General features: G+C 36.1%; 43 protein-coding genes, 1 tRNA gene and 9 pseudogenes (1 of these 53 running past the window's edge). 28 read left to right on the forward strand and 25 right to left on the reverse strand.

The annotated features are described in order from the left end of the window. Positions 1–208 (forward strand): annotated as a pseudogene (locus CHV_RS02805) (IS5/IS1182 family transposase); the annotation flags it as partial. 11 nt (positions 209–219) lie between these two features. On the opposite strand, the pseudogene CHV_RS02810 reads toward CHV_RS02805, so the two are convergent. Continuing rightward, positions 220–764: pseudogene (locus tag CHV_RS02810) on the reverse strand (IS5 family transposase); the annotation flags it as partial. 235 nt (positions 765–999) lie between these two features. Here CHV_RS02810 and CHV_RS02815 point away from each other — a divergent pair. Then, positions 1,000–1,932, forward strand: coding sequence for an Rpn family recombination-promoting nuclease/putative transposase (locus tag CHV_RS02815; protein ID WP_034577172.1), 933 nt, complete (start codon positions 1,000–1,002; stop codon positions 1,930–1,932). A 247-nt stretch (positions 1,933–2,179) separates the two neighbouring features. Here the strand turns inward: CHV_RS02815 and CHV_RS02820 are convergent, their stop codons facing one another. After that, complete coding sequence (locus CHV_RS02820; protein WP_034576929.1) at positions 2,180–2,887, reverse strand: IS6-like element ISCca2 family transposase; 708 nt, start codon at positions 2,885–2,887, stop codon at positions 2,180–2,182. A 129-nt stretch (positions 2,888–3,016) separates the two neighbouring features. Between CHV_RS02820 and CHV_RS02825 the strand changes: the two genes are divergently transcribed. The 5 genes from CHV_RS02825 to mtaB all read left to right on the forward strand — a co-directional run bounded on the left by CHV_RS02825 (position 3,017) and on the right by mtaB (position 10,152). Further along, on the forward strand, positions 3,017–3,592 hold the full coding sequence (locus CHV_RS02825) for a hypothetical protein (protein ID WP_034577173.1): 576 nt from the start codon (positions 3,017–3,019) through the stop codon (positions 3,590–3,592). A gap of 66 nt (positions 3,593–3,658) precedes the next feature. Then, positions 3,659–4,210: a DNA-3-methyladenine glycosylase gene (locus CHV_RS02830; protein ID WP_034577174.1), complete on the forward strand. Its 552-nt coding sequence runs from the start codon at positions 3,659–3,661 to the stop codon at positions 4,208–4,210. 215 nt (positions 4,211–4,425) lie between these two features. Then, entirely contained in the window at positions 4,426–7,713 is a 3,288-nt protein-coding gene (ileS, locus tag CHV_RS02835; RefSeq protein WP_034577176.1) for an isoleucine--tRNA ligase, read from the forward strand. Positions 7,714–7,963: 250 nt separating this feature from the next. Further along, complete coding sequence (locus CHV_RS02840) at positions 7,964–8,605, forward strand: hypothetical protein (protein WP_034577178.1); 642 nt, start codon at positions 7,964–7,966, stop codon at positions 8,603–8,605. 233 nt (positions 8,606–8,838) lie between these two features. Continuing rightward, positions 8,839–10,152 carry a tRNA (N(6)-L-threonylcarbamoyladenosine(37)-C(2))-methylthiotransferase MtaB gene (mtaB, locus tag CHV_RS02845; protein ID WP_034577179.1) on the forward strand — a complete coding sequence of 438 codons (1,314 nt, stop codon included), beginning with the start codon at positions 8,839–8,841 and terminating at the stop codon, positions 10,150–10,152. A gap of 276 nt (positions 10,153–10,428) precedes the next feature. On the opposite strand, the gene CHV_RS02850 is transcribed toward mtaB, so the two are convergent. Genes CHV_RS02850 through CHV_RS02860 form a run of 3 tightly spaced genes read right to left on the reverse strand, consistent with a single transcriptional unit; the run spans position 10,429 to position 12,913 of the window. After that, positions 10,429–11,067 carry a 16S rRNA (guanine(527)-N(7))-methyltransferase RsmG gene (locus tag CHV_RS02850; RefSeq protein WP_034577180.1) on the reverse strand — a complete coding sequence of 213 codons (639 nt, stop codon included), beginning with the start codon at positions 11,065–11,067 and terminating at the stop codon, positions 10,429–10,431. Positions 11,068–11,079: 12 nt separating this feature from the next. Beyond that, the gene (gene hslV, locus CHV_RS02855; RefSeq protein WP_034577182.1) at positions 11,080–11,637 is read right to left on the reverse strand and encodes an ATP-dependent protease subunit HslV; all 558 of its coding nucleotides are present in this window, start codon (positions 11,635–11,637) and stop codon (positions 11,080–11,082) included. A gap of 31 nt (positions 11,638–11,668) precedes the next feature. Beyond that, the gene (locus CHV_RS02860; RefSeq protein WP_034577183.1) at positions 11,669–12,913 is read right to left on the reverse strand and encodes a dihydrolipoamide acetyltransferase family protein; all 1,245 of its coding nucleotides are present in this window, start codon (positions 12,911–12,913) and stop codon (positions 11,669–11,671) included. A gap of 200 nt (positions 12,914–13,113) precedes the next feature. Here CHV_RS02860 and tilS point away from each other — a divergent pair, with 200 nt between their 5' ends. Both tilS and radA read left to right on the forward strand, forming a co-directional pair. Then, on the forward strand, positions 13,114–14,442 hold the full coding sequence (gene tilS, locus CHV_RS02865) for a tRNA lysidine(34) synthetase TilS (protein WP_051602194.1): 1,329 nt from the start codon (positions 13,114–13,116) through the stop codon (positions 14,440–14,442). Between the two features lie 36 nt (positions 14,443–14,478). Further along, positions 14,479–15,837 carry a DNA repair protein RadA gene (radA, locus tag CHV_RS02870; protein ID WP_034577185.1) on the forward strand — a complete coding sequence of 453 codons (1,359 nt, stop codon included), beginning with the start codon at positions 14,479–14,481 and terminating at the stop codon, positions 15,835–15,837. A 255-nt stretch (positions 15,838–16,092) separates the two neighbouring features. Here radA and CHV_RS02875 read toward each other — a convergent pair. The 5 genes from CHV_RS02875 to metG form a co-directional block, all read right to left on the reverse strand. Next, positions 16,093–16,164, reverse strand: a tRNA-Glu gene (locus tag CHV_RS02875). A gap of 107 nt (positions 16,165–16,271) precedes the next feature. Beyond that, the gene (locus CHV_RS02880) at positions 16,272–17,039 is read right to left on the reverse strand and encodes a porin family protein (protein WP_034577189.1); all 768 of its coding nucleotides are present in this window, start codon (positions 17,037–17,039) and stop codon (positions 16,272–16,274) included. Between the two features lie 179 nt (positions 17,040–17,218). Next, a complete protein-coding gene (gene tsaB / locus CHV_RS02885) occupies positions 17,219–17,887 on the reverse strand; it encodes a tRNA (adenosine(37)-N6)-threonylcarbamoyltransferase complex dimerization subunit type 1 TsaB (RefSeq protein ID WP_034577191.1) in 669 nt (222 codons plus the stop codon). A 31-nt stretch (positions 17,888–17,918) separates the two neighbouring features. Then, positions 17,919–20,561: a pyruvate, phosphate dikinase gene (gene ppdK, locus CHV_RS02890; RefSeq protein WP_051602195.1), complete on the reverse strand. Its 2,643-nt coding sequence runs from the start codon at positions 20,559–20,561 to the stop codon at positions 17,919–17,921. A gap of 76 nt (positions 20,562–20,637) precedes the next feature. Next, positions 20,638–22,332, reverse strand: a complete 1,695-nt coding sequence (gene metG / locus CHV_RS02895) for a methionine--tRNA ligase (RefSeq protein WP_034577193.1) — start codon at positions 22,330–22,332, stop codon at positions 20,638–20,640. Between the two features lie 549 nt (positions 22,333–22,881). Between metG and lpxB the strand changes: the two genes are divergently transcribed. From lpxB to CHV_RS02915, 4 genes are all read left to right on the forward strand, one after another. Then, the gene (gene lpxB, locus CHV_RS02900; RefSeq protein ID WP_034577195.1) at positions 22,882–24,027 is read left to right on the forward strand and encodes a lipid-A-disaccharide synthase; all 1,146 of its coding nucleotides are present in this window, start codon (positions 22,882–22,884) and stop codon (positions 24,025–24,027) included. After that, a complete protein-coding gene (gene ruvX, locus CHV_RS02905; RefSeq protein ID WP_320408510.1) occupies positions 24,005–24,439 on the forward strand; it encodes a Holliday junction resolvase RuvX in 435 nt (144 codons plus the stop codon). The genes lpxB and ruvX overlap by 23 nt, the downstream gene beginning before the upstream one ends. A 377-nt stretch (positions 24,440–24,816) precedes the next feature. Next, positions 24,817–25,173: an ankyrin repeat domain-containing protein gene (locus tag CHV_RS02910; protein ID WP_165393820.1), complete on the forward strand. Its 357-nt coding sequence runs from the start codon at positions 24,817–24,819 to the stop codon at positions 25,171–25,173. Continuing rightward, on the forward strand, positions 25,152–26,540 hold the full coding sequence (locus CHV_RS02915) for an ankyrin repeat domain-containing protein (RefSeq protein WP_338140148.1): 1,389 nt from the start codon (positions 25,152–25,154) through the stop codon (positions 26,538–26,540). Before CHV_RS02910 ends, CHV_RS02915 begins: the two co-directional genes overlap by 22 nt. A 195-nt stretch (positions 26,541–26,735) precedes the next feature. Here CHV_RS02915 and CHV_RS02920 read toward each other — a convergent pair whose 3' ends face one another. The 6 genes and pseudogenes from CHV_RS02920 to CHV_RS02945 all read right to left on the reverse strand — a co-directional run. Further along, the gene (locus CHV_RS02920; protein ID WP_034577199.1) at positions 26,736–27,803 is read right to left on the reverse strand and encodes an alpha/beta hydrolase; all 1,068 of its coding nucleotides are present in this window, start codon (positions 27,801–27,803) and stop codon (positions 26,736–26,738) included. Between the two features lie 103 nt (positions 27,804–27,906). Then, positions 27,907–29,088: a lipase family protein gene (locus CHV_RS02925; protein ID WP_156933592.1), complete on the reverse strand. Its 1,182-nt coding sequence runs from the start codon at positions 29,086–29,088 to the stop codon at positions 27,907–27,909. A 112-nt stretch (positions 29,089–29,200) separates the two neighbouring features. After that, positions 29,201–31,795 (reverse strand): ATP-dependent Clp protease ATP-binding subunit, encoded by a 2,595-nt coding sequence (locus CHV_RS02930; RefSeq protein WP_034577204.1) that lies wholly within the window; start codon positions 31,793–31,795, stop codon positions 29,201–29,203. A gap of 198 nt (positions 31,796–31,993) precedes the next feature. Further along, positions 31,994–32,536: pseudogene (locus CHV_RS02935) on the reverse strand (IS982-like element ISCca1 family transposase); the annotation flags it as partial. 142 nt (positions 32,537–32,678) lie between these two features. Continuing rightward, a complete protein-coding gene (locus CHV_RS02940) occupies positions 32,679–33,704 on the reverse strand; it encodes an IS5-like element ISCca3 family transposase (RefSeq protein ID WP_034577207.1) in 1,026 nt (341 codons plus the stop codon). A 117-nt stretch (positions 33,705–33,821) separates the two neighbouring features. Beyond that, positions 33,822–34,160 (reverse strand): annotated as a pseudogene (locus tag CHV_RS02945) (IS982 family transposase); the annotation flags it as partial. 131 nt (positions 34,161–34,291) lie between these two features. On the opposite strand from CHV_RS02945, the gene CHV_RS05855 reads away from it, so the two are divergent. The 3 genes and pseudogenes from CHV_RS05855 (at position 34,292) to CHV_RS05295 (ending at position 36,294) form a co-directional block, all read left to right on the forward strand. After that, positions 34,292–34,483, forward strand: a complete 192-nt coding sequence (locus tag CHV_RS05855; RefSeq protein ID WP_051602199.1) for a DDE-type integrase/transposase/recombinase — start codon at positions 34,292–34,294, stop codon at positions 34,481–34,483. A gap of 105 nt (positions 34,484–34,588) precedes the next feature. After that, positions 34,589–34,768 (forward strand): integrase core domain-containing protein, encoded by a 180-nt coding sequence (locus tag CHV_RS05860; RefSeq protein ID WP_420888359.1) that lies wholly within the window; start codon positions 34,589–34,591, stop codon positions 34,766–34,768. Positions 34,769–34,882: 114 nt separating this feature from the next. Continuing rightward, positions 34,883–36,294: pseudogene (locus tag CHV_RS05295) on the forward strand (IS5 family transposase). A 29-nt stretch (positions 36,295–36,323) separates the two neighbouring features. Here the strand turns inward: CHV_RS05295 and CHV_RS02960 are convergent. From CHV_RS02960 to CHV_RS02980, 6 genes and pseudogenes are all read right to left on the reverse strand, one after another. Beyond that, positions 36,324–36,593, reverse strand: a pseudogene (locus CHV_RS02960) (DDE-type integrase/transposase/recombinase); the annotation flags it as partial. A 45-nt stretch (positions 36,594–36,638) separates the two neighbouring features. Beyond that, a complete protein-coding gene (locus CHV_RS02965) occupies positions 36,639–37,586 on the reverse strand; it encodes a Ppx/GppA phosphatase family protein (protein ID WP_165393821.1) in 948 nt (315 codons plus the stop codon). Positions 37,587–37,640: 54 nt separating this feature from the next. Further along, positions 37,641–38,486, reverse strand: coding sequence for a hypothetical protein (locus CHV_RS02970; protein WP_034577211.1), 846 nt, complete (start codon positions 38,484–38,486; stop codon positions 37,641–37,643). A gap of 34 nt (positions 38,487–38,520) precedes the next feature. After that, complete coding sequence (prmC, locus tag CHV_RS02975; RefSeq protein WP_051602202.1) at positions 38,521–39,420, reverse strand: peptide chain release factor N(5)-glutamine methyltransferase; 900 nt, start codon at positions 39,418–39,420, stop codon at positions 38,521–38,523. Positions 39,421–39,508: 88 nt separating this feature from the next. Continuing rightward, a pseudogene (locus CHV_RS05745) lies at positions 39,509–39,631 on the reverse strand (IS6 family transposase); the annotation flags it as partial. After that, positions 39,615–40,004, reverse strand: a complete 390-nt coding sequence (locus CHV_RS02980) for a hypothetical protein (RefSeq protein ID WP_034577216.1) — start codon at positions 40,002–40,004, stop codon at positions 39,615–39,617. The gene CHV_RS02980 and the pseudogene CHV_RS05745, both read right to left, overlap by 17 nt. 133 nt (positions 40,005–40,137) lie before the next feature. On the opposite strand from CHV_RS02980, the gene CHV_RS05300 reads away from it, so the two are divergent. Further along, positions 40,138–40,844, forward strand: a protein-coding gene (locus tag CHV_RS05300) for an IS6-like element ISCca2 family transposase (RefSeq protein WP_420888358.1) whose coding sequence is annotated in 2 segments (ribosomal slippage) — positions 40,138–40,504 and positions 40,504–40,844 — 708 coding nt in all. Because the reading frame shifts where the segments join, the coding sequence is not laid out codon by codon here. A 134-nt stretch (positions 40,845–40,978) separates the two neighbouring features. Here the strand turns inward: CHV_RS05300 and CHV_RS02990 are convergent. Then, positions 40,979–42,952 carry a hypothetical protein gene (locus CHV_RS02990; RefSeq protein ID WP_130721333.1) on the reverse strand — a complete coding sequence of 658 codons (1,974 nt, stop codon included), beginning with the start codon at positions 42,950–42,952 and terminating at the stop codon, positions 40,979–40,981. 507 nt (positions 42,953–43,459) lie between these two features. On the opposite strand from CHV_RS02990, the gene dapF reads away from it, so the two are divergent. The 11 genes and pseudogenes from dapF (at position 43,460) to CHV_RS03055 (ending at position 56,226) form a co-directional block, all read left to right on the forward strand. Further along, positions 43,460–44,278 (forward strand): diaminopimelate epimerase, encoded by an 819-nt coding sequence (gene dapF, locus CHV_RS02995; protein ID WP_034577218.1) that lies wholly within the window; start codon positions 43,460–43,462, stop codon positions 44,276–44,278. 32 nt (positions 44,279–44,310) lie between these two features. Continuing rightward, the gene (locus tag CHV_RS03000; protein ID WP_034577219.1) at positions 44,311–45,549 is read left to right on the forward strand and encodes a M16 family metallopeptidase; all 1,239 of its coding nucleotides are present in this window, start codon (positions 44,311–44,313) and stop codon (positions 45,547–45,549) included. Positions 45,550–45,555: 6 nt separating this feature from the next. Beyond that, positions 45,556–46,896 (forward strand): signal recognition particle protein, encoded by a 1,341-nt coding sequence (gene ffh, locus CHV_RS03005; RefSeq protein WP_034577222.1) that lies wholly within the window; start codon positions 45,556–45,558, stop codon positions 46,894–46,896. Positions 46,897–47,033: 137 nt separating this feature from the next. Continuing rightward, positions 47,034–47,360 carry a 30S ribosomal protein S15 gene (rpsO, locus tag CHV_RS03010; RefSeq protein WP_223245678.1) on the forward strand — a complete coding sequence of 109 codons (327 nt, stop codon included), beginning with the start codon at positions 47,034–47,036 and terminating at the stop codon, positions 47,358–47,360. Positions 47,361–47,531: 171 nt separating this feature from the next. Then, positions 47,532–49,685, forward strand: a complete 2,154-nt coding sequence (gene pnp / locus CHV_RS03015) for a polyribonucleotide nucleotidyltransferase (RefSeq protein ID WP_034577224.1) — start codon at positions 47,532–47,534, stop codon at positions 49,683–49,685. Between the two features lie 45 nt (positions 49,686–49,730). Next, positions 49,731–50,594: a sigma-70 family RNA polymerase sigma factor gene (locus CHV_RS03020; RefSeq protein WP_034577226.1), complete on the forward strand. Its 864-nt coding sequence runs from the start codon at positions 49,731–49,733 to the stop codon at positions 50,592–50,594. 47 nt (positions 50,595–50,641) lie between these two features. Beyond that, positions 50,642–51,592: a thioredoxin-disulfide reductase gene (gene trxB, locus CHV_RS03025; RefSeq protein ID WP_034577228.1), complete on the forward strand. Its 951-nt coding sequence runs from the start codon at positions 50,642–50,644 to the stop codon at positions 51,590–51,592. Next, a complete protein-coding gene (locus CHV_RS03030) occupies positions 51,592–52,443 on the forward strand; it encodes a DMT family transporter (RefSeq protein ID WP_034577230.1) in 852 nt (283 codons plus the stop codon). Before trxB ends, CHV_RS03030 begins: the two co-directional genes overlap by 1 nt. Positions 52,444–52,626: 183 nt before the next feature. Next, positions 52,627–53,651: pseudogene (locus CHV_RS03035) on the forward strand (IS5-like element ISCca3 family transposase). Positions 53,652–53,945: 294 nt separating this feature from the next. After that, positions 53,946–54,822: pseudogene (locus CHV_RS03045) on the forward strand (IS982-like element ISCca1 family transposase). A 426-nt stretch (positions 54,823–55,248) separates the two neighbouring features. Continuing rightward, a complete protein-coding gene (locus CHV_RS03055; protein WP_034577242.1) occupies positions 55,249–56,226 on the forward strand; it encodes a hypothetical protein in 978 nt (325 codons plus the stop codon). 14 nt (positions 56,227–56,240) lie between these two features. Here CHV_RS03055 and rfbC read toward each other — a convergent pair whose 3' ends face one another. Continuing rightward, the gene (gene rfbC, locus CHV_RS03060; RefSeq protein WP_320408511.1) at positions 56,241–56,792 is read right to left on the reverse strand and encodes a dTDP-4-dehydrorhamnose 3,5-epimerase; all 552 of its coding nucleotides are present in this window, start codon (positions 56,790–56,792) and stop codon (positions 56,241–56,243) included. 75 nt (positions 56,793–56,867) lie between these two features. Continuing rightward, positions 56,868–57,671, reverse strand: partial view of a hypothetical protein gene (locus CHV_RS03065; protein WP_130721335.1) — the 3' portion only. The gene runs 90 nt beyond the window's last position; only the last 804 of its 894 coding nucleotides appear in the window; its start codon lies beyond the right edge, outside the window; it ends in the stop codon at positions 56,868–56,870.

Raw genomic sequence — 57,671 nt, forward strand, 5'->3', positions numbered from 1 at the left:
TATTGTTCCTGTTATCCCTCCCAAAAAAAACAGAAAAATAAAGCGTGATTTTGACAAAAATCTATATAAATTCCGACATCTTGTTGAAAATATGTTTCTCAAAATTAAGCAATGGAGAGGAATCTCCACTAGGTATGCAAAAAACACAGCATCATTCTTGGCAGCTGTCCAAATTAGATGTATCCATCTATGGGCTAACTTCTTATGACGACACTATATAGCATATTTAATGATTTTATCGGTATCATAGGCGCGGTCTGCTAACAAATGCTTTGGAGTTATCCCTTGAATAAGATATGTAGATTGGCTACAATCAGCTCTGGTACCTTCTGTGATAATAGCTCTGACCGGCATACCAGACGCATCCACGGCCAAATGTAGCTTCGTATTAAGCCCCCTTTTGTTCGACTCATAAATTGGTTTCCTCCTTTCGCACCCGTTCCATGCATATGTACTTTTATATAAGTAGAATCAATCATAAGCCATTTAAAATCAGGATTATTAATTAGTCTCTCTAAGATCCTTTCCCATATACCATTATCTCTCCAGCGAGAAAATCTACGATGGGTGTTTTTCCAATCCCCATAGCTAGATGGAAGATCACGCCAAGGAGATCCTGTACGTAAAATCCAAAATACTGCATTAATAAACAGCCTATTATCTTTGGCAACAGCTCCCCAACCTCCTTGTTGACCTGGAAGTAGAGGTGATAAAATAGACCATACTTTGTCTGAAATATCATGACGGTGAATCCATTTAGACATCTTAGGAATATAATTGATCTTATTAATCTAAAAATATAATACGAACTACAAACCTAATATACAAAATATTTCATGACGACACTATCTAGAACTTAAATTATAGGGTTATGTAGTAGGTCTATTATTCAAAACACCCCTAAATGGTATAAAAAGTATGTATATTGTAGTGTCTGATTATATTATATTATATTATATTATATAAGTTTGATTAGAAAGAAGTAGATAGAAATTGTTTATGGATAAAATTACGCCGAAAGTAGATTTAGCCTTCAAAAAAATATTTGGGGTAGAGGAAAATAAAGATCTATTGATTGCTCTAATCAATGCCACAGTTTCAAAAGAAGATCAAGTAGTAGATGTTACGCTATTAAATCCTTATAACCCCAAAAATTTTAGGAGCGATAAACTGTCTATACTAGATATTAAAGCCTTAAGTGAAACAGGAAAAAGGTTTAATATAGAAATACAAATCACTGATGAAGCAGACTATGATAAACGTGCCTTATACTACTGGGCCAAGTTGTATACAGATCAATTAAAGGTTGCTCAGGACTATGCTACTTTAAATAAAGCAATAGGTATCCATATCCTTAATTTTGTATCTATAACAGATAATCCTAAGTATCATAATGTATTTCGTATCACAGAAAAAGAGACTGGATTACCCTACTTTAGGGATTTAGAATTACACACTGTAGAGCTGACTAAGTTCAGTAAAGATCCATATGAAGATCTAAATAGTTTATTAAAGAAGATCAAAACCTCTTTAGACATTTGGACGGCCTTTCTTACCCGTAATGATTTACTCAATAAAGATAACTTACCAGAACCATTGGCTATCCATACCCTGAAAAAGGCGTTGCATGTTTTAGATACGCTAAACTTCACCGATGAAGAGAGAATGGCTTATGAAGATCACTTAAAATGGTTAAGAATAGAAGCCAATACAATAGAAAAATATAGAAAAGAAGCAGAACAAAAAGGTAGAGAAGAGGGTAGAGAAGAAGGCATCCTAATAGGCCAAGAAAAAGGTAAGATAGAGGGAGAAAAAGAGAAAGCTATTTCTATAGCTAGGACTATGCTTCTAAAAGGTTACTCTACAGAAGAGATTACGATGCTTACGGGATTATCTAATTCTGATATCGAATATATTAAGTATAATAGATAGGTACAACTAATGGCCTGATAATACCTGAAATTTAGGATAAGAAAGAATTTTAGACAAAATCAACAACAGACAAGACAGAACTAAATATATTATATAAATAAAATTTTATATTAAATCAATCAATTTTATTATGCATAAACGACATATACAACGCGTTCTATCTTCTACATTAATGACAGTATTAAGGGATCTGTCGCATCTACATTGAATTTTTCCTAGTTCTCCGGTTTGTCTTAAAAATTGGATATTATGCGGCCATAATCTTGGAAAAGTTTTCAAAAGTAGAATTCTGTTTTTTAGTTCCGATTAATTGTCCTTTTTGAATGATTCTAATATTTTCTATCCCTTTTATAGTAATGGCAGCAGCATGGAAATTCTTAAACCCTAGCATAGTCTTTATCCGTTTTTTGATAAACCTGTGGTCTTGCTCGACTCTATTATTCAGGTATTTGTTTTGAAATATTGGAATTTTATGATCTTGATCTAGTTCTGTATTTAAAGCATCAAGCGCAGCCTTATTACTACCGCTTTTATCAACTACCACTTTAGAAGGAATATTATTACAGCTGATAGCCTTACGAAAAAAATAAAGAGCTGCAGACTTGTCTCTACTTTCACTTAGAAAAAAGTCAACTGTATCTCCATAACGATCTACTGCTCTATATAAATAGATCCACTTACCATTCATCTTTACGTAAGTTTCATCCATTCTCCAACTACTACTAACTGGGCGTTTTCGTCTTCTTACTTCTTGATCTATGAGGGGAACAAACTTAATAACCCATCTTTGTAAAGTGGAATGATCAATCTTTGCGCCTCTGATATGCATCATCTCTTCCAGATCTCTATAGCTTAACGAAAAACGACATTTCATGTACACAAATAAAAGAATTAACTCCGGGGATGAACAAAATCCTTTAAAATATGGCAATAATCGAGGCGTAATACTAAACATCTAAACTAAAGTTTTAAACTAAAAATCTAAATTTAAGGCTTTCTTTACACACATGCGACAGAACCTATAAATGGCTATATTTAAGGTGGTATACCTAAACATATACAATATAATTAAGCAGTAAGGAATATGAAAAAAGTACTAAATAACTATTACAGTCAAGTGGGTTTATTATTTGCGTCTGTATTTTGCATGAATTTTACTTCTAAAGTAGTATACTGTGCGTTATTATTTACTTTTTTAACATTTATTTTAAATATAATAGCAAATCACCATGGCCCTCGAAAAGCAACTATAAGCATTCTATTGTCCACCATCACTTCACTTGGGTTATTATACGATAAGCAATATTGCATCGCTGGCAAACCTATTGGTGGACTTATAGGAACTTCTTTGTTTGCTATATTGGTTGCTGGTTATATAGGTTTCAAACTTTTCTTAAAGCTAAAGGCTACATACAGTTTTGTAGTAAGCAATTTTATCAGTTTATTAATTGCTGCATTTGTGGACCACTTGATCATGGGTCTATTCTTCACTAAGGTATTTCCTATGCATAAGGTTTGGCTAATATGCTATAAAGAAACAGCCTATACCGCTCTCTTTGTATCTGTAGTATGCCTATGTTCAGCTGCAATTTTATATGTAAAAGTATTTTATTCCAATATAAAAACTCTGTACACCTTTAGGCCTTTATCGTCTAAGTAATAGAAAACACTTAGATCATAAGTAATGTATAGTGAATGTGATTACACCAAGATCGAATAACCCCAAATGGTACTCAGTAGATCCTTTTTTATCCAAGATACCAATACAGTCAGCACGAATTTAATTGGTAAGCTATTATGTTTTCATAACTTTAAGGGAATTATTACTGAAACAGAGAGTTATATTGGTACAGATGATCCCGCTTGCCATGCAGCTAAAGGTATGACTAAAAGAACCAAAATCATGTTTGGACTGGCTGGATTTACTTATGTATATTTTATATATGGCAAATATTACTGTTTAAACATTGTTACGGAAGCTTTAAATTTTCCAGCTGCTACTCTTATTAGAGGTATAAAATTGATCGATCCACCCTATACTTACCTAAATGGTCCAGGCAAACTTTGCCAGTATTTAGGCATTAATTTAATGCACAATGCCATCGATGTAACCGTATCAAAAATATTCTCTATTAAAGATATAGGTTGTCAATTATCTTATAAGTCAACACCCAGGGTAGGCATTTCAAAAGGGTTAGATAAAATATGGCGCTATGTTGTTACAGATATAGATTGTACAGCAGGTATACCAAAGCTAGCCTGTACCACTAGTTTGTAATATTGCTATATTCGGTACTGTTGCCCTTTCTTTAGAATATTGTCTTCTTAGTATCTCTACTTAAATTAGAAAATAGCTAATATCATACCATATTCAAAACCTAGGGTTAGGAAAAATGTTACACAAAACCAATTATAGAGCCAATAGAACCTAACTTTTTCATTAAATTGTAATACATAGTGTTTTAACATAAAGATTTAATTACCTATACGTAGATGAAAAAATACAAAACGCAAATGCAACTCAATTTGCTAGACATTGCAAAAAAAATGGATCTTTTTTGGGAAGAACAAAAAACATTTGCACGCTCTATGCAACAACGTGAAAGCAACAAGCCTTTTGTCTTCTTTGAAGGGCCTCCTTCAGCCAATGGCGCACCAGGTGTACACCATATTTTGGCCATGACCATTAAAGACCTTTTTACTAGATATAAAACCATGCAGGGTTATTATGTACGTCGGAAAAGTGGTTGGGATACACATGGTTTGCCGGTGGAGCTTCAAGTAGAAAAAAAATTAAGTATTACCAAGGGAGATATTGGTAAAAAAATTAGCATAGCCGATTACAATCAGACATGTCGCGCAACGGTTATGACTTACAAAAGCGAATGGGAATCATTGAATAAGCAGCTAGGCTACTGGAAAGACAACCTAAATCCTTACATCACCTATGAACGCGATTATATTGAATCGGTTTGGTACCTGCTGAAAGCACTTTACAATAAAAAACTGATCTATAAAGGCTATTCTATACAGCCTTACTCCCCTGCTATTGGGACAGGACTAAGTTCCCATGAATTAAACCAGCCAGGCTGCTACAAGCTAGTCAAAGACATTTCGATTGTAGCACAGTTTAAACGAAAAGATAATGAATATTTTCTAGCATGGACGACTACACCATGGACCCTCCCTGCAAATAGTGCCCTAGCAGTAGGGGCTACTATTAATTATGTTAAAATAGCCACCATCAACCCCTATACCCACCTGCCTATTTACGTTATTCTAGCAGAAGATGCGGTGCAACGTTTTTTTACAGGCGCGCCCACTAGCTGTGATGGCTATCACTCCGATTTTAGATCAGATCGTGCTACTTTACCTTGGGAGATTGTAGACAGGTATACAGGAGCGGATTTAGTAGGCATCCGTTATGAACAGCTTTTACCTTATGTACAGCCCAAAGGAGATGCTTTTAAGGTAATCGCAGCTGATTTTGTCAGAACCACAGAAGGTACTGGTATTGTGCATATTGCGCCTACCTTTGGTGCAGATGATTACCGAATCGCCCAAAAAGAAAATATTGCCACTATTGTCGTGACCAATGCGTCAGGTGCATCTGTTCCAATTGTAGATAGACAAGGTCGTTTTGTAGCAGAAATCAGTGATTTCGCTGGACGTTATGTAAAATCAGCCTATGAACAAGCGTCCACTTTACCTCCTGTAGATCTATTGATTGCTAAGAAACTAAAGCAAGAAAACAAAGCTTTTAAAGTAGAAAAATATGAACACAATTATCCCCATTGCTGGCGTACCCATAAACCAATTCTTTACTATCCACTCGATGGCTGGTTTATTAAAACAACAGCTTATAAACAATTATTGATTGACTTAAACCGTACCATTCAATGGAAGCCTGCTGATGTAGGCAAAGGACGATTTGGTAGTTGGCTAGAGAATTTAGTAGATTGGAACCTAAGTCGTGAACGTTACTGGGGTACGCCACTCCCTATCTGGCGTACAGCTGATCAAAAAGAAGAAAAGTGTATCAGTTCCTTAGCCGAACTAAGATTTGAAGTAGAGCAAGCTGTGTTGGCTGGTTTTATGCAACAGCAACTACCGGAGGATATTGATTTGCATCGTCCTTATGTAGATGATATTGTCTTGGTAAGCAGCAATGGATTGCCTATGTATAGAGAGGCAGCTGTAATAGATGTTTGGTTTGATGCGGGTGCAATGCCTTGTGCACAATGGCACTATCCATTTGAAAATCAAGAAATATTTGAAAAAAGTTTCCCTGCTGATTTTATTGCAGAAGGAATAGACCAAACCAGAGGATGGTTTTTTACCTTACATGTTATTTCCACGCTACTTTTTGAAATTCCTGCTTTTAAAAATGTAGTGGTCAATGGACTCGTATTGGATAAGCATGGTAATAAAATGTCTAAAAGCATTGGTAATACCCTTGATCCAACAGAATTATTGAGAGAATATGGTCCAGATGCGATACGTTGGTATATGATTGGTAATGCGAATCCATGGGATAATTTAAAATTTGATGCCACAGGTGTAGCAGAGGTAGTGCGTAAATTTTTCATTACGTTACACAGCACGTATAATTTTTTTGCACTTTATGCCAATTTAGATCAGTTCTATTTTAATAAGCGTGTACTTACCAATAGTGACCTAACCAAGAGTGACAAGTGGATTATTTCTCGCTCCCATACACTGATTAAAATGGTAACAGAAGCCTATGAGCACTATGAGCCTACACGAGTAGTCAGAATGGTTCAAGATTTTGTAATAGATGATTTGAGTAATTGGTATGTACGGCTGAATAGAAAAAGGTTCTGGAAAAACTGCCAGGATAAAGACAAAGAAGCCGCTTATCAGACCCTATATCATTGCCTCATAACAGTTGCCAAGCTGATGGCGCCTATAGCGCCTTTTTATGCAGATTACCTTTACCAAACATTGAATCAAGTTACGAAAAAAGAAAAGCATGATTCTGTACATTTATCAGATTTTCCAGTCACATCAGTAGAAACCTTAGATCCAAGTCTAGAAATAGAGATGGGACAAGTACAAAAAATTGTTTCTTTAGCCCATAGTTTACGTAAAAAACATAACATTAAGGTACGCCAACCTTTATCTAGTATCAGCATTGCGGGTCTTTTTGTTTCAGCTGGATGGTCTAGTTTAGAAGCGCTGATTAAAAGAGAAATTAATGTAAAGGAGATTCATTACTTAGACAATACCCATAATCTAAAAAAAGCAAAACCTAATTTTCCTCTTTTAGGCAAACGGTATGGTCCTAAAATGAAACAGCTTAATGAGGCTATTGTCGCCTTAACACCATCTGAAATTTATGCTTTAGAACAAGGTAATACCCATCTATTACACTTACAAGATAAGGTCATTTCCCTTACTTTAGCAGATATATTGATCCTTACGGAAGATATACCTGGATGGTGTGTGGCTACAGAGGGTGAAATAACCATTGTACTAGATACTACTTTGGATAACACGCTGGAAGAAGAAGGCATTGGACGTGAATTTGTACACCGTATTCAGCAATTGCGTAAAACCCTGAACTTCAACATTCAAGACAAAATCATTATTGATATAAAACAAGATGAAAATTGTATAAATCAGGCTATTATTACCCATAAAGATTATATCTGTACGGAAACACAAGCCATACAGCTACAATTTGTATCCGAGCTAATAGGATTTGAAATCGATATAGAGGATGTAAAGCTAGTCGTTCGGCTTACCAAAGTAGAATAGATAGATCGTATTTAGAGCTATAATACTATAAAAAAGTTTTGACTTATCGTTTAAGTATTTGATATATCAGATGTTCTTTGACATACGCGATTGATAAATTTTATTTACAGATTTTGTTTGGCAAATTTGATTTTAAAAATCTATTTAGTATCATTATAGTAGAAATATAGTTGCTTATAAAATTGGGCACTTAAAAAATCGTCCTTAAAATAAGTACAATAGATTATCATGAACTAAATAAATTATAACTATGAAAATAAAAAAAGGTTTTGCATTGCATTTGCTAATGTTAGCCGGATGTAATGGCATGCACCATACCCATAAAATTTCTCCAAACTTTACAGAGAATCACAGCCAAAAAGGTAAGGAACCAACATCAACGAATGCTGCTTATACACCGCATCAGGCTAGTGCGTCTGTTCCTACTTCTAATGCTGTTGCCCCTGGATTTATTGCTACCACTTATGCGATTTGTGCTGCTGGATTTGCTGGTGGTGCTTATATTATGGGTGATGGTGAGTTTACTAGTACTGCTGCTGCTGCTGCACTTACTATGGCTTCTGGTGCGTTTGCTGCTGGTTCTGCTGGTGCATTTGGCGCTGCTGGTCATACTTCTAGTTCTGGTGCCCAAGCTGATAGTATTGGTGCTAACGCTATTGGTGCAGTCGCATCTATAGCTGGTGCTGGTGCACTTGCTGTTCAAGCTGCTGCTGCTGATGACGATGCTACTGCTTTTTGTGATAGTATGCTTGCTTTTGGTGCTGGCTCATTGGCTATTTGTTCTGGTGCGCTTGCTATTCAATCCGTTGATACCGCTCGATCTAGTGCTGCTTCTGATACTGATGGTGTTGATCCTAAAGCTATTTTAAATGATGTAAAAATAATTCCTTAAAATCGCTTACTTTTTGCTTGATCAAAAAGTAAAAAAGTAAAGCCCTGTGTAAAAAGTTTGGGTAAGCCCTCCTTACAGATTGTAACTTTTTATAAGGGCCTTTTTTATACTTCTTAAGACGCGTGAGATGCTATAGCCATCTGACTGCCTGCTGTTTCCTTTTAGCAAATACCTGAACCCACATTATTCCAGCAAATTATTTAGATCTATAACTGTAAAACTTTAGAGATAGAATGAAAAAAGTTACCTTTCATACTTTAGGCTGCAAATTAAATTTTTCCGAGACTTCCGAAATTGGCCGATTGTTTACAGAAAAAGGATTTATTACGGTAACACTAGCACAACGTCCTCATATTTTTGTACTAAACACCTGCTCTGTAACGGAAAATGCAGATCATAAATGTGCAAAAATTGTTAGAGAAGCGCTAAAAATAGCACCGAAAGCTTTTATAATTGTGATAGGTTGCTATGCACAACTCAAACCAGAAGAGATTGCGGCCATACCAGGTGTAGACGCCGTATTTGGGACACATGAAAAATTTAAATTGCTTGATTGGATTACCGATTGGAATAAAAAACGATCGGATGAATCGGCTACTATACAGGTTATCTCCATTAAGGAAAAACTAGCCTTTTCTCCTGCATACTCTTTAGGAGATCGCACAAGAACTTTCCTTAAAGTACAAGATGGTTGTAGCTACTGCTGTTCTTTTTGTACCATACCACTCGCTAGAGGGGCAAGCAGAAGTGCTACTATTGCAGAAGTAGTCACCCAAGTCCAAACCATTGTTCGCAACAATGTCAAAGAAATTGTATTGACGGGAGTAAATTTAGGAGATTTTGGCATTATTGATCAGAAACGACAAACCAATTTTTTTGAACTGATTCAAGCCTTAGATAAGGTAGATGGGATAAAACGTTTTCGCATTTCCTCTATTGAACCCAATTTACTTCGTAAAGAAATTATAGATTTTGTAGCTGTATCCAAATATTTTGTGCCACACTTCCACATGCCGCTACAATCTGGTACCAACAAGATTTTAAAATTAATGCAGCGTCGATATACAACTACACTCTACCAAGAACGTGTAGCCTACCTAAAAGAAAAAATACCTTCTTGTTGCATAGGGATAGATGTACTGGTTGGATTTCCAAGTGAAACAGAAGAAGATTTCTTAGAAACCTATCATTTTTTAAATGAATTGCCAATTGCATATATACATGTTTTTCCTTACTCAGAAAGAGCCCATACAAAAGCGGCTTATATGGATCAGGTAGTACCTCAAAGAGAACGTGTAAAACGGGCTAGAATGTTGCGCATCCTGTCAGAAAAAAAACTAAGACATTTTTATAGCCAACATTTGGGTCATACTGCTACTGTTTTATTCGAATATGGAGCAGATGATGGCGTTATAGAAGGATTTACAGAAAATTACATTCGTGTACAACTGCCCTATCAACCAGGATTAGCCAACAGGCTGTGTAAGGTTCTACTCAAAAAAATTAATTCGGAAGGGATAGTCATTCCAGAATTATTAAAAATGTAAATTATGTATTTATTTACCTGATTTACACAAGTTTTTACAAAAAATTTTATTGATATTTTTACTAAACCCTCAGCTATTTTATTTGATTTTATCAAGTAATTTACAACATAAAAAACTGATAGCCGGAATAATTTATATAAATAAACTCTTTTCTACAACTGTTTATAAATAAATTTTATTAATTATTCTATAAAAGAAAAAAGTGAGGTTTCGGATTTTTGGCAGGTAACATTGCCAAATGGTTTAATGACGAGAATGCACCAAAAAAGCATATATCTATGTAGTGTAGCCATGGATCAAATACTTTTCCCTAAAAAAGGGCTCGATAAAGAAGTCCTGAAGCGGATATACATCCATAGATATGGGTAAAGGATCGGGTGATGGGCCTTTGAGGTATAGTATGCCATTATATAAGCTATTTTTATTTTCCTTAGCTATTTTGTCTTTTACCCAATGATAGAATAAAGCTAGATGGGTAACCCCCCTTCCGATTACAAAATCATAGGCGCCCTTTAGATCCTCCCCTCTTGCCCAATCTACTGTAATATTTTTCAACCCAAGGGTTGTTACAATTGATTCTACAGCTTTTATCTTTTTTGCGGTTGCATCGACTAAATGAAAATTCACCTCTGGAAACATAATCGCTAGGGGAATACCAGGGAACCCTCCCCCTGTGCCAAAATCTAAAATCTTAGTATGGGCACAAAAAGTAATTACCTTAGCAATGGCTAATCCATGCAAAACATGGTGCAAATAAAGATGGGCGATATCTTTACGGGATATAAGATTGATTCTTGTATTCCAATGGCCATAAATATCCTCTAAACGATTAAAAAGTGCCATTTGATTGGGTGGCAATTTAGGAAAATAATGGGATACAATAGAAGCTGTATGGAATTTTTTTTGTAAATCCATTCTTTTATAAACTTACACCGTCAAACGTTCATCTTGAATCGACTCAAATACAAAATTATGGTTGGTATAGATACAAATATCCGCTGTTATGGTTAAGCTTTCTCGTACCATTTCCATAGCGGTTAAATGAGGCGCATGTTTCATCAAAGCCATGGCAGCAGATTGGGCATACATACTGCCTGATCCAATAGCTGCTAAGGGATAATCTGGTTCTAACACATCACCTGTACCCGTAACCATTAATAACCCTTCTCGATTGGCCACTACCAACATAGCTTCCAACCGTTTTAGCATACGATCTGTACGCCAATCCTTGGCCAACTCAATAGCTGATCGCTTCATATTACCGTGATAGCTTTGCAGCTTTTCTTCAAAACGTTCTAATAAGGTAAAAGCGTCAGCAGTAGAACCAGCAAAACCAGCTAAAACCTTGCCTTCAAAAAGCTTTCTTACCTTTTTAACATTGCTTTTAGCAACGGTATGGCCAAATGTAGCTTGGCCATCTGCACCAATAACTACTGCTCCATTGTGCATCATGGCTAAAACAGTAGTCGATTTAACTTGGATCATATGATTATTATAGGCTAGATGGATACGTTTTTTATAGTAATAGACTCAATGGCTGTTCCAACAAGGCTTTTAAAGTAGCTAAAAACAATGCCCCTGCATGGCCATCTACGACGCGATGGTCACAAGACAATGTAAGCTGTAACATATATGCAGGAACAACGTGATTATCTTTAAAAATAGGTATTTTTTGCATGGCACCAACTGCCAAAATACAAGCTGCTGGTGGGTTAATAATAGCTGAAAAAGATGTAATACCGAACATACCTAGATTTGAAATAGTAAAAGTAGCACCTGTACAATCTTTAGGCATCAATTTTTTTTGTTGTGCCTGTTTACATACATTTTTTACGGTTTTACTAATTTCTATCAATGGCTTTTGGTCTGCAAAACGCACTACAGGAACCATTAAACCATCTTCAACTGCTACTGCTACACCTATATGCACATACTGGTAGCTTCTAATTTTATCAGTCAACCATGCAGCATTGACTTTTGGATGTTGGATAAGCGCTAAGGCAGTAGCTTTAATAACTAGGTCATTAATAGAAATTTTTGTTGATGCATATTGATTCAGCTCCCCGCGGATCTCAACTACTTTATTCATATTTATCTCAACCGTTAAGTAGAAATGAGGAATATTCATTTTACTCTCTGTCAGCACTTCTGCTATTTTTTTGCGCATAGCAGAAATGGGGGAATCTTGATAAGCTGCTGTAGTAGACTGTCTACTTATCGAAATTTGGTCCAATCTATCGGGTACAAAATGGATAACATCTTTCTTTACAACCCGTCCTGCTTCACCAGATCCCTGAATTTGTGCGAGATCATACCCGCTTTCTTTTGCTATTTTTTTGGCCAACGGGGAGGCAATAGATCGATTTAAAGGCAAAGTTGGCTCCATATTAGCAGTAGGTGCTACCACTTGGCCATCTGCAATTGACAATTCAATAGGTGGTAGCTCTATATCTATACGCGTATCAGCAGGTCTATCCCCATTTATAGCAACAGTAGAGGCCAATAGCGTGTCAATATCTTCTTTAGGGTCTCCTATAATGGCAATTATATCATTAACGTTTGCAGCTGCTTTTTCTGCTACGCCTACATACAGCAATGTACCATCTTCATAGGACTCCAACTCCATAGTAGCTTTATCTGTGTCTACTTCAGCCAATATATCACCAGCTACCACCTTATCCCCCACTTGCTTAATCCAACGGCTTATGATACCATACTGCATGGTATCACTCATTTTAGGCATCTTAATGCACTCTGCCATATGCTTTAAATAAGAAATTAAAATAATCTAAACTACCTAGCCTAGCTAGCGTATGGTAGGTGATGGGATCTATATTCCCTAACTTTAGAATAAATTTACATATAATTTGGTAACTATACTGCTTCATTTTATGCTTCGTTTAGATAAAGGTAACCATATCCATCGTTTGCTATTTATGAGAAGGTTTCAACTTTAAAACTATGCTCACCTCTTTTTTATACTTTATAGCGGAGAAAAAGCTAATCGTAGATAGCCATCAAACCACTCTTTTAGCAGTAAGTGGTGGGGTAGATTCTGTGGTACTCTGCCATCTTTTTAAAAAGGCTTGCTTACCTTTTGCTATAGCCCATTGTAATTTTAATTTACGTGGCGCAGAAGCAGATGGGGAAACCGAATTTGTAAAAGCATTGGCCGGATCTTATAAAGTCCCTTTTTATACCACTCGATTTGAGACAAAAACCTTCGCACAGAACCACAAGGTCTCTATACAAATGGCTGCTAGAAGCTTACGTTACCAATTTTTTAATAGACTACTACAACAAAATGGATGGGATAAAATAGCTACAGCACATCATTGGGATGATGTGATGGAAACCATACTACTCAACTTTATTAAAGGTACAGGTATTAAAGGATTCTATGGCATTCAGCCGATGCACCATCAGATCATACGTCCACTACTTTTCGCTAGAAAAAACGAAATCATACATTATGCAAAAGAACAAAAGTTGCATTGGGAAGAAGATAGTTCCAATCAATGCAATCATTATCAAAGGAATTTTATTCGAAATAAAGTGATCCCCCTTTTACATCAAGTTAATCCAAACCTTGGCTCAACTATACAAGCAACAGCTATACAATTGAAAGATATTGGAAACCTGTTTGACAAACATATGGATCAGATAAAAAAAAAGGTAAGCACTTTTAAAGAGGAGATCCATTACCTAGCCATGCACCCCATCATTGACCAGCCATGGGCCACTACGGTAACATTTGAACTATTGCGTCCTTATGGCTTTACCTTTAAACAAATCAAACAGCTACTTACCACTACTGGGACCAGTGGAAAAATGATCCATTCAACAGCATATACACTATATATAGATAGAGAAAATTGGTTGGTAAGCAAAAAAAAAACAGAACCGTTGCCAGAACAGGTAATTGCAAGTACGACACGATCCATTCCATACGGGAATCATCTTTTGCACTTTCATTGTTACAGGAATGCCAACTATATACTAAAAAAAACAACCATTATCGCAGCATTGGACTACGATAAGTTGCAGTTTCCACTGATCATACGTCCATGGAAGCCTGGAGATTTTTTCTATCCCCTTGGTATGAAAGGACGTAAAAAGATCAGCGATTTACTAATTGATCTGAAAATACCAATTGCTATCAAAGAAAAGGTATGCGTTATCATAAGTAATGATCAAATTGTATGGGTAATAGGCTATAGAATAGACGAACGCTTTAAGGTAACCGAAACCACACAAACGGTATGTGAAATAAGATGTACTAAACCATAAGATTTATTTTATATTAGGGAACTAAACAAAATTTATATGACATTTGTTTGTACAAACTGTGGGCTTGAATATGCCAAATGGCAGGGAAAATGCGATGGGTGTAAAGAATGGAATAAAGTCACCCAATTTACCGCAAGCCCTAATACCAAACGGGGCATCATGGTAACCCAACCATCTACGAACCACCCCAAAAGATTAGAGGAGATTCAACCGACTACTAGTCAACGTCTGCTATCGGAAGACCCAGAATTTAATAGAGTACTGGGTGGCGGTATTATTCCAGGCTCATTGGTACTGTTAGGTGGCGAGCCTGGTATTGGTAAATCAACCCTTTTGCTACAAATAGCTTTACAATTAAAAGCCATTAAAGTATTATATGTATCTGGAGAAGAAACAGAAAATCAAATTAAAATACGTGCTTCTCGTCTTGAATTATCTTCACCAAACTGCTTTCTACTACAGGAGTCTGCTTTATTCGAGATACTCAAACATGCAAATGATTTGGAACCAACTGTATTGATTATAGATTCCATTCAAACCGTATATGATGAAGCAGAGGAAGGATCGGTAGGGAGTATCAATCAGATTAAGGCTTGTACCACACGATTGTTACAGTATGCCAAAAGTAAGGAAGTAGCCCTATTTTTAATAGGACATATCAATAAAGATGGGGGATTAGCAGGCCCCAAATTATTAGAACATATGGTAGATACAGTGCTCCAGTTTGAAGGAGATAAGTCATGCTTATATCGCATGGTACGGACCATAAAGAATAGATTTGGTCCTACATCAGAATTAGGGATATATGAAATGAAAGCAACGGGACTGCATGGTGTTAAGAATCCCTCCTCTATGCTACTTTCTCAACAGGATTATCCTTTAAGTGGCATAGCTATTGGCGCTTGTTTAGAAGGCACTAGGCCATTGATTCTTGAAATTCAATCATTGGTAACAGCAACTAGGTATGGAAATCCTCAACGAAACGCTACCGGCTATGATCCCAAACGATTGAACATGTTGCTAGCTGTATTAGAAAAGCGAACTGGATTGCGGCTACATGACCGTGATGTATTTTTAAATATTACAGGGGGGCTTAGGGCAGACGATACTGCATTGGATTTAGCCATCTGTATGGCAGTTGTAAGCTCTTTAAAGGATAGGGTTGTCTCCAGTAGCAAATGTTTTATAGCAGAAGTTGGACTAGGCGGAGAGCTAAGAGGGGTACAAAGACTAGAGCACAGAATAGCAGAAGCGGAAAAATTAGGGTTTAAAGAGGCCTTTGTAGCTACACAACATCAACAGCTGTCTATATCTTCTAATATAGGAATTAATTTTATTAAAAATTTAAAAGATTTAATAAGCAGCATATGTATGCTATTTTTAATATTCTTATAAAAAAAGTGTTGGTTAAAATTTAATTTTACAGAGGCAATTGCGCTTACGACGATAAAAACATTAGCACGATGGCGCGGCCAGAATGCATTTTTTGCAATGTTTTAATGAAACAGATTACACGTATTAAACTTTTACCCTAAAAAACTGTTTTACAACTATGGCTGAAAAAAAAATTTCAATATAGCTTTTAAATGGACATTTTGCTTAGTATAACTTTTAACAACTAAAAAAATAAAAACCAATTACAATAAGGCGTAGCCCGTAGGGGAATCGAACCCCTGTTTCCAGGATGAAAACCTGACGTCCTAACCCCTAGACGAACGGGCCTTTATTTAATAAAAGCCAGCTGATGCATACACCAGCTGGCTACCATGAAACCCAGATAAAATAGAAAATAGGCCCACAAAAGGGCTTATTGGTTTATTTCTAGCTTACTACGTCAATAAAGACATAAAATTAAAACCTACACCAAGTGTAAGATGCTGTGTAGGACATTTGATTAAATGAGCAGCATTGTCAAATATAGTTGTGGAAGGGGTGTCTCCTACTAACCTAAATTTTTCAAAAAGGCCAAATCCATACTTCGCATCAATAGCAAGCCCAAACGGGAATTCGTATCCAACACCACCATGCAGGGCAAATCTATAAGATGGGAGCTCTCCTTCTTGATCCTTATTTACGGCTATATCCGTACCATTTTTTTTGCAGGTTGTTGTTATTGGCAAGTAAGGGGTAACACCTAAATTAATTTTTAAAATACCTGATTCCTCTTCACGACCCAATGGATAGATGTGTAGATGGAGCGGAACAGCAATACCATGGCTAGCCATCGCAATAGATGAAGTCGACCCACTAGCATTGGTCTTATCTTTATCATTTTCATCATTTGTACTTTTGTTTTCTTCTGTGGCCGTCTTGTCTTCCGTTAAGGTCCCTCCTAGTTTCATGTAGCCAAGTTCTAACCCCATACCGATATAATCGTTAAATGCATATTCAGCATAGAGACCAACGTGACCAAAAACGGTATCAAAAAATTTACCACTTACTTTATTCCGATTAATCCTAGTACCTGGATCCGCCGTGGCAAAAGACAAACTTGGGCCAATTTTGGCGCCCCAGCTAAAAGGATCTACTTCTGCCTGAGCATTAAATGCAGCACAAGCGAAAAGGCCTGCCATTAAAGTTTTTTTTATGTTTTTCATATTAATATTAAAAATTGTGTGTGAATAACTTTTTACTATTATTGATTCATGTATACATGAACTTTACTGCTCAGCAGTAATTTGACGCTATTATAAGCTAATCTGGTTTCACTAATGACTTAATAGAAGCAATATTAAGGCTAATTCAAAAAAAAACCAAATAAATATACTAGATTCTTTTATTTTTCCTGAAACTGGCTTAAATAACAAGGGGTATAATGGGGAACACCTGCCCAAAGCTGTTGTTGAAACTTAGCAAAAGCCAAGTAGCCTATTTGTATAGCAGAAGGGACTACCTGTTCTATAAAACGGATGTTTTTGTTTTCTATAAGGAATGTTTTGCATTTCAGTACACCATCTCCAAAAAACAGTAAGGGTTGGTTGGGAAGTCCATCTCGGTATTCTTGGCTATCTAATAACGCTACATGGGGAGGACGTTTGATTTGACCAACTTGATCCGTTATAAGGGTATAAATAGCTGTCCGCCTCGCGTCAATGGCAGGACATAGTAAGGTACCCGCATCAACAAATGGACGCATGCCATAGGCAATAGCTTCTAGCGTACAAACCGAAATAAGTGGCACATCTAATCCATAACAAAGACCTTTTCCCACTGCGCTACCAATCCGTAATCCCGTATAGGAACCAGGGCCAGCAGAAATGGCTATGGCCGCCAATGATTTTTTATCACAGTTGCTGTTGTTTAATAAAGCTTCTATAATTGGCATTAAGTATTCAGAATGGGAACGATCCATGCAAAGTGCAGTATGGGCTATAAGGGTACCACTATCATGTAATGAAACGGAACAGACCGCTGTGGCAGTCTCAATGCTTAAAATAAGGGACATATAGCAGTATATTTTACTAATGATAACCGATTCAAACCAAACTTGCCTTTGCGGCGGCTAACTTTGCAATAGGTACTCTATAGGGAGAAGTGGATACATAGTCTAACCCTATTGACTCAAAAAACTGGATAGAAGCTGGATCACCCCCATGTTCACCACAAATGCCTACTTTTAATGTTGGATTTGTCGATCTACCTTTCGTTACAGCCATTTGAATCAATGTGCCAACACCTTCTTGATCAACGGTAACAAAAGGGTCTGCTTGCAACAGCCCCTTTTGTTGATAATCTTCTAAAAACTTTGCGCCATCATCACGTGAAATACCAAATGTAGTTTGGGTTAAATCATTGGTGCCTACACTAAAAAAATCGACTAATGGTGCAATGGCTGCGGCTTGTAAGGCTGCTCTTGGTAATTCTATCATTACGCCAAGCTTATATACAATATGCGGTGCTATTTTTTGATGTACTTCTTCTATGATATTTTTAAGAAAAATTATTTCTTTGGCATCAAAAACAAGGGGTAACATAATCTCTAATGCAACTTTCTCTACTTCTAATGCTGCCTCAAACAAGGCTTCAAGCTGCATCACATAAATTTCTGGAAAGGTTATGGCCAACCTAGCACCACGATGGCCTAACATTGGATTTACTTCAGAAAGCACCTCTATACGCTTTTCTACTTCAGAAAGGGGATAGTCTATTTGCAAGGCTAAGTCAGCGAGATCTTTTGGATGGCTGGGTAAAAACTCATGTAAAGGTGGATCTAACAATCTTATGGTAATGGGTAATCCATCTAGCATTTGAAAAAGAGCCTTAAAATCTCTTTTTTGCATGGGCATCAATTTTGTTAAAAAGTCGATACGGGATGTTTTAGAAGGGGTTAAGATCATTTTTCTAAATAGGCACATGTTATCTGGATGAAAGAACATATGCTCTGTTCTACAAAGCCCTATACCTGCCATACCAAAAGATCGTGCTACGACTCCATCTTGAACAGTTTCTGCATTGGCTCTTACCTCCATTCTTTTGAGCTTATCTACCAGCTGCATGAAGGTTATAAACTCAGGGAAAGGCTTCTGTCTAATAGTGGCTACTTTACCTTTTATCACTTGCCCGGTAGTACCATTAATGGTCAACCAACTACCCGCTGGGATTTTTGTCTGGCCAATAACCAGCCATTTATTTTGGCTATCTATAGTAATATCATGCGCACCGCATACACAAGGTTTGCCCATACCTCTGGCTACTACAGCAGCATGTGCGGTCATGCCTCCTTTGGTGGTTAAAATGCCTGTTGCCATCGCCATACTACCTATATCATCAGGCGTAGTCTCGGGTCTAACCAATAACACGCTTTCTGTTTTTGCAATGGCTGCTACTTCTTCTGGTGAAAAGACAATTACACCAGAGGCAACACCTGGTGCAGCAGGAAGCCCTTGGGTTAATACTTCTATGGTTTGGTTGTCATCCAATGTAGGATGCAAGAGTCGCTCTATGTGGTTGTAATCTATCCTTTTCAATACTTCTTTTGCATCAATCTTACCTTCTTGCATCATATCAATGGCTATTTTAACAGCAGCTTTGGCACTACGCTTACCATTTCTAGTCTGCAACAGCCATAGTTTACCCTGTTCAACGGTATATTCAATATCTTGCATCTCCCTAAAATGGTTTTCTAATTCAATCGCTAATTTACTAAGCTGACCAAAAATAAGGGGATATTTTTCTTCCAATGCATGGTCGGCTTTTTGAATGGATGGTATACCTTGTTTGGTGATGGGCAAAGGGGTCGTTAGACCTGAAACCAGTTCTTCACCTTGGGCATTTATTAAATATTCACCAAATAAACTTCGTTCTCCTGTAGATGGATTTCTAGTAAATAAGACACCGGTTAAACTATCTGTACCTCTATTGCCAAATACCATAGACTGAATGGTAACGGCTGTACCATCTTGATCATCTATATGGTTTAACTTTCTATAGGTAACTGCTCTTGCGCCATTCCAAGATGCAAAAATGGCCGCTATAGTCTTTCTAAGCTGTTCAAAGACATCTTGTGGATAGGTAGTACCTGTATGGGTCCAAATTATTTTTTTATAGCTATCAATAACTGTATGCAATGCGTTAAGACTTAATCCTTCCTGATGAGGAAGATTGTCTTGTTGTTTTATGCCATCTAATACAGCTGTAAATAGATGGTGGGGGATGCCCATAATGATATGTCCATACATTTCTATAAAACGACGATAGCTATCATAGGCAAATCTAAAATCTTGGGTAGCATGACCTAATAGTTGGACCGTTTCATCGTTTAGACCAAGGTTAAGCAATGTATCCATCATACCTGGCATAGAGGTTTTAGCGCCAGAACGTAGGGCCAACAACAATGGGAAAGGCCCCCCTCCAAAATGCTTGCCTGTTTCTTTTTCAAGTAGTTGGATCTCAGCTACCACTTGATCCCAAATGGGTTGGGCAACCGTTTGTCCCTTTGCATAATAGTCCCTACAACCATGGGTTATAATGGTAAAACCTGGCGGAATCGGAAAGCCCAAAGAGGACATTTGTGCCAGGCCATAGCCTTTATTGCCCAATATAGCTGGATGACCATTAGAATAATCTGTATCGTAACCAAAACGATATACCCATTGTTCGATTTGCTTTTTATGCAACATGCTATATTAGTATTTTATAGAATAGATTAGATGCTAGGTACTTCCATATATAATGGCAGCCTAACCAATTATTTGTTTACCCGATTGGGTCAGTAGAGCTGTTGTGTAATTTTCTTCTTTGTGCTTCAATAACCGTATCCTCAATTTTTTCAAATAACAATACAGGCGATGCTACTGGATTTCCTGATTTAACAAGATGGGCTACATGGACATCGTCCCAACCTGTTTCTTGTACTCCCAGCATATGAGCAATTTTTTCACTGGTTGTAGGTAAAAAAGGTTTAATCAGCAGGCTTAAGGTAGCAATAAGCTGCAACGCGACATGCAATACAGGGGCGGCTTCCTCTGGGTTACATTTTACCAAATGCCAGGGTCTCCTATCCGTTAGATATTTATTACCTAATGTAGCATAACCCATGCATAATTGGAGTGCTTCTTTAAACTTAAACTGCTCTATAGCTTTACCTACTACTGTAAAAGAAGCTGTTAATGTAGCCAATAGCGCCTGGTCTGCCTCATTAAGGGCAATACCAGGTGGTACCAATCCGCCAAAATATTGGTGTACCAAACTTAAGGTTCTATGTACCAAATTACCGAGGTTGGCTACCAGTTCACGATTGTTTTTATCTTGAAAATCTTGCCAAGTAAAGTCGCTATCTTTGTTTTCTGGCGCAATGGAACAGAGTACATAACGCAATACATCTGCTTTACCCGGAAAAGCTTCCAAATAATCATGGAGCCAAACCGCATGGTTGCGGGAAGTAGAAATTTTTTCTCCCTCTAGATTTAAAAATTCATTGGCTGCCACCTGTTGCGGCAAAATAAACTGGCCATGGGCTTTGAGCATAACAGGAAAAATAATACAATGGAATACAATATTATCCTTTCCAAGGAAATGGACCAGCTTTGTATCGGGATCTTTCCAAAAAGGCTCCCAGTCGACCTGTTGTGCTTCAGCCCAAGCCTTGGTTGCGCTAATATACCCAATCGGCGCATCGAACCAAACATAAAGCACCTTTCCTATGGCTTCAGGAAGTGGAACAGGGATGCCCCAAGCTAAATCACGGGTGACAGCACGGGGCTTTAACCCTTGGTCTAGCCAGCCTTTACATTGACCATATACATTGGTTTTAAAGTCTTTATGTTCTTCTAAAATCCACTTTTTAAGCCAATTTTCATACTTATGTAGGGGTAGATACCAATGTTTGGTTGATTTTAAAATAGGCTTTGCACCACTAATCGCAGAGATAGGATCCACCAGCTCTTCTGGACTAAGTATGCTGCCACATACTTCACATTGATCTCCATAAGCACCTGAATGATTGCACTTTGGACAGTTGCCTTTAACATAGCGGTCAGATAGAAATTGCTTACAAACAGGATCGTAATATTGTTCCGTTTCATGGACTTCGAATATGCCTTTTTGGTGCAATGCTTTAAAAAAGTCAGATGCTATTGTACAATGAGCAGGCGAGGAAGTTCTTGCAAAAATATCAAAACTAATATGCAACCCCTGCAGTGCTGTTTTAATGAGCATATGGTACTTGTCGACTATCTTTTGGGGGGTAGTTCCCTCTTGCTGAGCACGAATCACTACAGGTACCCCATGTTCATCAGAACCAGTGATAAAGACTACCGTAGCTTTTTTTTGCCTTAAATAACGGACGTAAATATCAGCAGGAAGATAGGCACCTGCCACATGACCTAAGTGAATGGGGCCGTTTGCATAGGGCAATGCAGCGGTAACCGTATATCTTTTTGGATGAGCCATTTAAATATATAGATAATTTTTACTATTAATTTTGTAAACATTACAATGATAAGGGCTATTGCCAAAAGCAAATATATTAAGAGTTTCTTGTTTTTTATCCTACATCTATACGGCTGATTTATTAAATGATAGCATTGTATCTTGGTACTAAGATTAAAAGTAAAGCCATTTCAATTTTCTATTGCAAGGGCTTTAGCCTAAAATCCCAATCTTTATTTTACAAGCTTTTTATACAAAAAAACTTAAAAAGTTAGTCATTAACCAATACCAAATTGGTTATTTTTATACTGATTAACAAATAAATATATAATCCCTCAGAGACAAATAAAATGGGGATAAATTTGTTAGCTACATCACATCGAAAACCAATTATAACTTTTTAAGTTACTGATTTACAATAAGTATAATTTCAAATGGAGGTTAGATTAGATTTTTTACTTTTATTGGTTAAATTAATGGAAATTGTAGCGTGTGGTAAACAGATATTTCTCATTTGGCCTATTGCCTCCAGCATGTATGACAGGGGTGGCATGTAAAATCTAATTATCTATGCGTTATTATGTTATTGCAGGCGAGCACTCCGGGGATATGCATGGAGCTGATTTGATTAGACAGATTAAATTAATAGATCACCATGCTGATTTCTGGTCTTGTGGAGGGGAGGCTATGTCTAAAGCGATGGGTAAGCCTTGTAGCGTAGATGGTTCAAAAATCGCCTACATGGGGATAGATTTTTTAAAAAAGTGGTATACCTTATGGCAGTTGCTAAAGTTTTGCAAAAAAAGTCTAAAGCACTACCAGCCAGCTGTCGTTGTTTTAATTGACTACAGTGGTTTCAATATGCGGCTTGCTGCATTTGCTAAAAAAAATGGATTTTTAGTACACTACTATATACCGCCTAAAATCTGGGCACATGGTCCAAAAAGAATTACAAAAATCAAGTGGAATGTAGACCAAGTGTGGTCCATTTTACCTTTTGAAGTAGCCTATTACCAGGGAAAAGGCTATCATACGATTGATTATGTCGGTAATCCATTGGTTCAAAAAGTTGGTGATCATCGCATCAATCCCTCTTTTATTGCAGACAATCGCCTCGACCATCGGCCGATTATAGCACTATTTCCTGGTAGTAGATTGGATGAAATTCAACGTTTATTGCCTCTAATGGTTGCCCAGGCTGCTTATTTTAAAGGCTATCAGTTTGTAGTAGCTGGATTAAGTGTGGTTCCAAGCAGTTTGTATCAAGCGCTATGCCCGCCTACGGTTCAAGTCATTTATGACCAAACCTATGACTTAATGGCCGTTGCAAAGGTGGCGATCATTGCTGCTGGAACAGCTAGTTTAGAAGCTGCTTTATTTAATCTGGCACAAATAGTCGTCTACAAATTGCATCCATTAGCCTACTTTTTTTACAAAAGCATCATCACGGTAGAACATATCTCTTTGGTCAACCTTTTGATGAACCAGCCCATTGTTCCAGAGCTGATTCAATATCAGCTAACAGATAAAAAACTTCATGTAACTTTAACCAACCTTTTATCGGGCAATGGTAAAGCCAAACAACAAGCGGCTTATCCAACGATTCGCCGATTACTAGGGCCACAGCATGCGGCTGCAACAGTCGCAAGGCACATCCTAGTCCAAATCAAACAGCACCTTCAAAATCAGAAAAATGATGGAAAAAAAACCAGGTAGGGTTATGGCTATAGATTATGGACTCAAGCGGGTCGGTATTGCTGTAACGGATCCCCTACAAATAATCGCGACTCCTTTAAAGACAATTGATGCGCCTGTTTTATGGCTTTTTTTGAAAGATTATCTCCAACAAGAAAAGGTGGTCACCTTTGTGATAGGTATGCCCAAACATTTGAACGGGAAACCTTCTAAAATGGGTAGGATCGTAGCGCACATCGGCACGCAATTAAAAAAAAACTTTCCAGGACAAGGTCTCTATTACCAAGATGAGCGATTTACTTCTAAGTTGGCTGCAGAGGGACTCTATCAAGCTGGTTACGCTAAAAAGGATAGAGCAGATAAAAGCAATATAGATAAGGTAAGTGCCACACTTATATTGCAATCTTTTTTAAATAGGCAAGCAGTTGTATAATGCTTTATGATACCCAATCTGTTTTTAACTGCTTTAAATATAGAAAGACCTTGAGATAGAATAGAATCAGTCTATGCGGCCTCCCGTTTAGGCCATGCTACTAGAATTTTCTATCCATGTAGCGGTTTGTACTTTATAATAATATTATGTATAATAAAACTATAATACAACAAGAATATTTCAATACAAAGATCCAGCTTACTAATTATTAGGTTATTAGGTTATTAGGTTTAGTAGGTTTGTAGATTGGTTCAAGTTTGCTTGTTCCGTTATTTATTGCCGCTATCTAGCCATTATCTGGCCATTAGGATATTTTATTAGCAAGGCAGTAACGATCTAGATTGAATACCTTCAATACTTAAAATTAGTTCATGCTTATGCCTAATAAATATAAATATACATACAGATCACATAGCAAATATTCCCCTTCAGCAGTAGTAGTAAGTAGCACTCTTTTATGGTTTAATACGGCTTGTAATAATTTAATCAAATATGATATGAATCATAATGAAAGTAGACAAGCATCAACTACAGAGCAAAGACTAACGCATTGCAATATAGACCAATTGGGCAATACCTTACTTCACCTAGCTGTCAAGCAAAATAGGGTACAGGATATACCTACTTTACTTTTAAATTTATTAACAAAATATATAAATAAAAAAAATAATGATGGATATACTGCGTTGCATATTGCATCAAAAAAAGGTATATCGAAGTCGTTAAAGCATTAGTAAACGCTAAAGGTATTGAGATCAACGACGAAGATGAAAATGGCTATACAGCCCTACATTTGGCAGTAGATAACGGTCACATAGAAATAGTGAGGGCATTACTGAAAAATTCTGCAAATTCTAAGATCAATATCAATAAAAAAAATAAAAATAACTGTACACCACTTCATCTAGCAGCATGGAAGGGTCATATGGCCATAGTAAGCGAATTACTAAAAGCTGCTGAAAATTTTGATATGCACGTCAATGAAAAAAATAATCTTGGCTATACCCCGCTGCATTGCGCAACATATAAGGGTCATATAGCAGTAGTAAAGGAATTACTCCATACTAAACATATTAAGATTAATGTCAATAAAAAAGATAAAAATGGCTTTACGCCGCTCCATTGGGCAGCAAGGAGCGGTGACATAGAAGCAGTGAAAGAATTGCTGAACGCTAAAAATATTCAGCCCAATGAAAAAGATAAAAATGATGGCTATACGCCGCTCCATTGGGCAGCATTTAAGGGTTATATAAACATAGTTAAGGAATTATTACACACTAGAGCCATTCAGGTTAATCCAAAAGATAAAAATGATTATACCCCGTTGCATTTGGCAGCAAGAAGCGGTAAAATAGAAGTAGTGAAAGAATTAGTGCACACGAGAAAGATCCAGGTTAATGAAAAAGGCTTAGATAGCTGGACTCCGATGCATTTAGCGGCATTCAACGGTCATACAAAGGTAGTCAATGTATTACTAAACGCTAAAGATATTCAAGTCAATGAAAAAGATAATCTTGGCTATACCCCGCTCCATTGGGCAACATATAAGGGTTATATAGAAGTAGTAAGGGAATTGCTAGAAGATTCTGTAAATTTTGATATTCAGGTGAATGAAAAAGATAAAAATGGTTTTACACCACTCCATTTGGCAGCATGCAGCGGTCATATAGAAGTAGTCAGTGCATTACTAAACGCTAGAGATATTGAAGTCAATGAAAAAGATAAAAATGGCTTTACAGCGCTCCATTGGGCAGCAGAAAACGACCATATAAAAGTAGTTGAGGTATTATTGAATGATTCTGTAAATTTTGATATTCAGGTCAATGAAAAAGATAAAAATGGCTTTACACCACTTCATTGGGCAGCATACAATGGTCATATAGAAGTAATCAGCGCATTACTAAATGCTAGAGATATTGAAGTCAATGAAAAAGATAACAATGGCCATACTCCACTTCATTTGGCAACCGTGCAAGATCATCCAGTAGCAGTTTATAAACTAATGCATCATCCTGATATTGATTTTGATAAAAAAATAATAATAACCAAACAGCCCTTGATATTGCTAAAAACAAGAAAAATAAATGTGTTAAACTGCTAAAAAATTTTACAAAATCAAATTCTATGTTCTATGTAGACCGCTAATAGGGCTATCTAGTTTATTGCTTTTCTGTTAGTTCAGTAATATAGTGGGCTGAAAAAACCGGACAAAAAGCAAGAATTTTATTTCGATAATTTAAGACGAAAAGGCAGAAAACTATATTAAAATCAAACACAGATGCGACAGATCCGCTGATCATTTCTTTACGACTTTTCCAGCGTTTTGTACCAATCCTTTAATATATTGGATTAAATCGGCTTGTATTGAGTGCGCATAAAGAACTGTTTCACAATGGTTTACGAATAAATTAGGATCTATGGCAATTAAGTTTCTGGCATGAAGTAGCCCTTTATAGATTTTTCTCTTTATTGGGGGATGGTTGGACCCAACTATAGGTAGGTATGTATGGTCTAAATTTTTTGTATCTAAGGGTATTGGGGTATGTACATTTTCTTCCTTCCATAATTGACTGGCTAGTGGAATCAAAGTATCATGTTTTGCCCCCTTTTTACCACTAATAAATAGTGCGTAAGCGTCATTTAATTGGGCTATTGACTCGTGATCCTTGGTTGTTTTGATATCAGTGTTGAATAAGGATAGTAAATCATTCTGATAGGTACCGATCAGTAAACAAGGTATGTCAACGTTGTCTTGCAAAAACGTATATATGCCTTTTAGACATCTGCTATTGGGGGCTATGTCTTTTAAACCATTGACCGGCGCCCAACTTAGACGAGCAAGCGTGTATACCCACGCTGCTACCATGCTGATCCATTTGATTCTAACTAGTGGATAATCTATAAGCTGCAATCCAGCTGCTCCATCAGATATAAATTTCTGCATATCCTTACCGGTTCGCTCAAGTAACGGTGTACCCATTAGTGGTGCATTAAGGGTAATGATACCCAGTATATTGAGCTGAGATTTATACAATCTACCTAAAGTACAAGCCAATACACCACCTTGACTATATCCAATGATAATGATGGGAAAAGAAATAGGATTTTTGTGACATCGGATCAGTTCAAGTTCTATCCATTGAAGCATGCGCGCTGCTTGTTGATCTATAGACTGTAGGAGAGATTTTAGTCCTGTTCTACAGGTTGGTTGCATGATAAAAATCGCTTTCCCAAATTGTTTGGTCAACATTTCTGCAATGGGTTTTAGCTCATCTGCGTGGGCGTACAAACCATGTAAAAGCAAAACGGCAAAGGTAGCTGCTTGATCTAAACTAGATAGATCGACTCTATTTTTTGTGCGCATAAAGCGAATAAGTAGTTATATATGATAACCAACTAAAAATATTAATTAGCTTGCATGTTGGCTTATTGGATTAAATAGACCTGTTCATTGCGATCTGATGCCATTACGAACCATTTCTCAAGTTGTGTTTACTTAAAAATTCTGTTATCAAGGCTATAGCTTTTTTGTTTTGAAATAGCGTTTTACCATATTGCACTCTATAATCAGATAACATCAACATTAGATTCCAACAATGGAGCTGCTCTTTAGCAACATAGGTTTCTATATTCTTGGCATAAACAGGATCATTACTAGAATCCACAATATTGTCAAAGCTAGGTCCTCTACATAGTTGACTTTTTATGGAAATCAGTATATCATGTACGCCATGCTTGTCTTGAGTAGCCAATAATGCATAATGCTGATTCAGTTCCTCTACTTGCCTTTCATAGGCTTCTTCATAATCAAAATATTCAGATAGATTAGAAAGGTAACCACCTATAAGGAGTATAGGAATTTCGTGGTTTTCTTTGTCGTTCTTATTTTCACGTATGAATTTTTTGATACGTGTAATGCAGGTACTATTGCTACGCATATCGCTTAACCCTTTGAAGAGAAACTTCGTAAATTTGTTGATGCAAAACCCATTGAGTAACCAAGCGGCTAGCTGCATATTGACTTGCGAAGTGTCCGGATGGCCTATAGCATTTAATCCTGATTTTGCCTCTCTTGTAAACGCCTTTACATCAGCTACCTTATTGTCAAGTGCTTCTGTGCCATACAGCGGTGCATGAGCAGTAATTACAGCGGTAATGTTAAGGTCATTGCTATGATTAGCTGCCAATATACAACCCACTAAACCACCCTGGCTATAGCCAAATATACTAATCGGTAAAGCTTGAAGTGCTTCTTGATCATGTTGCGGATAGGTATCACGTAGCATGGTTTGTATTTCTTTAACAACTTGTTTGCTTTGCGTCTCAATGGATAGATAGACCGATTTTAGCCCCTCTCTACATTTTGGCTGAATGGTTAAAATATCTTCTCTAAATGCTTCCGCTACTGCTTCCTTGATTTTATCATTTTCAGAGGCATCCATGTTAAGACCATGTAACAATACCAGGACAAATTTAGGCAAAGGGGATATTGTTGCTGGATGATTCCGTTCAGCTGTGGCACAACTTGGAGTAGGTTGTCTTTGTTGGGTTGAACAACTCCTTACTGCCATTCGATGGTGTTGCTGGCAGTTGGTCAATGTGTAGGCTACCACCCAATGAAGGTATTTCTTGATATGGTATGGTACCATAGATTGCATCAAAAATGATTTAGGTGATGGATTGGTTTAGGCCCAACCCATCATTATATTAGGTCATTTAAATAAATTTTCCTAAATCTTTTTATCGAATCGCACTATTATTTTAGGTAGTATTTGAGAATACTACGGATCCTTTCTGGTAACAAACAAGAATAGGCTGGTCTTTTGTCACCTGTCCAGATAGTAATGCTTTAGATAAACCATTAAGTATAATGCGCTGCATCAATCGTTTGAGCGGCCTTGCGCCAAACTGCAAGCTATATCCTTCTTCTGCTAGGTAGTCTATAAGTGGCCCATCCATCTGAATGACTATGCCATTCTTTTGTAGGTCTCCTTTAAGCTTCTCTACCTGAATATGGACCACATCCTTAATAATCCCTTTAGAAAGGGGATTAAACATGATGATTTCATCGATCCGGTTTAAAAACTCTGGACGCATTTGGCTTTGCAGCAATTGTAAGACCGCCGTCTTAGTCTCTTCCAAGCTTTCTTTAGAAGGCAAATCTTCAATACCAGCAAACGCACTTTGAATAAGATGTGCACCTACATTACTGGTCATAATGATAATGGTATTTCTAAAATTTGCCGTTCTGCCCTTATTATCCGTTAGTCTACCATCATCCAACACTTGCAATAGAATATTAAAAATATCGGGATGTGCTTTTTCTATTTCATCCAATAAAACTACGGAGTAGGGTTTGGTACGTACGGCTTCTGTAAGTTGCCCTCCTTCATCATATCCTATGTAGCCTGGTGGCGCACCAATCAACCGACTAACTGCATGTTTTTCCTGGTATTCTGACATATCTATACGAATCATAGCCTGTTCATCGTTGAATAAAAATTGTGCCAGTGCTTTAGCGAGTTCCGTTTTACCTACACCAGTAGTACCTAAAAAAATAAAAGAACCAATAGGCTTACGAGGATCTTGTAATTCAGCACGGCTTCTACGCACTGCTTCAGCAATAACCTGAATAGCTTCTCCTTGACCGGCGACGCTTTGGGCCAGTACAGCCTCTAGCTGTAGTAATTTTTCGCGTTCGTCTTGTAGCATTTTAGAAACAGGAATACCAGTCCTTTGCGCTATAATTTCAGCAATATCCTCTTGCGTGACTTCTTCTTTAAAAAGTGGGCTAGTCTCACGAAGTGCTTCTATCTTTTCTTGTAAAGCTTTGAGTTTTTTTTCTGCTTCTATAAGCTTTCCGTATCGAATTTCTGCAACCTTACCATAGTCAAAATTCCGCTCAGCTTGTTCAGCATCCAAACGCAGTTGTTCAATTTGTTTTTTCTGCGCACGAATACCCTCCACAATAGACTTATCATTTTCCCATTTTGCCTTGAGGGTTTGTTTTGTTTCATTTAGCTCCTCAATGGTTTTAGACAATTCTTCCAACTTTAGAGTGTCTTTTTCTTTTCGAATTGCTTCTCTTTCAATTTCTAATTCGGTAATTTTTCTTTGTATTTGGTCTAAGTCTACAGGAACAGCATCCAAATCAATCCGCTTTTTAGCAGCTGCTTCATCCATTACATCTATCGCTTTATCAGGCAGAAAACCTGGTAAATAACGGTCAGATAGGCGCACAGTTCCGATCACTGCATTGTCTTTAATATGTACACCATGATGGAGCTCATATTTGGGCTTTATGCCTCGTATAATAGAAACAGCATGTTCTTGGCTGGGCTCATCTACCATTACGACTTGAAACCTTCTTTCTAGGGCTTTATCTTTCTCTATGTACTTTTGGTATTCTTTTAGCGTAGTGGCACCAATAGCGTGTAGTGCTCCACGCGCAAGCGCTGGTTTAAGTAGATTCGCTGCATCCATGGCCCCCTCTCCAGAGGCACCTGCCCCAATAAGCATGTGGATTTCATCGATAAAAAGAATAAACTCCCCGTTGGAATCCACAACTTCTTTAATGACTGCCTTAAGCCGTTCTTCAAACTCGCCTTTGTATTTGGCGCCAGCAATCAAAAGACCTAAGTCTAATGCAAAAATAATCTTAGATTTCATGTTTTCAGGGACGTCACCAGCTACAATTCTTTGCGCCAATCCTTCTACAATAGCTGTTTTACCTACACCTGGCTCTCCAATTAATAGGGGATTACTTTTCGTTCTACGTGAAATAATTTGTACCGTTCTTCGAGATTCTTCATCACGTCCAATCACTGGATCTATTTTGCCTTCTTTAACCAATTGATTTAAGTTTTTTGCATAACGTTCCAATGATCTATACTTAGACTCTGCACTAGGGTCGGTGACCTTATGGGTACCCCGTAAGGCTTGAATGGCTTGTAGCAACGGAGCTTCTGCGATGCCGTGCTTTTTCATTAATGTTGCCGTTTGATCTTTACCCGAACAAAGACTTAAAAGTAAATGGTCTACTGCGACAAAGTCATCGCCTAATTTTTTCTTGTAACTTTCTGCTTCACGAAGGGTAACATCCATATTGGGTGATAAATAAGGCTGCTGACCAGATGCTTTTGGATAGGTTTGGATGAGTTTATCTAATGCTTCTTCTAAAGGCGTTAAGGCAATTTGAAGTTGCTTGATAAGAAAAGTAACATGTGTTTCATTACTGATTAAAATGGCCTTCAATAAGTGACCATTTTCAATCGTAAGTTGTTGGTTTTTTTCCGCTACTGCTATAGCGCTTTGTATCGCTTCTTGTGCTTTAATAGTATATTTTCTAGGGTCCATAATGTTTGTTATTTATCATTATTTAACACTTTGATGTTAAATATACCATTTTTTTGTAAAAGGGTTCAGACTATTGATCTATCTATACTGGATAACATTTGATGGTACAAATTAACCACTATACTACAGATCCAACGTTTTGTATCTGTCTACGGAAAGTGCATGAGATAGATAGATAACCTGAACTCTGGATTAGAATTATTGTAAACCAGTTGTATATATATTAGCTATAGCCGGTTTTTTCTCTTTTAGCCCATAAGCAGTAATACCAGCTATTAAATTGACAATAAAATTAGGTATGCTTCTGTGTCTAGAGTGTTCTATTTGGCTAATATTTTTAAGCTGATCGATAATGATTTCAATGATGGATCTCTTTCGAAGCATTAATTTATCCCATAATGTCATAAAAGCATTTTTCATATTTTTCTTGATATGGGTAATGAGCTCTATTCCTTTTTCCATAAGTTTTTCAAATAATTCTTTGCTGATATATCCTTTATCCGAGAATACTTTACCGATTAAATTTTTGCATAAACTTTTTGCAGGGAATCTATCCTTGACCCTACCTGGGGTAAGTGTAAAATTCATAATTTCACCTAAATCATTTACAATCAAATGTAACTTGAACCCAAAAAACCAGCCAGTCGTTGTTTTACCTTTAGTAGCTATTGATTTAAATACTTTGTTAGAACAAGCCCTTTGTACCTTACAAACTTTAATGGCTCTTGAATCCATAAAATGAGACCGTTGCAATAGATAGTTATTGTAATTTTTGATAAGTTTCTAGTGTTATTTTTTGTGGTTTTTATGGTTAAGGATGCATAAAAATCATTATTTATTGATTTTCAAGTTAATTTTTGTTCATTTTAGATATACCATCCCCCTAAAAACCCTTTAAAATGATATTTGGGGCCCTATATAAATTATAGGCTATAGCTTCCATAACATGTTGCGTATGGGTTTTTTCCAGTCCTATATAACGAGCTCCTGCACTACGGAACCAACGCTTAATATTACCAAATACCCGCTCTACTTTATAGCGCGTCTTGGATACCAATTTATTGAAACGTTTAGCAGTAGGTGATAAGGGATGGTTTTTAGTAGCTTTCTTTTGAATAGCTGATTTTAAGCTTTTTTTCTTTAATAAAGTTTCGTTCGGTAACCCGCTATAGCCTTTATCTCCATAGAGCCTGCTGCCTGCTTTTAAGGATACTTTATCCAATAATATGGGTAAATGGGCACCATCATGATTAGATGCCTTTGTGGTACTGACTGCCAGCACTAAACCTTCTTTACTTTCTACAAGGACATGGCGTTTATAGCCATAGTAAAGATCATGACCTTTTTTGGTCCAACTAGCTTCTTGATCTACCCCTTTTTGATAACTATGGGATACCGATATAGTACCATCTTCATGCAAATTATAGCTTTTTTTACCTTTGGGACCTCTAGAAGTAGGCGTTATAGAGGCGTCAATAACTGCACCATGTTGAACCAGTACAACATGACTCGATAACTGATTATTAATTATTGTTAATAACCTATCTAAAGCCTTCTTTTCCGTAAGAGCAGTCCTAAATCTGCTTAATACACTATGATCTGGAACTGAATTATCCATCGATATACCACAAAACCTGCTAAATGTAATACGATCATTTACCTCTTCTTCGACTTGGTAGTCACTTAATCCATACCACTGTTCAAGCAAAAGCATTTTAAATAAAAGAAGGGGACTATAGGCAGGTTTGCCTGACAAACGTAAGCCTTTCGGATAATAAATACAAAGCTCTTTTTCTACTGATGACCAATTAATTAGATTATTTATTTGATTAAAAAAGGTATGCTTGCATTTACGGAGACTAGCTGATATATCTCCAAAAGATAACTGGCTACTTGTTTTTATTGCCATAACTATATCATCAAAAAACTAAATAAAAACTTTCATATAAAAACTAAAAATTAACTATTTCATAAATATAAAAGTACTTGTTTAATACAAATCTTAAAAGTCTATTGCAACGGTCTCAAAATAACAACCTGTTCTTGTCTTAGAAAGACTATGCGTAAAGAAATACATAGGAACTAACGTTCTTTTTACTAGTGATATGAATCTATTATAGCTCACTAATGTTCTAAACTCACTTGAGTGAAATTGCTCTAAATGAAGATAATACAACTTAAAATTTCTAAAACCTATTAGATGAAAAGCAATTAGTATAGTCATTATTTCGCTTAAGTTAAGAGAACAAGTTCTAGTGGGTTTTCTTGTGGGCTCTGTTAACAGCTTTTTCTCCATATAAGGCATAAATTTTATTAAAAACTCATCTACCATATAATATATTTCTACTAATTTGTCTACATTCATAAGCGGCTCCTTTAGTTTTTAGAGGTAATTTTCAATCACCTAAATTTAAAACTCAAAGAAGCTTCTTTATACGCAAATATGAAAATCTAATCCAGAGTTCAGGTTATAACTATTTACTAGCCCCCTACTGGGTGGATACAGGTAAAACAAAGAAAGTACATGTAAATGAATCAAATAAAGTATGGAGTGGAGATATTACCTATATTCGTACCAATGGTGGATTTATGTATTTTTCAGCTGTAATAGATTGGCATAGCAAAGCGATACTCAGCTATAGATTGTCTAACGTTATGGATTCAAATTTGGTCACAGATACTTTATAAGATGCACTTAGTAAATATCCTGCTCCAGAGTTCTTTAATAGTGATCAAGGTAGTCAGTATACTACTCATAATCATACAAATTTATTAAAGAATCATGGCATTAAAATTTCTATGAATGGAAAAGGTAGGAGTATTGATAACATTGTGATGGAGAGATTCTTTAGAACGCTAAAATATGATTTTATCTTTTTGAATGATTTCAAAACTATTAAAGACCTAAAAGAGGGGATTAATGGTTACATTACTAAGTATAATTATCAAAGATTTCATTCTAGTATTAATTAGTCGGCCCTGAAATACCATATAATTATTTGTTAATCAGCAAATAAATGGTTTAATTTATATATGGTTAATAACCAGTTTTTAGGTTGTTTTGTATAAAAAGCTTGCAAAATAAGGATGAAATCTAAGAAAATAAATAATAGCCTTGAGCGTTTGTTTGAGCAACGCTTATCTAGTTTTCTCAACCCGAAACATCCATTATTCCAGTTATCTGATTCGATTCCTTTTCACTCCTTATCATCAGATTTAGACCGCGGTTTTAGCTATGGACCTGGTCAACCTCCTTTGCCTATTCGTTTAATTATAGGTCTTCTCATTATCAGTCATATGTATAATATTTCTGATGAACAAGTAGTGGTTAGATGGGTAGAAAACCCTTATTGGCAATACTTTTGTGGATATGATTATTTTCAGTTTAAGATGCCTTGTAACCCCAGTTCATTGACCCGTTGGCGCCATAGATTAGGTCAAGAAGGTCTCAATAAGATTTTATCTATGACTATAGACTTAGCGCTAAAAAAAAAGTAAGTGACCCGAAAACGAAACTTGAAAAAGTTAATAGCTGATACTACTGTAATGGAGAAAAATAATCCGTTACCCAACTGACTCTTCTTTGCTTAATAAATCCAGAGAAAAATTAGGTCAGTATAGCCAAGAAAACAGGTATTAAACTGCGTCAAACTTATCAGCGTTTAGGTCTATCTATCAAACGTAAAGTTGATTGCTATGCTCATGCTAAACAGTATAAACGTTTATCTAAAGGCATTAAAACATTAAAAACCTATCTTGGTAGAGTAGTCAGAGATGTAGAACGTTCTATACAATCCTCTGATGATCTAATACGGAATCAATTTACCAATCTACTATCTATAAGTAAAAAACTTATAAACCAATCAAAAAAAGTAAAGATAAAATTTATAGCATCCATGAACCATCCGTCTACTGTGTTAAGTAAAGGTAAGTCTAAACATCCTTATGAGTTTGGTTGCAAGGTACAATTTACAGTAACGCATAAAAAAGGTTTAATTGTTTCAACAGAAGCAATACATCCTAATGCTTACGATGGCCATACTTTGCAGAAGAGTTTATTACAAGCCGAGCAATTATCTGGTACCAAAGTAAAGTATGCTTTTGTAGATAAAGCCTACCGGGGTAATAATATACCTGTTAGTGAATGTAATATATTTATAAGTGGTTAGTAAAAGGGGAATAACGCCTGCTACTAAAAAAGCTATAAAAAGAAGATCTTCTATTGAACCGCATATTGGTCATATGAAATCCGATGGTAAATTATCTGTTAACTATTTGAAAGGTATTCTAGGAGATAAACTTAACGTTATTTTATGTGCTATTGCTCATAACCTACGACTGATTACAAGAAAGTTATTCTTAACACACTCACAATCACATAAATTAAAACCTATATAATTAAAATTCTTAATCCAAAACCAGTTATACCTATATCTTGGGTAGGAAAAATAGAGCGCCTGCTAAACCATAAATATTGTAAAAAAAGATCCATTCAATAAATTTATTCAAAAATAATATTTCAGGGCCGACTATTTAAAGCATCAAGAGCAGCTTTATTACTACCACTTTTGTCAACTACTACTTTGTATGGAGTATTATTCTCTCTGATAGCCTTACTAAAAAAAGAAAGAGCTGAAGACTTGTCTCTATGTTCACTTAGAAAAAAGTCAACTGTATCTCCATAACGATCCACTGCTCTATATAAATAGATCCATTTCCCGTTTAGTTTAACTAAAGTTTTATCCATTCTCCAACTACTACCAACTGTTCGTTTCCTTTTTCTTACTTCTTGATCTATTTTAATGCTTTTTTCAGACAGACGCAACAGAACCCCCTGTTGAACCTAAATAAGCTTTTTTTGTTTTAAACGATTCCATTCTTGCATAAATAAACCCGTTCTTAGCGCATTATCTGAAATAATAATTTCTTTTAGATTACATGCTTTAATAATCACTTTAATAAGGACAGAAGATAATGGAATTAGCTTTAAAAAAACAGGTTCAACAGCAAGCTGTTTTTGCCAAATATCTACAGGCGTGGTTCGTATAATTTCATAAATTTTAAAAAACTGCTCTGCAGAGACTCTTTTTATATTACTATTTGTTTCAATAGCTGAAGCACCATAGTAAGATGTATATAACATTAGTAATGTACGAAAAGCACCAGAACTTCCAACAAGTTGACTGGGCCTATATAGCTTCGTTTCAACAAAAAGCTGTGCCAAAGCAGTGCGGTAATAGTCTTCTAAAAGCGCTACTTGAAGGGGCGTAATAGGCGCATTATAGGGAAATTGAGCAGCAACACGACGTACACCTAATCTAAAACTTCCTGCCCACAACGATTCTAAATGGTTAAAAATAATACACTCTACACTCCCTCCGCCTATATCAACAATTAAGCTATTCCTATCTGTTAATCCACAAGAAGAACCAACACCCTGGTAGATTAACATAGCTTCGTCTATACCAGAAATAATTTCTACTTGAATATCGGTTTCAGAACAAATTGCTTTAATGACTTCAGCTGCATTAGGTGCATCACGTAAGAGACTTGTAGCCTTGGCAACCATAAAGCGGACTCCTTCTGCATCTAACTTTTTTCTAATGGCTACCATTGTATCTACAATATTTTTTTGTTCTTCTAATGAGATACGAATAGAATCTAGGGGTTCTTGAGCCGTAGCTCTTATAATTTTTTCTTCGTAAAGTACGGTATACTTTTCTCGATCAATTTCCCCTACTAAAACATTTATAACACTAGTACCCAAATCAATAACCGCTAATTTCGACATAATAATTACCATTAAAAAGCTGTTTTACTGATTATTTTATTAAATACCATAAAACTAAAAAACTACTTTCTTTTCGAGGAATGAGATACTCCATTTTAGATACAATGTTAGATCGGGCATTAGTTTGTTTACTTTTCTACCGTAACCTGGAATATAGTTGAATCCCTGAGTATTTTTGGACGAATGAAAAAGATAGGCCATTCCAAGCCGCATCCCTCCATAAAGTTGAGATACCAATCTACACTCAGAGCCTCCAACCAACTGAATCCAACTTGCTGTAAGGGGCTTGGACCAAGAAGTTCGAGGGTTATTAGAAGAGGTAGGGTCATACCGGCTATGCCCATAAGCGATACCATAATAAGCATTGGTAAGCGGATTAGGGTGGATTACATATAGTAGCGCTACTAAACCATAGTATCCAGTTGATTTATCATTACAATCTTTTTCTTGCAGCTGACAAGATTCATAGGCTGCATCAATGGAGAACTGTATTGGACCAATCGAATGGCAGTCAATACCTACTCCATAGTTTTTTTTTCTACTTTTCCACACATTTTTCAACCATTCAAACCAATTTAACCTTATCCCAACATCCTGTAAAATAGGTGTATAATTGGCCACGTGCACAGTTTTAGCGACCAAAGAAAGCTGTAAAAGATCCATAACATTTCTATGTGCTACCCTTACCAAAGGATATCCCCCTTTTTCTATCTGGGTACCCTCTTTTTTTGAAAACCTATTGGCTATTTCTAGATCAGCATCTGCTTGCGCTTGCTGAAAGCGCAAGCTATGGGTATCAACCATAGAGCTATTTTTTGGATTAGCTCCAAAGACTGTAATACTAAAAAATATATAGACAATAGCAATACGTAAGATCTTTATGGCTAATGCACACTCCATAGTTAAAATACCAATATTTACATTAAATCTACACTCAGATATTAGGCTTATGCTTTAGTACAGCCATAATCCATCTGTCTTTTTGACGTATATCCTTATATAAAGCTATTTGCTTAAAATTCGCACAGTGCAATAAATCTACAATCTTTTTACCTAATGTTTCATTAATCTCTAAACAAAGTATACCGTTGTGGCACAAATGACGAACTGCGCATTGAATAATTTGTCTATAGAATAGAAGTGGATCATCATCATGGACAAATAAAGCCAAGTGAGGTTCATAGTCTAGCACGTTTGGATGCATAAGAGACTTTTCCTGCATGGACACATAGGGGGGATTACTAACGATTAAGGACCAATTACATGAAGGAAGTGGATCTGTTAAAATATCTGCTTCTATAAAATGCACAGCTACACCTAACTGCGCTGCATTATAAGCAGCAACTCCTAAGGCTTCTTTACTTATATCAAGCGCATCTACTAAAGCCTCTGGGAATTCCTTCTTAAGCGTAATAGCAATACAACCACTACCTGTTCCTATGTCTAGGATAGAGGTGGGAGGTGAAAGATGACGCATTAAAAATGTTACCCATTCTTCTGTTTCTGGTCGTGGAATCAGTACAGCAGGTGTTACCTTAAAGAGATTATCTAAAAAATAGGTGGCGCCAATAACGTATTGAATTGGCTCATACTTTTTTAATCTATCTAATCCATCCAAAATATTTTTTTGAACAGCAGGTGAAATGGTACACAGTGGATTGAGTATATAATCTGCCAAGTCAACTTGTAAATAATAGTTCAATAATTTTTGTACTATAGAACGACATTCTAGTTGGTTGGGTATAGCCAAGGCTAATGACTGGTACAATAGATCTGATAGCGTACGAAGAGGCATCTCAACTACAGAAGATGAAGTGTTAGAAAATCGATTCATTGGATTTATATAAAATACAATTTGATGGATTCATATAGTTGCTGACTTTTTGCTTCTACTGCGTCTATGGTTGATTTTTTACAGGTATCTACTTTGTCTTAAAATTTGGATGGTATGAGGCCATAAGCTTAGCGAAATTCTCAAAAGTAGATGCTTGTTTTTTAGTTCCGGTTATTTGTCTTTTTTGAATGATTTTAATATTTTCTATTCCTCGTAGCCTTACTGTTCCAGTCTATAATAGCTGCAAAATACATAAATCTTCCTTTAGTTCTAATATAAGTAATATCATCATTCCAAACTTGATTCGATTTGGGTACATGAACCCGCTTTGTTTGACCAGGTGAAAACCAATACTTTTCCAACAAATAACCGTATATTTTATTTTGACAATCTTTAAAAGAAGTAAATACTTTTTTACGGGAATGGGCAACAGATGGGGCCAGTTTATCCATGCTCTTTAGCTTTCCCATTGCCCAATCTCGCTCAATTGTAGCGTTACCTAACGCTTTAGCAAGTGCATCATTTTGATCCTTAAGTGTCTCTATTTCATCTCTATAATAGGCCCACAACTTTAGATGGATCAAAAACCAGATACATATTCTCTAAAAAATTATGATGCCAATTTTGAATCGTTTTACCACTTGCACCATACGGTTCTGTCGCATGTGTGTAAAGAAAGCCTTAAATTTAGATTTTTAGTTTAAAACTTTAGTTTAGATGTTTAGTATTACGCCTCGATTATTGCCATATTTTAAAGGATTTTGTTCATCCCCGGAGTTAATTCTTTTATTTGTGTACATGAAATGTCGTTTTTCGTTAAGCTATAGAGATCTGGAAGAGATGATGCATATCAGAGGCGCAAAGATTGATCATTCCACTTTACAAAGATGGGTTATTAAGTTTGTTCCCCTCATAGATCAAGAAGTAAGAAGACGAAAACGCCCAGTTAGTAGTAGTTGGAGAATGGATGAAACTTACGTAAAGATGAATGGTAAGTGGATCTATTTATATAGAGCAGTAGATCGTTATGGAGATACAGTTGACTTTTTTCTAAGTGAAAGTAGAGACAAGTCTGCAGCTCTTATTTTTTTCGTAAGGCTATCAGCTGTAATAATATTCCTTCTAAAGTGGTAGTTGATAAAAGCGGTAGTAATAAGGCTGCGCTTGATGCTTTAAATACAGAACTAGATCAAGATCATAAAATTCCAATATTTCAAAACAAATACCTGAATAATAGAGTCGAGCAAGACCACAGGTTTATCAAAAAACGGATAAAGACTATGCTAGGGTTTAAGAATTTCCATGCTGCTGCCATTACTATAAAAGGGATAGAAAATATTAGAATCATTCAAAAAGGACAATTAATCGGAACTAAAAAACAGAATTCTACTTTTGAAAACTTTGCCAAGATTATGGCCGCATAATATCCAATTTTTAAGACAAACCGGAGAACTAGGAAAAATTCAATGTAGATGCGACAGATCCGTAAAAACAAGCTCCTTTTGTGCTTTAAATTTGGGCATATAGTTGGATTGAAAAATTATAATTTTTACAAAACTTAAATTCTTAATGCCTCTTGCGCTGCTTTTTCCAATGCTTCTACTACGTCGTTATCTAAATATTTTTTCGCTAAACAAATATCTACTGTAAGGGTCTCTTTCGCCATATTGGATACCTGAATTTTATGGGCATAACCATAAGCTTGTTGTAAGTCATAAAGTCGCTCAGCTAATTTAATACAAAGTATAAAGAGCTGATCTTGGTTAACTACTTTTTTACATTGATTATCTATACATAGTACAGATGGCTCTAGATCTTTTCGGCTCTCTATGGAAATAATAGATTGGACAAAAGAAAAAATAGATAGGCTATAATTAGCCTTAATATAAGAAATAGGCAAATCGGCATAAACAACTAAATCATATAACAAAGCAGCATAGATTGGCTCAGTCCTATAATTTACCCAATCTGTTACCAAACGTGCAATGGCTACTGCACGGACATAGAACAATTTTCCTGATGCATGTCTTCTAAAAGCATAACAACGCCTTAGCAGTAGAAATATTTCATCCATTATACCTATACGGATATTACACATCTTGCAAGCATAGTCATTGAATTTCATTAATACTTCCATAGAAGTATCTATTTCACTTTTATTTACATAACTATTGCAAGGAGCCAAATTGGTAAACATTGCATTCTGAACAACCCTTACATTACAAGGCAATACCAGTAGAATAGTTTTTTCTTTAGAAGTAGAAAATTGTAGATAACCATAATGGGCACGAATGTTCCGTTCTATTGGCTCTTTTTGTATATTTATTCGTTCTGAACTTGACTGGTTAAGGGCTCCTATTAGTTCTATCCCTTCAGTAATATCTTGATAATAGCTCTTAATAGAAGGAAATTTGGAGAGAGGCGTATCGCTGCTGCTCACTACTAAGGCTATGGCTGGGAAAGATATTTCTGCAGGTTTTTGTTTTTTAATGCGCCAATATTTATAGTATTTTAATCGAGTCGTATGTAGTTGAATACGTATAGATGTGCTTTGCTTTAGGTCCGTAATGTGTGAGATAAGAGTTTCTAATAAATGGATTATCTGATTAACATCACATACAATTTTAGCAGTCATATCAACATCTCTTGTCGCTATAATCAACACGGGTGCAGATTCCACCGAACTATTTAACCTAATTTCTAATTCTTGAATCAATTCGTTTAGAGAAATTTCAGTAGGTAATAATGGTAGATGAACTTTAGATTTAGTATGCTCTTTTAAAAAGATAGACCAAGCGATAAATTTATTTACAATAATGTTCAAATCTTCCTTATACAGAGCGTCATCTTCTAAAAATAAAGGAGATTCCATCACTATTTCTACTATTTTATCTAAAAAGTTGCTATCTCTTTTTGAATAAGGCTTCTTAGCACGTATGCGTAAATTATGGATCATGTGTTTTAGCTTTAATTTATAATTTTGCTTTCCTTCTAGCTTTTTTTTGTCTTTTAAGCAGCGACTATGTGCGTTGTAATCAGTTATTTGGACTTTACAATAAATAATCATAGTAAAAACCAGTATGCTAAACCCCAATAGAACCACTATATCATCCGTTAATTCGACCAAATTCTCTGCAAAACACGATATATAAACGATGACTGATAATGTAACCGCTAGAGTAATCATTCCTAAACACAAAGGAAATACAAATAAGGCTACAGACAAATGTGCTAAAGATAACTTTAATAGAAATAAATAATCAATGACACGCCACCAATGCCAAAGTACATTTATGGGAAGACAAAACATTGCACCAATCAGCCAAGATCGAGTAACTTCCCAAGTTGGGACTCGGCTACGGGAAACAACCGAATAACCTATCAGCCAAATACCTGCTGCAATTTGCAGTATATACCAGTATACAAGACCTTGACCTACGTAACTTAATGCTGCAGTAGTAATTATAATATAACAGCCAGTATAGCCTATAACAGTATTATATAGTTCTAGTTTTATCAGCTTCTTTTTCACATAAGAAGTATCTAGTAAGCAAAAAAGGATGATTATCAATATGAGCAGTAAAAATTGAAATGGCAACATTAAAAAAATAACAAAAATTAGATGATATGTCTGTAAAAACCGCTAGTGTAAATATATTTATATATGCAATCAAAGCGAATAATGGATTTATATCTATTCCTCTGGTAAATATGCAGAAAAATAATAATTATTTGATTGTCGATAAAAATTTATTACACTTTCCATGCAATAAACCTTTATGGGGCCAACAAACATGGTCGTGACTTCCTAATCTTTTATTTGACTTAAAAAGTGAAAGGTTATACATTTATTTTATTATATTTTCAAATATTTTTCCCTAAAACTTCTAAAGAATTATTTGTAAATTGCAATGTTTTTACTTCGTAAGTTCTATATCCAAGCTATTCGGCTCAGAACAATAGGCCCAATAGTATAAAGCTATTTTTATACATTGGGAGAAGTTTTATATGCTAAGTTTTAATTTATTTTAATGGTTTCATGCAACTTAACTTTGCTAAGTACCAAGCTGCCGGAAATGATTTTATCATCATTGATAATTTTCAAGATCAGTATTATACATATAGTTCTGTTGTGACCAAGCAACTTTGTCATCGGCAATTTGGTATTGGTGCAGATGGTATTATTTCCATTGAAAAAAAAGCAGGTTATGATTTTGCGTTACTACACTACAATGCAGATGGCAGTCAAGGTGATGGGCTGTGTGGCAATGGCAGTCGGTCAGCTCTTCACTACGCACAAGTGCTAGGTATCATAGATCAAAAAGCCCATTTTACTGCTATAGATGGTGCACACATGGGTTATATACGTAATGAGCTGGTTGACTTAACTTTACAAGATGTAACCTCCATTCAACCACTAGCTAGCGGTTATTTCTTAAACAATGGAACCCGCCATTATGTAGAAATGGTCGATGTGATTGAGCGAATTGATATGGAAGCAGTTGGGTTTCCAAAACGCAATATGTACCCATTTGAAAAAAAAGGAGTTAATATCAATTTTGCGCAATTGGTTGAACCAGATGGGATACAAATTCGAACATGTGAATGTGGATTAGACTCAGAACCATTATCCTGTGGTACAGGGGCTGTTGCTAGTGCATTGGTTTCCAGTGCCTATTATGGTTTAAATAGTCCTGTAAAAGTAAGCACTAAAGGTGGTGAACTGCAAGTAACCTTTACACGCCTACCAGATGGTCGTTTTATCGATGTTCATTTAGTTGGACCTGTTTATCAAACTTTTTGTGGAACGGTTAATCCAACTAGCCTACCACCTATTATGGCATATAATCCACTATAGTTATCTTATCTTTATTTGATCCCATAAATAGAATGATTCATTTTCAAAAATTTACTTTATCCAATGGCTTACAAGTTATTGTGCATGAAGATGCAACTGCGCATATTGCAGTAATGAATCTCATGTATGATGTAGGGTCTCGAGATGAACATCCTTTAAAGACAGGTTTTGCTCATTTATTTGAACATCTAATGTTCGGTGGATCTTCTAACATTCCTGCGTATGATACCCCCTTACAGCAAGTAGGCGGTGACAACAATGCATATACAACTACAGATGTAACCAATTATTATTGTGCGCTACCTGCTGTTAACTTAGAAACAGCTTTTTGGCTTGAATCTGACCGAATGCTTGGACTCGCATTTAACGAAAAATCGCTCGAGATACAACGAAAAGTAGTAGTAGAAGAATTTAAAGAGCGTTATCTAAACCAACCCTATGGTGATGCATGGCACCATTTAACCAACATGGCCTATACAACACATCCCTATAGATGGCCTACTATTGGCCAATCATTAAGTCACATAGAAAATGCAGCTATGGAGGACGTTAAAGCCTTTTTTTACAAATTTTATAGACCCAATAATGCTATTTTGGTAGTTGCAGGCAAAGTCACCCAACAACAAATAACAACTTTATGCAAAAAATGGTTTGAACCCATTCCTGCTGGTCCTTCTTATCATAGATTGTTGCCTCAAGAACCAGATCAACTACAACCTAGGAGAAAGGTAGTGCAGGGTGATGTTCCCTTTCCTGTTTTGTATAAAGCCTACCATATGCCAGGAAAAGGTATGGCTGGTTACTATGCAGCAGCAGTATTATGCAATCTACTTAGTGAAGGGAAGTCTGCTTTGCTACATGCCAACTTGGTAGAAAAAGAAACCCTTTATACCAAAATAAATGCCTATACTACTGAATCATTAGACCCTGGTTTATTGGTCATTAGCGGAAGTTTGGTATCAAAAGTTGCATTCGAAGAAGCAGAAAGTGCTTTAATAACCGTATTGCAGCAAATCAAAGCTACTACCCCTGTTGCATTGGAAAAAGCAAAAAATCAGATGGAGGCACAACTTGTTTTTGGTCAAGTAAATCTAGTAGATCGTGCACAAGAGTTGGCCATAGCTACTTTACAAGGTGATACCAACCTAGTAAACAATCATATTGATTATATTAGACAGGTTGACTTAGCAACCATTCAAGCAATTGCTGAAACAATTTTACAAGAGCACAATTGTACTACGCTCCATTACCAAACCATGACCCAATCTTAAAATAATATGTTTCAGAGTCTTAGTGCCAATCTAGAAAAAGCGATCAAGTCCTTAAAAGGACAAGGTCGTATTACAGAAATAAACATTGCTGCTACCATAAAAGAAATCCGTAGAAGCTTGGTCCAAGCAGACGTCCATTACAAAGTAGCCAAGCAGGTCACAGATGCTATTAAGCAAAAAGCAATGGGAACCAATGTGATTACATCTGTTTCACCAGGTCAGCTCTTTACAAAACTGGTTCAAGACGCTTTAACAGATTTAATGGGAGGGATACATACTGAAGTTCGCCTCACTGGCCATCCAGCGGTTATACTTGTAGCTGGACTGCAAGGAGCTGGTAAAACAACCTTAGTAGGTAAGTTGGGCCATTACTACCAAAAAAAAAATAAAAGTCCCCTCTTAGTCGCTTGCGACCTCTATAGACCTGCAGCAGTTGACCAATTGAAAACATTAGGTGCGCAGCTTAATATAAGCGTTTATGCAGAACCATTAGAAAAAAAAACCTATACGGTTGCCCAAAATGCTATTAAAGAAGCCAAAAGTAAAGCACTTGATCTCGTGATTGTAGATACTGCAGGTCGTTTGACTACTGATGAAGAGATGATGCAAGAGATCTGTATGCTTAAAGAGTGCTTAAACCCTTCTGAAACACTTTTTGTAGTAGACGCTATGGCCGGTCAAGATGCTGTTACCACTGCACAAGTTTTTAATGAAAAGCTTAACTTTGATGGAGTAGTACTGACCAAATTAGATGGGGATGCCCGTGGGGGTGCTGCACTATCTATTCGTAGTGTTGTACATAAACCTATTAAGTTTATCAGTACAGGTGAAAAAATGCAAGATTTAGATCTTTTTCATCCAGATCGTATGGCCAGTCGTATTCTGGGGATGGGTGATATTATCTCCTTTGTAGAACGTGCAGAAGCAGTGTATAATGAAACACAACAGCGTAGTTTACAGCAAAAGATAAAAACCAATCAGTTTAATTTAGAAGATTTAGATAAACAAATTCAAAAAATTGAAAAAATAGGAAGTCTCAAAGAAATGGTTGCCATGTTACCTGGTCTAGGAAAATCGGTGCCAGCTTTACCTTTAGAGGATGAACTATTTAAAAATTGCAAGGTAATCATAGCCTCTATGACTGTTAAAGAAAGAAGAAATCCCCATATTATTGATCAAAGTCGTCGTGAACGTATTGCACGTGGTAGCGGAAAAACAATCCAAGAGGTCAATCAATTACTCAAACAGTTTGATGCGATCTGTAAAATGATGAAAAAAGTACATAAAAAAGGATCCAATTTATTAGGTAGCTTGCCATCTTTGCTTAAAAAAAGAAGCGCATCATAAAAGCTTATTTTTTATCCTTTTTTAAAGAACTATTTCATACAGTAATGGATATACACCCAGTTTAAATTTGCCAATGAACGACTTTATAACTAAATTTACTTTAGCTAGGGTGCCTTTAAATTTATTGCAATAACATTATGAAGCTAACCAACCAAAATAAAGAAAACAAAGAAGCTATTTTGAAAACTTTTACCTTCAACAACTCAGACAAAGGTGATCTTTTTAGGGCTTTTGGATTTAAAAAATCTGAACAAGACAGTGGTTCTTCAGAATCACAGATTGCACTATTTACATATAGAATTAAGCACTTAACAGATCATCTAAGTGTTAAAAAGAAAGATCATGCTACAAAGTTAGGTCTTTTGAAATTAGTAGGTAAGCGAAAAAGATTATTGGCCTATCTTAAAAAAGAAGACTTAGGTCGCTATAGAACTATTATTAGCAGCCTTGGCTTAAGAAAGTAGTTGTTTTTTTTACTATTTTCAGGTATAGTTAGATATTATAGTATTTGTTTTTTTAACTTCTCCTACTCACATTTTGGCTCATAAAGTTCTGTAGGAAAAGTTTTGTGGTATATTTTTCCTCTGTTCTAATCCATTTGATGCCGTTGTATATTATCACTCCATTGTACCTATATGCTCAGAAAATTAATTTCAAAAACAATCAAGTTACCAGATAATCGGGTGATTACTATAGAAACGGGTAAATTAGCTATGCAATCCAACGGTTCTGTTGTGATCCGAATGGGTAATGCGTTGATTTTAGCTACTGTGGTAGCTAAAGCAGCTGCAGAAGAAGAGGTCTATAATTTTTTACCCCTTTCTGTAGATTACCAGGAAAAATTTGCTGCTTCTGGTAAAATACCTGGAGGGTTTCTAAAACGGGAAGGTAGGCTAGGAGATCATGAAATTTTAATTGCTAGGTTGGTTGATCGTGCCATTCGTCCTCTTTTTCCTAAAAAAATTAATAGTGAAATTCAAGTAAATATATCGTTAATATCTGCTGATGAAACCATTTTGCCAGATGCACTTGCTGCTTTAGCAGCTTCTTGTGCCTTATCTGTTTCTTCTATTCCATTCAATGGGCCTATTTCAGAGGTCCGTGTGGCCCGTGTAGATGGTATTTTTTTAATCAATCCACCACCTAGTTTACTTGAAAAAGCGGATATGAACCTTATGGTAGCCGCTACTGATGATAGTATACTTATGGTAGAGGGGGAAATGGATGAAGTCCAAGAAGCAGATATGATAGCTGCCATGCGTTTCGCCCATGATGCGATTAAGCTACACTGTCAAGTCCAGCGGGAGCTTATGGCAGCTGTTGGTATCGAAAAAAAAACAGATACGGCCAACGATTTATCTACCGCTCTAGTCTGTGAGCCTGCTTTACGTGAAGCCATTTATACCGATATGTATGCTGTTGCCAAGCAACATATCCCTTCTAAAACTTTGCGTAAAGAAGCTTTTATGGCAGTAACACATCGTTACAGTTCCGCACTTGTACAAGACCAAAATGGTCAGGAAACATCTGTTGCCCAGCAAAAAGAATTTCTACTTGAACTCCAAAATCAAGCTATTCGAGCACTTATTTTAAATGAGCGCATCCGTTTAGATGGTCGCCGATTGGATCAGATTCGATCGATCGAATCTGAAATAGACTATTTGCCATCTGCACATGGTTCCGCCCTTTTTACAAGAGGTGAAACACAATCCCTGACTACCGTTACGCTTGGCAGCAAGTTCGATGAGCAAATCATTGACAGAGCTATGGAAGATGGCTATAATCGTTTTATGCTCCATTATAATTTTCCTGGCTTCTCTACTGGAGAAGTTAAGCCAAACAGAGGGCCTTCTCGTCGGGAAATAGGCCATGGGAATCTAGCCATGCGTGCATTAAAAGCCGTTTTACCACCTGATAAAGAAAACTTGTATACCATACGTGTGGTATCAGATATTCTTGAATCAAATGGCTCTTCTTCTATGGCCACTGTTTGTGCCGGTTCCTTGGCCCTAATGGATGCAGGTATTCCTATTAAAGCAGCCGTCTCAGGGGTTGCTATGGGAATGATTACAGACCCTGCTACAGGACGCTTTGCTGTTTTATCTGATATTCTAGGAGATGAAGATAGCGTTGGTGATATGGATTTTAAGGTAGCAGGTACCCAACAAGGGATTACAGCATGCCAAATGGATATAAAAGTCGCTGGTATTTCATATGAAATGCTAGAAAAAGCGCTCCATCAAGCTAAGGAAGGTAGGTTGTATATCCTGCAAAAAATGGAAGAAACCATAGCTATAGCTCGTCCAAGTAGCAAGCCACATGCTCCTAAAATTGTTACTATAGAAGTTGAAAAAGAGATGATTGGTGCCATCATTGGACCAGGAGGAAAGGTTATACAAGAAATTCAAAAAGAGACCTATACCAATATAGATATTGTTGAAAAAGGCTATAAAGGAATGGTTACTATATTTGCTGCAAATCAAGAAATGTTGCAAAAAGCGGTTGGTAAAATAAAGACTATTACTGCTAAGCCTTCTATTGGTGAAGTATATCTAGGTAAGGTTAAATCTGTCTTAAACTACGGCGCATTTGTAGAATTTATGCCTGGGAAAGATGGGTTTTTACATGTTTCAGAAGTTCGCTTAGAACGCATTGAAAATTTAGAAAAAGTATTGGAGATCGGAGAAGAGCTACAGGTAAAACTTATTGGTGTAGATCCTAAAACAGGTAAATATAGATTGTCACGTAAGGTATTGCTTTCTCCTGATGCGATAGCAGCTGGGGGTTAGTATATGGCATTAATATAATTTTACATTTATTTAATTTAGTAAATTATGAGACAACTAAAGATAAGTAAGCAAATTACAAATCGTGAAAGCCAGTCCTTAGATAAATACCTTCAGGAAATTGGTAGGGTTCCATTACTTAGTGCTGATGAAGAGGTTGAGCTTTCCAAGAAAATTAGAATGGGAGATAGAGCTGCTTTTGAAAGACTGACTAAGGCCAATCTTCGATTTGTAGTTTCTGTGGCTAAGCAGTATCAAAATCAAGGATTATCTTTGAGTGATTTGATTAATGAAGGTAATCTTGGTTTAATTAAATCTGCTCAGCGTTTTGACGAAAAGAGAGGATTTAAGTTTATCTCTTATGCGGTTTGGTGGATTAGGCAATCTATATTACAAGCGCTAGCTGAACAGGCTAGAATTGTACGTTTGCCATTGAATCGGATTAGTTCACTTAGTAAAATTTCTAGAACTTTTTCTCGCTTAGAGCAAAAATATGAAAGAGAACCAACGGTTGAGGAATTGGCTGAGTTTTTAGAGATTGATCCAGAAGAAGTCTGTGGTGCTTTAAAAGTTGCAGGACGACATATTTCTGTAGATGCCCCTTTTCTACAGGGTGAAGAAAACAGCTTATTAGATGTATTGGAAAGCGATGTAGAAAAAAAGCCAGATAGTGAATTAATCAATGATTCTTTGTGTAAAGAAATCCAACGTTCATTGGCTGTACTTACACCTAGAGAACGTGATGTCCTCTGCTATTATTTTGGTCTGAACAATACAGAAATACTGACCCTAGAAGAAATAGGTGCCCGATTTGGCTTAACCCGAGAGCGTGTACGTCAAGTAAAAGAAAAAGGTATTAAAAAGCTAAAGGCTGCCGTTAGTAGCGAAACACTCAAGTGCTACCTAGGATGATGGAGTACATATCCTTTAATTCTATGTCGTATACATAATAAATCTATATGTCTCCTATACCACTGGTTATTATTGGAGGCGGTCCAGCTGGTTATACAGCTGCCATCTACGCTGCTCGAGCGGGCCTACATCCCATTCTATATCAAGGCCCTAATCCAGGTGGTCAATTGACGATCACAGGAGAGGTAGAGAATTATCCTGGCTATAAAAATGGTATAACCGGTCCTGCTATGATGGAAGATTTTAAAGCCCAAGCAGAACGATTTGGCACTGTAGTTAAAACGGGTACCATTACCAAAGTAGATTTTGCTACCTATCCACGCCGTTTGACACTAGATAATGGTGCAAGTGTCCTGGCCCAATCTGTTATTATTGCTGCGGGTGCATCTGCAAAATGGCTGGGTTTACCTGCAGAAAAGAGGCTATATGGCAAAGGTGTCTCTGCTTGTGCAATTTGTGACGGTTTCTTTTTTAAAGGTAAAACGGTTGTAGTAGTAGGTGGAGGAGATACCGCTGCGGAAGAATCCCTTTATTTAGCCAACCTTTGTCAAAAAGTACATTTATTAGTGCGTAAAGGCCAAATGCGTGCTAGTAAAATTATGCAGGAACGTCTTTTTAAAAGACCCAATATTCAAGTTTCATTTCATACAGAAGTTAAAGATATAATAGGCCAAGAATCTATAGAAGCAGTAGAAACTGTCCATACTTTATCTAAGACCATTACCCTTATAGAGGCTACTGGTTTATTTGTTGCGATAGGCCATCAACCCAATACTTCGCCTTTTCTACCTTATATAGACGTAGATCAACAAGGTTACATTCAAACAAAACGAGGCACTACGCAAACCAATATTCCTGGCGTTTTTGCGGCTGGAGATATTCAAGATCCTTATTATAGGCAAGCTGTTACAGCTGCTGGAACCGGTTGTATGGCTGCACTAGACGCGGAACGTTTTCTAAAGGAAACAAGTGAAGATTTTTTAAAAGAAACCAATTAATGTTCCTTTCGAAAAACACTTATGTACAATCATTATTTTGGTTGTTGCTTAGTATATTGGCAAGTTGTTTAAATGATTTGGTTACCAAATTACTCATTACAGAGCTATCTTCTTGTCAAGTTTGCTTCTTTCGTTTTATATTAGGTAGCTTGTTCCTAGTACCTATTATGCACCATAGGGGGAAGTCGACTTTTAAGACCCAACGCTTATCCCTACATATTTTTCGTGGCCTATTTTTATCGATTGGAATGGGGATATATGCCTATAGCCTAACTAAGATGACCATCAGTAGTGCAACTGTAATAGGATTTACCAATCCTATTTTTGTGCTTATCTTAGCAAGAATCTTTCTTAAAGAAGTAGTGGCTTGGCCCATATGGATGGCTACCTTGTGCACATGTCTAGGGATGGCCTTGATATTGCGCCCTACTACCTATAATAGTGCTGCTTTATCGTGCATTCTGGCAACTATTGTTTTTGCTTCATTAGATGTTATAAATAAAAAATATGTTGCATATGAGCCTATTCTTTCCATGCTTTTTTTCTCTAATTTGGTAGCTGCTTGTTGCATGTTACCAGTAGCTTGTTACTATTGGAAAGTACCAACCTTATTGGAACTATTTTTTTTAAGTATACTGGGAATTGGCAGCAATTTAATTCTTTATTTTTTATTAAAAGCTTTTCAGCAATCCAAAGTAGCTTCCTTGGCACCTATGAAGTATACAGAATGGGTCCTTTCTATCTTATTGGGCTATCTTTTTTTTCAAGAGTGGCCCACCTTAAGTGCCTTATTAGGAGCAGCCATTATTGTTTCTTCTACTTGCTTTATCTTATACTACCAAAATCGCTAACCAAATATTCCTAGTCCCAAAACTTTTTTAAGATTTATATTTTTATTTGATATTCGTAATCAAATTGAGACCGTTGCAATAGACTTTTAAGATTTGTATTAAACAAGTACTTTTATATTTATGAAATAGTTAATTTTTAGTTTTTATATGAAAGTTTTTATTTAGTTTTTTGATGATATAGTTATGGCAATAAAAACAAGTAGCCAGTTATCTTTTGGAGATATATCAGCTAGTCTCCGTAAATGCAAGCATACCTTTTTTAATCAAATAAATAATCTAATTAATTGGTCATCAGTAGAAAAAGAGCTTTGTATTTATTATCCGAAAGGCTTACGTTTGTCAGGCAAACCTGCCTATAGTCCCCTTCTTTTATTTAAAATGCTTTTGCTTGAACAGTGGTATGGATTAAGTGACTACCAAGTCGAAGAAGAGGTAAATGATCGTATTACATTTAGCAGGTTTTGTGGTATATCGATGGATAATTCAGTTCCAGATCATAGTGTATTAAGCAGATTTAGGACTGCTCTTACGGAAAAGAAGGCTTTAGATAGGTTATTAACAATAATTAATAATCAGTTATCGAGTCATGTTGTACTGGTTCAACATGGTGCAGTTATTGACGCCTCTATAACGCCTACTTCTAGAGGTCCCAAAGGTAAAAAAAGCTATAATTTGCATGAAGATGGTACTATATCGGTATCCCATAGTTATCAAAAAGGGGTAGATCAAGAAGCTAGTTGGACCAAAAAAGGTCATGATCTTTACTATGGCTATAAACGCCATGTCCTTGTAGAAAGTAAAGAAGGTTTAGTGCTGGCAGTCAGTACCACAAAGGCATCTAATCATGATGGTGCCCATTTACCCATATTATTGGATAAAGTATCCTTAAAAGCAGGCAGCAGGCTCTATGGAGATAAAGGCTATAGCGGGTTACCGAACGAAACTTTATTAAAGAAAAAAGCTTAAAATCAGCTATTCAAAAGAAAGCTACTAAAAACCATCCCTTATCACCTACTGCTAAACGTTTCAATAAATTGGTATCCAAGACGCGCTATAAAGTAGAGCGGGTATTTGGTAATATTAAGCGTTGGTTCCGTAGTGCAGGAGCTCGTTATATAGGACTGGAAAAAACCCATACGCAACATGTTATGGAAGCTATAGCCTATAATTTATATAGGGCCCCAAATATCATTTTAAAGGGTTTTTAGGGGGATGGTATATCTAAAATGAACAAAAATTAACTTGAAAATCAATAAATAATGATTTTTATGCATCCTTAACCATAAAAACCACAAAAAATAACACTAGAAACTTATCAAAAATTACAATAACTATCTATTGCAACGGTCTCAAATTATATAATTATTTATATCGGCTATTTTATTATCTATCTTATTAACCTGAACTCTGGATTAGATTTTCATATTTGCGTATAAAGAAGCTTCTTTGAGTTTTAAATTTAGGTGATTGAAAATTACCTCTAAAAACTAAAGGAGCCGCTTATGAATGTAGACAAATTAGTAGAAATATATTATATGGTAGATGAGTTTTTAATAAAATTTATGCCTTATATGGAGAAAAAGCTGTTAACAGAGCCCACAAGAAAACCCACTAGAACTTGTTCTCTTAACTTAAGCGAAATAATGACTATACTAATTGCTTTTCATCTAATAGGTTTTAGAAATTTTAAGATGTATTATATTCATTTAGAGCAATTTCACTCAAGTGAGTTTAGAACATTAGTGAGCTATAATAGATTCATATCACTAGTAAAAAGAACGTTAGTTCCTATGTATTTCTTTACGCATAGTCTTTCTAAGACAAGAACAGGTTGTTATTTTATGGATTCAACAGCCATTAAAGTTTGTAAGGTACAAAGGGCTTGTTCTAACAAAGTATTTAAATCAATAGCTACTAAAGGTAAAACAACGACTGGCTTGGTTTTTTGGGTTCAAGTTACATTTGATTGTAAACGATTTAGGTGAAATTATGAATTTTACACTTACCCCAGGTAGGGTCAAGGATAGATTCCCTGCAAAAAGTTTATGCAAAAATTTAATCGGTAAAGTATTCTCGGATAAAGGCTATATCAGCAAAGAATTATTTGAAAAACTTATGGAAAAAGGAATAGAGCTCATTACCCATATCAAGAAAAATATGAAAAATGCTTTTATGACATTATGGGATAAATTAATGCTTCGAAAGAGATCCATCATTGAAACCATTATCGATCAGCTTAAAAATATTAGCCAAATAGAACACTCTAGACACAGAAGCATACCTAATTTTATTGTCAATTTAATAGCTGGTATTACTGCTTATGGGCTAAAAGAGAAAAAACCGGCTATAGCTAATATATATGCAACTGGTTTACAATAATTCTAATCCAGAGTTCAGGTTATTTGATAAAAAATACCTAGAAGCAATCGTATCTCCAAAGTGCGTGATTATTATCTTTTCCATAGCACATTTTTTAATTTTTTTTTATATTAATTCTGTTGGCTATTTTACTATAGCCATTATGTTACATGACATAACACAAACAGAAAATATAGTTTTCAATCAATTACGAGCATCCCCAAAAGGTTGTGCAAGCTTTTAAAATATCTTTTAGGTTTTATCAATTTATGTGCCTTATATGGCAAGGTTCTATTTTTTAGAGGTTGCTATTGTAAATAACAAATAACCTAATGCAGCATCAAGGTGCATATTTTTATTCAAAATTAATACAATATTGCTGAAAATGAATAAAAAATAAGTATATATTGTTTATATTTTTTACCATTACCTTAAAAAGTTATGATCATGCAGACCATTTTATTACAAAGGGTTATTATATCCTGTTTATCTGTTATGTTTTATATAACAGCCATAGCCGCTAGGTGTAAACGCCACCCCTCTAATCTAACAAATATCAATATAGTAACAGAGCCCGTAGCTATTCAGACTGAAAAAGTAACAATAGGTGAAACTACATCTGATGTGCTTCCATCTGTTAAAAGTGTTTCAGATTCACTTAGCCAAGAAGAAAAAGAAAATATACAAGAGTTAGTAGAAGCAGAACAAGTGCTAGAAGCAGAAAGAAATCTTTTAGAACAAGAAGTAAATGAAGGAAGGCAAAATCCAAGCGCTCCTGATCAATGGTGGGATGAGGACATATATTCATATGGAAATCAGGCCTTTTCTTATGAGTATAGTCAACAGCCTCCTTCATATAAGTCTTCCTCAACTACTTTTCCTGCTGATCCGCTTCCTCCTTCATATGAGAGTCATGGATTTGATAATCCCCAAAGCTGTGTGACTTCATCTAATCCATATACAGAATCTATATGCGATCCAAATGATTTAAAAGATGCATTAAAGCATCCAACATACAAGTATCAATATCTCACATTTTATTTAGCAAAAATTAGAAATCTAGCAAAAGAAATATTTTTGTTTAAGAAAAAAATAAAAATAAATGAAAAAGACTTAGCGTTGCTTGAAAAGGAGCTACTAGAATCAGAACATAAAAAAGCGATTTTAGAGCAAACAAACCATGTAATATCTTTAGATCAAACCTTTCTTGGTGATACGGAAAGAGTAATTAAAATTATTTCTATGAGCATTGCAATACGAGAATATGAAATAAAATATTTGAAAAAAGTTATTCAAAAGAAGAAAGAAAAGAAAGAATTTGATCATACAAATAACCCAAACCTATCTCAAGCTCCATCTACTAACGGTAGTAACCTATATCCAGATTTATCCTCAGAGTTAAATATTATTAGATCTTCTATCTAGGCCAATAGGGTGTGCTAAAAGGTATAAATTGCTTCTTGGAATAGCGGTAAAGCGGCATCTTTTGCTGAAATAATTTCCGGTTTTCCATAATCTTCCCAAGGAATATTTAATGTAGGATCTTTAAAATAAATGCCTTTTTCTGCATTTGGGCAATAATAGCCATCGCACTTATAAGCTACTGTAGCCTTATTACTTAAAGCCATAAAGCCATGGGCAAAACCTACCGGTACAAAAAGCTGATGGTTGTTTTCTGAAGAAAGTACAAAACCTTGCCATTTGCCAAAAGTATCCATGTTTTTACGCAAGTCTACTGCTACGTCCCATATCACACCCTCTACCACCCGTACCAATTTGGATTGTCCATAAGGTGCCAGTTGGTAATGGAGACCACGAACCGTTCCTTTTTTAGATAAAGATTGATTCTCTTGTACAAAAGAAGCCTCTAAGCCTATTGCTTTGCATCTTTCTTGGTGGTAAGATTCAAAAAAATAGCCCCTTTCATCGTAAAATACATCAGGTTTAAACAGTAAAAGACCTGAAAGATATGGTGCTTCTAATTGCATCATCTGTCCATAGATATAAGTAAACTATATGTATATATATGATTTTAAAAATTATGTATATAAAAACATTAGAATCCATTACTTTACAAATTCGTAACCTAACACAAATCCTAAGCCATTGATGCCTATTACCAATCCAGACCTTCCTCTAAATTCAAGCCCAAAATTCCAGACTAAATCCCAATGCAACTGCTCATTACTAAACGATTGAGGGCGTGCGCTATTGGGATCAATTTTAAGAATCGCAGAACGTAGTTTCCATAACCCATTCTGGGCTATCTCAGGTATAGCATCGAAGGTAAGCGCTTCTTCGTTAGCTAAATCTCTATATTCTATTAAACTGTCATACAATATATCCTTGATTATAGAAGTGTCAACATGAACAGGACAATATTGCGTTTTCTCTATAACAGGAAGCAAACATATCAAACGAGGTCCTCCATAGCATATCCATCTGCGACTTTTTTCTGGATACAATCGCAAAAATAAAGGTATACTTATTGCGTGAAATTGTATATTGGCAAAAGCAAGGTGCACTGTATAGCCTTGATATGGATGGGATAAAGCCTTAGATAATATGTTGATAACACGGCGCCCAAAAGAGAATAGATCTGGATCTAACACCTTTTGACGATCGAGTGAAAAATCTACTGTATAAAAAGAATTATGGCTATATAACAATCCTATTTGAAGACCTATTCCATTTAGGGGATGCCATTCCACAACAGGACCAACCGCTATTTCCCTGCCAACTGCCCAATGTTTTTGAATAACTTTTTTAGTACACTTAGCCCAAGCTATTATACCAATGTGTAAAATAGATGACTGGGTTTTGTCCAAAAAATCATTGTTCTGGATTATATTTTGACCAGGTGTTGTAGC

This window comes from Cardinium endosymbiont cBtQ1 of Bemisia tabaci (assembly GCF_000689375.1).
Lineage (GTDB): Bacteria > Bacteroidota > Bacteroidia > Cytophagales > Amoebophilaceae > Cardinium.

Coding starts and splice junctions, on each gene's coding strand:
- dapF (WP_034577218.1), top strand. CDS start 43,460: ATGCAACTTAACTTTGCTAAGTACCAAGCTGCCGGAAATGATTTTATC.
- mtaB (WP_034577179.1), top strand. CDS start 8,839: ATGAAAAAAGTTACCTTTCATACTTTAGGCTGCAAATTAAATTTTTCC.
- CHV_RS02850 (WP_034577180.1), bottom strand. CDS start 11,067: ATGGATTTACAAAAAAAATTCCATACAGCTTCTATTGTATCCCATTAT.
- rfbC (WP_320408511.1), bottom strand. CDS start 56,792: ATGATGCAATTAGAAGCACCATATCTTTCAGGTCTTTTACTGTTTAAA.
- CHV_RS03000 (WP_034577219.1), top strand. CDS start 44,311: ATGATTCATTTTCAAAAATTTACTTTATCCAATGGCTTACAAGTTATT.
- CHV_RS02830 (WP_034577174.1), top strand. CDS start 3,659: ATGGTACTCAGTAGATCCTTTTTTATCCAAGATACCAATACAGTCAGC.
- hslV (WP_034577182.1), bottom strand. CDS start 11,637: ATGATCCAAGTTAAATCGACTACTGTTTTAGCCATGATGCACAATGGA.
- trxB (WP_034577228.1), top strand. CDS start 50,642: ATGTCTCCTATACCACTGGTTATTATTGGAGGCGGTCCAGCTGGTTAT.
- CHV_RS02815 (WP_034577172.1), top strand. CDS start 1,000: ATGGATAAAATTACGCCGAAAGTAGATTTAGCCTTCAAAAAAATATTT.
- rpsO (WP_223245678.1), top strand. CDS start 47,034: ATGAAGCTAACCAACCAAAATAAAGAAAACAAAGAAGCTATTTTGAAA.
- CHV_RS02940 (WP_034577207.1), bottom strand. CDS start 33,704: ATGGCAATAAAAACAAGTAGCCAGTTATCTTTTGGAGATATATCAGCT.
- CHV_RS02970 (WP_034577211.1), bottom strand. CDS start 38,486: ATGGAGTGTGCATTAGCCATAAAGATCTTACGTATTGCTATTGTCTAT.
- CHV_RS03055 (WP_034577242.1), top strand. CDS start 55,249: ATGCAGACCATTTTATTACAAAGGGTTATTATATCCTGTTTATCTGTT.
- CHV_RS02910 (WP_165393820.1), top strand. CDS start 24,817: ATGCCTAATAAATATAAATATACATACAGATCACATAGCAAATATTCC.
- ruvX (WP_320408510.1), top strand. CDS start 24,005: ATGATGGAAAAAAAACCAGGTAGGGTTATGGCTATAGATTATGGACTC.
- ppdK (WP_051602195.1), bottom strand. CDS start 20,561: ATGTTGCATAAAAAGCAAATCGAACAATGGGTATATCGTTTTGGTTAC.
- CHV_RS03020 (WP_034577226.1), top strand. CDS start 49,731: ATGAGACAACTAAAGATAAGTAAGCAAATTACAAATCGTGAAAGCCAG.
- lpxB (WP_034577195.1), top strand. CDS start 22,882: ATGCGTTATTATGTTATTGCAGGCGAGCACTCCGGGGATATGCATGGA.
- pnp (WP_034577224.1), top strand. CDS start 47,532: ATGCTCAGAAAATTAATTTCAAAAACAATCAAGTTACCAGATAATCGG.
- ffh (WP_034577222.1), top strand. CDS start 45,556: ATGTTTCAGAGTCTTAGTGCCAATCTAGAAAAAGCGATCAAGTCCTTA.
- CHV_RS02860 (WP_034577183.1), bottom strand. CDS start 12,913: ATGGCAGAGTGCATTAAGATGCCTAAAATGAGTGATACCATGCAGTAT.
- CHV_RS02920 (WP_034577199.1), bottom strand. CDS start 27,803: ATGCGCACAAAAAATAGAGTCGATCTATCTAGTTTAGATCAAGCAGCT.
- radA (WP_034577185.1), top strand. CDS start 14,479: ATGACATTTGTTTGTACAAACTGTGGGCTTGAATATGCCAAATGGCAG.
- CHV_RS02825 (WP_034577173.1), top strand. CDS start 3,017: ATGAAAAAAGTACTAAATAACTATTACAGTCAAGTGGGTTTATTATTT.
- CHV_RS02930 (WP_034577204.1), bottom strand. CDS start 31,795: ATGGACCCTAGAAAATATACTATTAAAGCACAAGAAGCGATACAAAGC.
- CHV_RS02880 (WP_034577189.1), bottom strand. CDS start 17,039: ATGAAAAACATAAAAAAAACTTTAATGGCAGGCCTTTTCGCTTGTGCT.
- tilS (WP_051602194.1), top strand. CDS start 13,114: ATGCTCACCTCTTTTTTATACTTTATAGCGGAGAAAAAGCTAATCGTA.
- CHV_RS03030 (WP_034577230.1), top strand. CDS start 51,592: ATGTTCCTTTCGAAAAACACTTATGTACAATCATTATTTTGGTTGTTG.
- CHV_RS02965 (WP_165393821.1), bottom strand. CDS start 37,586: ATGTCGAAATTAGCGGTTATTGATTTGGGTACTAGTGTTATAAATGTT.
- CHV_RS02840 (WP_034577178.1), top strand. CDS start 7,964: ATGAAAATAAAAAAAGGTTTTGCATTGCATTTGCTAATGTTAGCCGGA.
- metG (WP_034577193.1), bottom strand. CDS start 22,332: ATGGCTCATCCAAAAAGATATACGGTTACCGCTGCATTGCCCTATGCA.
- prmC (WP_051602202.1), bottom strand. CDS start 39,420: ATGAATCGATTTTCTAACACTTCATCTTCTGTAGTTGAGATGCCTCTT.
- ileS (WP_034577176.1), top strand. CDS start 4,426: ATGAAAAAATACAAAACGCAAATGCAACTCAATTTGCTAGACATTGCA.
- CHV_RS02820 (WP_034576929.1), bottom strand. CDS start 2,887: ATGTTTAGTATTACGCCTCGATTATTGCCATATTTTAAAGGATTTTGT.
- CHV_RS02925 (WP_156933592.1), bottom strand. CDS start 29,088: ATGGTACCATACCATATCAAGAAATACCTTCATTGGGTGGTAGCCTAC.
- tsaB (WP_034577191.1), bottom strand. CDS start 17,887: ATGTCCCTTATTTTAAGCATTGAGACTGCCACAGCGGTCTGTTCCGTT.